Source organism: Pareuzebyella sediminis (genome assembly GCF_008367235.1).
In the GTDB taxonomy this organism is placed as follows: Bacteria; Bacteroidota; Bacteroidia; order Flavobacteriales; family Flavobacteriaceae; genus Pareuzebyella; species Pareuzebyella sediminis.
Window position 1 is genome coordinate 519,043 of record NZ_VTZS01000002.1, and the last position, 57,671, is coordinate 576,713.

Consider the following 57,671-nt stretch of genomic DNA (forward strand, 5'->3'; position numbering starts at 1 on the left):
TCTAAAAAAATCATGCTATGATAAAAAAAATTTTAATCGGCCTGGCCATAGTTTTGGTGGTTATACAATTCATCAGACCTGAAAAAAACGATTCGAACGATAGTACCTATGATATTTCTAAAAAATATAATGTTCCTGCGGAGGTGGAACATATTTTGAAAGTTTCTTGTAATGACTGCCACTCCAACAATACGGTATACCCGTGGTATTCAAACGTTCAGCCAGTAGCTTGGTGGCTGGATAATCATGTAGTGGATGGAAAAAGACATTTGAATTTTTCGGAATTTACCAACCGTCCGCTTTTTGTTCAAAACCATAAGTTCGATGAAACCATTGAAATGGTCGAAGAGGGTGAAATGCCATTGGAATCGTATACCAACTTTGGATTACATCCCGAGGCCAATCTCTCCGAAGAACAGCGAAAGATCCTCATCGATTGGGCAAAGGCACAGATGCAATACCTAAAGGAAAATTATCCTGCCGACAGCTTAAAAATGCCAAAAAGAACCAATCGGTAACCTATCAAGTAAAGGTGTTCAGAAGCTATTCACTTCCCTAGGTCAAATGCTTTTTAAAAAAATCAATGGTGCGTTCCCAAGCCAATTCGGCAGCTTCACGATCATACCTTGGCGTAGTATCGTTATGAAAACCGTGGTTGGCATTCTTATACACAAAGGCCTTATATTTTTTGTCGTTCTGTTTTAGTGAAGCTTCGTACGCGGGCCAGCCTGCATTGACACGTTTGTCTAATTCCCCGAAATGTAAGAGTAAAGGTGCGTTAATGTCTTCGATATTTTCCGTAGGTTGTCCGCCATAGAAGGGAACGGCAGCCCCTAGGTCAGGTATTTTAACTGCCATCATATTTGAAATCCAACCTCCAAAACAAAAGCCGACAACCCCTACTTTTCCGGTGCATTGTGGGTGGTTTTTTAAATACTCGAAAGCCGCTATAAAATCTTCAAGCATTTCATCGCGATCTCGCTTACGCTGTAATTCACGGCCGTCGTCATCGTTGCCTGGATATCCGCCCAAGGGGGTAAGGGCATCAGGAGCCAACGAGATAAAACCTGCCAAGGCGGCCCGACGGCCCACATCTTCAATATGTGGGTTCAAACCGCGATTTTCATGTACAACTACGATGCCTGGAAGTTTTCCATTGGTATCGGCCGGTCTTGAAAGTAGTCCTTTTATCTTGCCTCCACCCTTTGGTGAATTGTATTCTATGAATTCTGAATTTAATCTTGTATCGTCTTGTTTGATCTGTATTTTTTTTACATAATCAGGTGAAATAAAGCTTAAAAGCGATGATACCGTTAGCCCTCCCACCGCATAGGTAGATAGTTTATCGATGAAAAGTCTTCGGTTTAATCTATTATGGGCATAGTCGTCATAGAGATCGAAAACCTCTTGTTGAATATCTTCTTTTTTAATTTCTTTCATGGTTATCGTATTTAATCGGCCGATTTGTAAATAAATTCAACAATTCTATCTGCATTGATAAAACCTTGGCCATGGGTTTCGTCCCATTCTTTTGATAAAGCTAATTTCTGGGTTTCTTCGAGGGAGTTACCTTCATTTCGCGCTTTCTTGACCCGTTCCCGAAGGGTAACAAGAATGTTCTTATAACTTTCTAGATCTTCTTTTGAAGCCACTGCGCCATGTCCCGGGATTATTTTTGTTGCATCATCGACAATCCCCATCGCCATGGTTACATTAGAAATCAAACCGTCAATATCGCCCCCTGAATTCAGGTCGATATAAGGATATCGCCCACTGAAAAAATTATCGCCCATATGAATGACATTATCCTCAGGAAAATAGTAATAGGTGTCCCCATCGGTATGCGCTGGGTCTACATGTAGGGCATGAACGCTATTGCCATTTCCAAGATACAACGTCATTTTATCGTTAAAGGTGACTACAGGAAGAGCTTCGGCGGGGTTGGGTTCATCTGCGGCGAGCATTCTTTTGCGCACATTGTCATGGGCGATTACCAATGCGCCGGCCTTGGCCAAATTTTCGTTCCCGCCCGTATGGTCACCGTGCATGTGGGTGTTCAAAACAAAACGTACGGGTTTATCGGTCAGGGTTTTGACGTGGGCTACAATTTTTGAGGTCAGCGGCCCGAATTGATCATCTATAAGATAGGCGGCGTCTTCCCCGATCGCCAGACCGATATTTCCACCAGACCCGAAAAGGACATAGGTGTTATCAGTTAGTTTTTCAGAGGTTATTTCTACATCGCTAAAGTCGCGTTGCGCTGTCAAGCTCAGGGTACAGGCAAAACTGAATAGGAGGCTTATTTTTTTCATTTTCAAAAGATTATGTCTTCTTTAAAGGTACGGAAACATCGTTATATTTTTCTTTCGTTTATTGTGGCCCTAAAATGTGTTCCATGAACGCCTCTTTATAGGCCCTACCGATGGGGAGTATGGTTTGGTTACCCAAATAGACTTGGTTACCGACAACTTTATCGATTTTCGAAGTATTTACGATGTACGATCTGTGTATTCTTATGAATTTCTTCGAGTCGAGATATTCTTCCCAAAAGCGTAGTGGTTCTTGTGATAAATGTTTTTTGCCGCTCTCAAAAAGCTCTGTATAATCGGCATCGGACTGTATATATTCAATGTGGGCTACGGCCACCTTTACATGCTGGTGTCCAGATTTGATAAAAATAAATTCGGGGCTCGATAAAATTGTCGGAGTATTTTCTTGGGATAACCTATTTATTTTTGGAGAGGGAATCTTCGATACCGCTTGTACAAACCGTTCAAATGAGAAGGGCTTTAAAAGATAGTCGACCACATTATATTCATAACTCTCCAGGGCATATTCCGAAAAAGCGGTTGTAAGAATCACATTCGGCTTGTTTTGAACAGTTTTTAAGAAATCGATACCGGAAATTTTAGGTAGATGTATATCTAAAAAAATCAAGTCTATGGTCTCCGTTTTTAAAAAATCAATGGCTTGTAGCGCATCGGCAAAGGTGGCTCTCAAATCGAGATTTTGCATATCGCCGATATATTTCTTAAGCACCCTCTGGGCCGGCGGCTGGTCTTCAATAATGATACATCGTATCATCACTCCTTTGTTTTTAATCGCATTCTCAAAAATACGGAATATAGGTCATCGCCTTCCGTGATTATCAGTTCATGGGCGTCGGGATATAAAATTTGCAACCGTTTTCGCACATTTTGTAGCCCGATACCCTTTGAGAGACTCTCGGTATTGCCCATGGGACGGAAAGAATTTTTACAGTTAAATTCCAAATGCCCCTCGTCGGATATCTTTATATCAATATCGATTTGTATGTCTTTTGATTGACTGGCAGTACTGTGTTTAAAAGCATTTTCAACAAAGACGTTTAAAATTAAAGGTGCAATTTGATATCCGGGCGTTATATTTTCGGTGGCAAAAGTCACCTTACCACGTTCTTCAACTTGCATTTCGTTGAGCTTGGTGAAGTTTTTTAAATGCTCGATTTCTTTCTCGAGTGCTACGAATTTTTCTTTACAGTCGTAAAGCATATACCTCAGAACCGACGAGAGCTCCAATATAATTGAAGGTGTTTTGGGCGATTGTTCAATGGCGTACGAGTAGAGATTGTTTAAATTATTAAAAAGAAAATGCGGATTGATCTGAGATTTTAAAAATTGCAATTCACTCTCCTTGACCGACAATTGAAGCTCCTCTACCTCTAATTGCTTGCGAGAAGCGTCCCAGGCAAATTTAAAACCTGCCAGTATGGTGATCACTGGCATTACATCGAGCAGGCTGAATATGATACCCGGAAAGCGCAAACCTTTCGTATCGGGAAAATATATTTTCTCGAGCACAAATTCTTCAATGATGATGATGGCCCCCACGACAATGGCCACGCTAAGAAAAAACTTGAAATATTCTTTCTTATAAAACAAACGGGGCAGTAGCACATAATTAATTATGAAAGCTCCCAGAGCATAATTCAGAAAAGCAAATACTTTGAATTGCTGTATGGAGGGCTCGTTCTTATCAAAGGAATAGAACAAAAAAAGTACGACATGCAGCACCACCTGAAAAAAAACCTCCTTGGAAGTGCTATTAAATAAAGACTTTTTTGGTACCATCTATCAAAAATAGAATTTTGTGTGTATTGGGATACGTAAAAACCGTTATCGACAGATTTAGCGGGGTAAACACCATTTCAATATGATGGTGTCGTTCAGGGTTGAATCCTCGTCGTTTGCAGAAATTTGAGGGCAACTTTGGATAAAAGGATGATTTTTGCATTTAAAAATAAAATTTAATGCATAGCAATAGCACTAAAAATTTTCTTCTCCTGCTTTTGATTTTTGGCTTCACTGTGGCAAAGGCTCAAACCGAAACCGTTCAAATTATCGGAAAAGTTGTCGATTCAAATGGACTACCCATTGAATTTGCCACCGTTCTTATTGGCGATTCCGAAACCAAAAAGGCCCTTGAAGGTACTACGACGATTGAAGATGGAAGTTTCTCAATGGAGATCGACGCGTCTAATTTCTACATTGAAATTAGTTTTATCGGATTCGAAAAAAAAACATTCGGTTCACCAGTGACGAAAGGGGGACAAATTGACTTGGGTACGGTAACGCTTTCCGAGGATACCGAACAGTTGGAGGAAGTAATTGTTCAAGGGGAAATTTCGAGAACAGAATTTAAGTTGGATAAGCGTGTTTTCAACGTGGGAAAGGATTTAAGTACCACCGGGGCGAGTGCGCTGGATGTTTTGAACAATGTACCATCGGTCAATGTAAATATAGAGGGGCAAATCAGTTTAAGGGGAAGTCAAGGTGTTCAGATCTTAATTAACGGGAAACCTTCTGTAATTGCCAGCGAGGAAGGGAATACGTTGGGCACTATTACTGCCGATATGATCGATAGGGTTGAGGTCATTACCAACCCATCTGCAAAGTATGATGCCGAAGGTACCTCGGGCATTATCAACATCGTCATCAAAAAAGAGCAGCGAAAGGGGCTAAATGGTTCCGTTTCGGTGAACACTGGAGCCCCTGATGCGCACAGTCTTGGGGTTAGCTTAAACCGTAGGGGCGAAAAGTTTAATTTGTTCAGCCAATTGGGTTTCGGTATACGCGAGCTGCCCAACGACCTTGTAAACCGTAATGTTGATTTGGTAAATAATACGACAATACTATCGAGAGGTACGGAATACCGCAATGAGACGTATTACAATGTAGTCTTGGGAACGGACTATTATTTGAACGATAGCAATGTGATTACCCTTTCTGGAAATTTTGCCATGGAAATCGAAGATCAACCTTCCCAAACTGCTTTCACGGCACTAGACGCCTCGGGTATCAGTACTTCGGAGTGGGAACGTACCGAAGTGACCGAAGCTACCAACCCCAAGTTACAATTCGAATTACAGTACAAGAAAGATTTTGATGAGAATGATGAACACACTTTGATCTTTAGTTCATTAGGCAGCTTTTTTGGAAAAGATCAATCGTCTGATTTTAATAATACCACCATTAGCGGCGATAACAATGATGCCCAGCAAAAGACCCGAACCGATTTCAAGGAGGGAATCTTCACTTTTAAACTAGATTACACCCGGCCTTTTTCGGAAAAATGGAAGCTGGAATCTGGAGCGCAGTTCGTATTGAACGATGTGGCCAACGACTACGAGGTTTCCAATCTACAAAACGGTGATTTTATTATAGACAATGGGTTGACCAATGTCTTTGAATTCAATCAAAATGTATTGGGTCTCTATGGAACCGGTTCGTACGAGGGCACCAAATGGGGTGTCAAAGCAGGATTGCGTGTAGAACAGACCAATCAAGATACTTTTCTGGCCACTACGAACGAGACAAACGGACAGGATTATGCCAATTTGTTTCCTAGCATCCATTCATCGTATAAGTTTAGCGATAAGATATCATTGCAGGCTGGCTATTCGAAGAGAATTTATCGACCGAGAATGTGGGATTTGAACCCCTTCTTTAACATCCGCAATAACTTCAGTATACGACAGGGGAATCCTGATTTGCAACCTGAATTTACCGATTCCTATGAGGTTACGAGCATTTACATATTGGGTCGGGCTTCGTTGAACTTTGGGGTCTATCATCGATATACTACCGAAGTCATAGAGCGGGTATCTGTTTTTGAAAATAATGTGAACACGGTTCGCCCTGAAAATATTGGGGAAAACAATACGACCGGTATTGAGTTCAATGCAAAATATAGTCCTGCCAAGTGGTTGACCCTCAATGGTGATTTTAACTATAGCCAATTCAATCGCGATGGTACCTTTGAAAATACGGTATTTGATTTTAACGGGAATCAATGGTCATCAAAATTGATGGCAAAATTAAAACTACCGGCAGATTTTGAGATGGAAACGACCGGTAATTACCAATCCGGTTTTAAAACCGTTCAGGGTACAATGAGCGATCAGCTTTTCATGGACCTCGGTGTTCGCAAAAATATACTCAAAGGAAAAGCTGTACTGAACTTGAGTGTCCGCGATTTATTCGCTTCAAGGGTGAACGAAAATCAAATTGCTCAGGCCAATTTTGAAGTCTACAATCGCCGTCAGCGTGGTACGTTCGTCGCTTTTGGTTTTAGCTATGGATTCGGCAAAGGAGAGGCCATGCAGTACTCTGGTCAGCGTAGGCGCTTTTAAAGATTTATTGTTACACAAATGAAGCGAGAGTTTCTTAAAAAAGGTTTTAAAGCAACCGCTCAGGTGGGTAATGGATCTGATATGGTTTTCGGAACAAGGCTTTAGAAGAATATGGAAGATTTAATCGAGGGTACCCTTTAATAAAGTAAAGTAGTATAAACTATCATTCTAATACTCGTTTTCAAAAGCAACAAATCATGAAAAACATTCTCTCTTTTTTATTAATAATGGCAGGGATAACCCTTTCCGCCCAAAGTGTCTGGAAAGCAGATAATGCCCATTCAAAAGTAGGTTTTGGAATTACCCACCTCTTGATTTCTGAGGTTGAGGGTCATTTTGGAGACTTTGAGATTACGGCAATGGCAGACGAATCTTTTGGTGAGCCTGATTTTACCGTTGATATCAAGACAGAAAGTATCGATACCGATAACGAACGTAGAGACAATCATTTGCGAAGTGCTGATTTTTTCGAGGTGGATACCTATCCGACCATATCTTTCAAAACCACGTCATTTGAAAAAACTGGTGATAAAACTTTTGAACTGACCGGTGATTTAACAATGCACGGGGTCACCAAGTCTGTGACGCTTGAAGGCAAACTTAATGGCATCATTACCGATCAGCGCAGCAATAAATTAAAAGCCGGACTTAAGTTGACCGGTACCGTCAATCGACTTGATTTCGAAATTGGAGGCAAAACACCTACTATTGGCGATGAGGTAGATTTGACTATTAATCTCGAAATGGCCCAACAATAGTTTTGAGACCGAATCGAGTCTACACCTGATGGGGCAGGGCATTGCAATGAAGAACAAAATTCGACGTAGCCTTTTATGTTGCTTTATCTGGTGTATTTGGAAGTAATTTTTTTGTAAGCGAATATTAAATACAGTGTTTCTTAATTATGGGAAGAAAAACTGAACAGACCTTTAGGGTAATCCATCGATACTTGGGCTTTTTCTTAGCAGGTATAATGATTGTATATGCGATCAGCGGTATTGTACTGACCTTTAGAAATACAGATTATCTGAAAAAAGAAATTCATTACGAAAAGAACTTAGAACCATATCTTTCGGCCGAAGACTTGGGTAGTGCTTTGGGTATGGGTCGGTTTAGGGTAGATAAGGAACAGGATGATCTATTGTATTTTCAAGGGGGAACGTACAATACCAAAACCGGAGTCGCCGATTACACCGTAAAAAAACTACCCTTGCTCTTAGATAATATGAACAAAATACATAAGATGCATTCGGGCCATCCTCTTTTTTGGCTCGGTATTTTTTTCGGGGTCTCCCTACTTTTCTTTGCTGTTTCTGCTTTTTGGATGTTCAGGCCAACCACATCGATATTTAGAAAAGGACTCTATTTTACGGCAGGAGGTATCATTTTGACCCTAATCTTATTATTTGTTTAAAGGCATATTTTTCGTGTTTTTTGAATCCTTAGTACCCCCTGGAAGGGCCAAGGAAAGAACAGAAAACCCTAAAGGCGAATGAAGTTTTTTTAACGTGATAGATTATTTGAAAAAATCGGAGCTAAGACGTCAGAACTGTTAACCTGCTCTTTTGACGTATAAAAAGATGGTCAAAGCGACGGAGTTTTCCCATTCATTTTTGAGCGTGTCAAATACTTTTAATCGTACAGGATAACGAACGGATTTAATCAAGAAGCCATCCAGTTCTTAAAATCGGTCGCTTTGGCTTTGCTAATGAAAATACGTTCTGCGCAATCGGGGTTGACGCTAACGATGAGCTTGCCATTGAAATAGTACTTTATTTTGGCGATAGCATCCTTTTTAATGATAAACTGCCTGTTGGCTCTGTAAAATAGACTAGGGTCTATTTCTTCTTCGACTTCCTCCAGTTTGCTATCGATACTATACGACATATTGTTTAAAGTAGTTGCCCATACGATTCCCGATTCGATTCGAAAGTAGGCGATGTTCTCGATTTTCAAGGGGACAAGTTGATCGCGTTGACTGACCAAGAAAGTTGATTTATAAGTGGGTTTGCCGACTTTTATCAAATCAAGAAGGCCGTTCATCTGATGTTCCGAAATACTCCTGTCCTTCGATTGTAGGGTAAACTGTTCAAGCGCCTCTCCTAGCTCTTCTTGATCTATAGGCTTGAGCAAGTAGTCAATACTATTGACCTTAAAGGCTTTTAGTGCATATTGGTCGTAAGCTGTGGTAAAAATAACGGGAATGGAAATTTTGGCGCGATCAAAGATCTCGAAAGAAATACCATCGGCCAAGTGAATGTCCATGAACACTAGTTCGGCGTTATTAGGTTTGGTGAAATAATCGACGGAAGCTGCAACGGAATCCAAAACCTTAAGTATTTCGATACTATCGTCTATAGAGTGCAGCAAATAGGCAAGATTGTCACTTGCAGCCAGTTCGTCCTCAACGATTACGACCCTCATTTCCATTTCTTTATCGGAAGTTCTACGCTAAAGTAATTGTTTTCGGTATTAATCTTCAATTCTTGCTTACGCAGTAGTACATATCTTTTTTTTAGGTTTACCAAACCGTTTCCCGTTCCTTCCGCTAGGGTAGTGCGTGGTCGCGCCTTATTTTGTACAAAGATGGAACCTTGTTCGGAGTAGATCTTCACCAAGAGAGGATGGGATTCGGATATCTCATTGTGCTTGACCGCATTTTCTACCAGCAATTGTAGGGCCAATGGGGGTATCCGCTCATCGAGATAGCTCTCTTCAATGTTAATGTCAATTGAAAAACGATCGCGATATCTCGTTTTGATAAGGTAGGTATAGCTCTCGAGATACTTTAACTCTTCCCGCACACTCACAAGATCACTATCATTGCTTTGCAAGATATAGCGGTACATGTAGGATAATTTTTTGATGAATTGCGTGGCGGCTTCATTATCACGCACTAAGGAAGTCAACGAATTTAATGAGTTGAAAAGAAAGTGGGGATCGATCTGGTTCTTTAAAGCCGCGAGCTCACTCTGTAAATTTTGCTGTTTGAGTTTTTCGTTCTCAATGCTACTCTCCTGTTGATCTGTCTGTAGACGAAGGATCCTTGCAATAAAAAACAATACGATCAATAATATCTCGTAGCTAAAACGTAAGAACCCCCTGTCATCATTAGACAAAGGTTGGTCGACAAGAACGGGATGCAAAATTTTCCAAAGGGCCAGAATTCCGAAAAGAATCGCGATATCTATGGCGATTATAATCGCTATTTTAATCCAGAAGGGTTGTCTAATGGTTCTGTAGCCCCAATTAGTATTAAACTGAAGGATGAGCCAAGAAAATAGGGCGAGAAAAAAAAAGCGGAAGATAAAATCGTATATCCATACCCCGGAAAAGTCCATTTTACCTTCACTGAACATGTTGTAGAGGTGGATGTTTCTAGGCAGGGATATCAAAACGGCTAATAGCAGGGCTATTTTTATAATTTCCGCTCGTTTTACCGGTTTAATGGTCATGATTTCTAAAAAGCTTGAATTACGGGTAAGGGTTTCAAATGTAAGGCAATTTTAAATGGAATGTTTAGATGAAAGTACGGGCGTTCGAGTAATCGAACGCCCGTAGCCAGTTCTGGGCTTTTCTCTTATCTTGAAGAGGTAGTAAAGTCTGCAGGAAGATAATCTTTGGTGTCAAAGTTGAGAAGCACTTCATCCTCATCTTCAATATATTCAATATCGGCCAACTCCAATTCCATGCCTTCATATGCATTGAAACCGAGGGGCAAGTAGACCGTGGTATCAAAACCTAATTGAAAGTTTTCTTCTTCGATGTAGACGATGTCTTCAACCTCAAGATTTTCCGCAAGTAGTTCGAGATTCCATCCTTCGATAAACGGACTGTCTGAACCGGATAAGTAGGCCATTGTGGCGTCATTATTATTTGGTTCGCATTTATGACTTCCGGTAAAAGAGATCAATACCGCTCCTATAATTCCTATTCCGAATACTGTGATTGCTTTTTTCATCATTTTTATTTTTAATTGTTATTGTTTTTATTTCTGTAACAAATGTAGGAGGTATGGGCTACTGGCGAACCGTTTTTTTAAGTGAAGCGACCAAATATGGTGGTGAAACGACCTCTAGTCACATTGAAGTTGGTAGGTACCTCCTGAAGAAAGAGAATAGTGGGTCTCAGGGTTCTCATAAAATCCTGAATTCCGTAAATAGCGACAGTCCATTTATGGCTACAGCTGATAGCAACAAGAGGTGATGGTCGAAACGTAATGAACCATTTTTGTACAGGAATGTAAATAGGATGTTGTGCTTCGACCTTAATCCCATCTGGGGCGTATGCCCGGGGCAAAAGGAAATTTCAAAGATTTGTAGTACTCTAACGAATGCTCTGGCTTTTCAACGCCCAAGGGCAGTTCTTTTCCAGAGAATGTTTGAAAGTAGGCCAAACAGGCATCGCGCCACCATTTGGCTTCTTTCAATTGTATCTCAAGAAGCATTCGTACTTCCGTATATTGTTGGGTTGTGATATAATTTTTAGAGGCTTCCCAAGTGTGAATCATATCTTTTACCTGATCGACCCCTTCTTGGTACTTCAAGGCCAAACCATCCCACAACATATGGCCGTTCTTCAATTCATAGTCCCAAGGAAGATGGTGGAACCATAATAGATATTTTTCGGGGCATGTTTTCGGATCATTGAAAATCTTGGCCAGTTCAGGCGCATATTGGGCTGTGGCATTGCTGCCGGTTGGAGTTCGGTCAAATCCAATACCTTCTTTGTCGGCTTGATGATAATAGGTGGGGTTCCATTCGGGTCTGTTAAGTTCACTGACCCACGGTCCTGGGCCATAATGATGTCCGGTGTCAAAAATATGGTGTAACCCCAACGGATTCATATAATTTACCACAGCTTCCCGCGAGGTAAGCATGAGGTCTTTAATCGGTTCGATGAATTTCGAGTGGTGGGAATAGGTCGCTTTTAGCCATTCTTCGGCAATCGCTTCGGATTTTATATAAGGATCCCATGCCAAACGCCCGAAGCCATACCAGTTAGCTTGTGCAAAAGGGTGTCCGGTCCAGTTGATATCACTTCCGATATTCGCCACTCCCGCCATTCCGGTTAGCTTCTTATCATTTAAAGAGCCGTCGATTACCTTGGCTACGGTAGATCCTTTCCCTTTTCGATACGTGTCTGAATTCAACACTTCCTCAAAAAGCTTGGGTAAAAATACCAAGTGGGAACTAAACCCAAGATATTCTTGGGTTATTTGAAACTCCATCATTAAAGGGGTCTTTGGCATGGCACCGAACATAGGATGAAAGGGTTCGCGGGGCTGAAAATCGATGGCCCCGTTTTTTACTTGTACCAAAACGTTATCCATAAATAGACCGTCATAGGGTACGAATTCTGAAAACGCTTGTTTCGCCCTATCATCGGCATCATGTTCCGAATAGACAAAAGCCCTCCATATTACGACCCCATGATGGGGTTTCAGGGCTTTTGCCATCATATTGGCACCATCAACGTGGGTTCTGTCGTAGTTTTGTGGGCCAGGCTGGCCTTCGGAATTCGCTTTGACCAAAAAACCGCCAAAATCGGGGATGTAGTTGTAAATTTCATCGGCCTTATGGTTCCACCATTGTTGAACCTCGACGTTTAGAGGATCTGCTGTTTCCAGCCCTCCGATTTCAATGGGAGCCGAGAACCGCGCCGTTAAAAAAACTTTGATGCCATAGGGTCTAAAGACATCGGCCAGTGCTTTCACTTTCTCTAAGTACATGGGTGTCAATATCAGTGCATTGGCATTTACATTGGTCAATGAAACCGCATTGATTCCGATGGAGGTATTGGCGCGGGCATAATCAATGTAGCGTTGGTCGATGTACTCTGGTAGTTTGTGCCAGTTCCAGAGAGAGAAGCCGGCATAGCCGCGTTCTACGGTACGGTCAAGATTGTCCCAATGGTTGAGCATACGTAGTTTTATTTTCGGGGCATCGACTATCTCTAGGTTGGCTGGGTTTGTCCGTTGTTGCATGAGCATGAGCAACCTGAAAACCCCATAGAGAATACCTATATCATCTCTGGAGCTTAGAACGAGCGAAGTGTGGTTGTCAACTTTGACGTTTTTAAGAATAAAACCATGTTCACCCAAACTATCAAACTCGTTTTGCAGCTGATGGAGTAGATTGGGGCCAAGTTCAGATTCTTTGACCACGATCAGCGTATTGGATTTTTGTAAAGTACTTTCAAAATGAAGGGTGTCGCCCAGCATCTTTTCCAATCCGTTGCGCAACTCTGTTTTTGCGGTTTTCAGTATTTCGCCATCCTCATTGAAATAAATCGATTTTGATAGGTCTCGGTAGGCCTGGGCCCATTCTGGTTGCTCTATTTTCTTATAAGAAAGCCATAAGTCATACCCTTGTAGATCTTGGGCAAAGGAATTGGTAGAAATTAGAAAAAAGAAAAGAACGAGTATTGGTAATTTTTTCATCTTTTGAATTGAAATTGGTGCCTTAATATACCTTTTTAAGAATTATTTTTTTGAATACCCTAAAGATAGAAGGTCTTAATTTGTGAAATCGGTACTTTTGTGGCTGTTTTTGGTAGTTATGATGCATAGTGAAAACAAATGAGGTCTCATGGTCGATTGGGATCCTCTGATCCACACGCTTATTTTAAAAAGAGAAGTTGATATAATAAACTTAAATATGGGTAAGGTGATCAATATATTTCGGGTTTTACTACTGTTATTGACCCCTTTGCTATTCGTACAATGGGTGCACTACCAAGAGACGAAACGAACTGTTTATACCGTTGGAGATTCAACCGTTAAGAATGGCCGCGGGGATGGGGCGGACGGACTTTGGGGTTGGGGCGATGTTATCGTTCAGTTCTTGGATACCACAAAGGTGAAAGCAGAAAACCATGCGCTGGGCGGTACGAGTAGCCGTACCTATCAAGACAAAGGGCTTTGGGACTCGGTCTATGTAAAATTGAAAAAGGGCGATATGGTACTTATCCAATTCGGCCACAACGATAATGGCCCTATTAATGACGACTTTCGTGCACGGGGAACGCTTAAGGGAACTGGCGATGAATCCATAGAAATAGATAATATGCTCACAGGGAAACATGAAGTCGTACATACCTATGGATGGTATATTCGGAAATTGGTAACGGATGCCAAAAAGAAAGGGGCCATACCCATTGTACTGTCCCCTATACCGAGAAACGAATGGATCGATGGTAAAGTAGCCCGAAACGATCATACGTATGGGTTATGGGCAAGGCAAGTTGCCCATGAAGAACATGTATCGTTTATCGACTTGAACGAGACTATGGCACGGCAAATGGAAGATATGGGTGAAAAAAGTGTGACCGGCACCTATTTTTTCGAAAGGGATCATACGCATACTACAGCGCAGGGAGCCGTCTTGGCCGCTTCGATTATTGCCAAAGAATTGAAACTCGAAAATACGGCGTTAAAAGCTTTTGTGTTGGATCAGCCAAAGATTGTACGGCCATCTTCGGAATAAAGCGACAAAGCGACGTTAAGTAGTGCGGTCCTTTAAATATTAGTCGGTATTACCCGTGTACCAAATCTTTCCGTTCAAAGGAATGTTGGCGAAGTATTGTTCTCTTTCTAGACCCACCACGGTCCATACTGAACTTACTAGGGCGGGTGTCCCACTTTTTCAATTGGTGTTGCTCATCCGTTTCTTAAGGCTTTTTGGTAAAGTATCCGTTATTTATGAATAACACATTAACGAAGCTCTACATTCACAAGGGGGGCATCTCTTTCAAATTCTTCCTCAAGGAGCTTGAGTAACCGTTTCGCAATGTCAAGTTCAGAAGTATATCGGTTTTTTTCTTCATTGGGATCCTCCTCAAGATGGAACAATTCATAATCCGGATCGGCCATTTTATGCCGGGTACGAACAAGTTTCCACGGTTTTTGAATAATGGACTCTTGACGGTGGCCACGAATATAGATGGGTTTTTTACTAGACACTCCCTGTCCTAGAATTGCACTCCATATATTTTGGCCCTCGACCGTATTGGCAAGGTTTTCACTTCCTGAAAGGGTCGCCAGAGTGGGCATCAGATCGATGACAGAGAGATAATCATCGACGATCCTAGGGGCTAAGACCCCTTTCCAGTACAACAGGGCGGGCACACGAATACCACCCTCGAAATTTGATGCTTTCCAATCTCGTAGCGGTGTATTGCTCCCCAAAACCGGGTTTGGCCCGTGTCTCCCTTCATATTGATCGGTAGGGAACCAGTTTTTCATGGCACCATTATCACTTAGAAAGATGACTAATGTATTTTTCGATAGTCCGATGTCGTCCAAGGTTTTCAAAACCTTACCGATGTTATCATCCATGTGGGCCATAGCAGCGGCAAAATCGACTCGAGAGCTATCGGCGATAATTGGTCGATAAGGGGTTTTCCATCGCGTTTCTTCTTGTAGTGGAAAGTGAGGTGCACTGTAGGCCAGTTGAATATAAAAACGTTTCGAAGTGTCTCTTTTGCTCGTAAGCCATTCGATGGTCTCTTTACCGATCAAATCGGTAGCATGCCCGTCCTCGGTAATTAGTGTACCATTTCTGTGCCAACTTGCATCCCCGTTTTTATATCTATGCGTATACTGATCGATCTGTCCGTGTAGAAAACCATATGAATAATCAAAGCCGTAGGCCTGAGGACCGCTGGCCGGTTTCAAACCCAAATGCCATTTGCCGAAAAGTGCCGTTTCATATCCCTCTTCGACCAATAGTTGAGGTAGGGTTTGAATGGTATCGGGAAGTTTTTTTTCACTTTTACCACTTATGGGTGCGACAATGCCCATTCTACTGGCGGGTCGCCCTGTAAGGAAACTGGCCCGGGTGGGTGAGCAGGTCGGGTGGACATAAAACCGGTTCAAGATTACACCATTTTTGGCCATGAAGTCGATATTCGGGGTGCGTATCTCCGAACCATGGTATCCTACATCGTTCCAGCCTGCATCATCGGCGATCATCACCAAGATATTGGGCGGGCCCTTTTTTACGAGGTGCTTTGAGGCCTCCCCGCATCCTAATACTAGCATGATCACTATTGATAGTAAGAAGAGGGGATACCTATGCCATCTCATATTCCTCAATTTTTGGTCTTTAATTGCAAAGAGCTGTCATTAATTTCAAATTCGTTTTGCTGTAGAAGCTTAATAACTTCGGCACCGGCCAATAAGACTGGCCCATAGCCATGGGCGGCGTACACATTGATAGGTCTATAGTAATAAAAAGCAGGGTCGAAGCCCATGCCGGTTCCTACACAAGTTCCTTCGACCTGACCTTTTGTATTCACCTTGGTCGCGACTGCATTCCAGCCTAATAGGGTAGCAGGGGCGTAGGCCATTTTATCAATATATCCATTATTGATGGCTTTCGCGAGGGAATAGGTGTAAATAGCCGTAGCCGATGTTTCAAGGTAGGTGTCGTTTCGGTCAATGAGCTGGTGCCAGAAACCGGTACCATCTTGGTAAGGTACCAATCCTTTTACGTGGGCACGTAATTGATTCAATACATCTTGATACCCCTCATGTTCTTTGGGAAGTACATCGAGCAGTTCTACCAAGGTCATGATTGCCCATCCGTTGGCCCGTGCCCAATGAAACTCCGGGTGCTCTCCCATGGCTTGAACCCATCCGTGCATGTAAAGTCCTTTTTCGGAATTGAACATGCGGCTAGAGAATTGTCTGATTTGTTGGACGGCATCATCAAAATATGTCATGTCGCCGGTCAATTTACCCATTTGGGCCAAAGCTGGTACAGCCATAAAAAGATCGTCAAGCCACAACGTATTGGGTTGCGGCCTATTTCTTGCCAATGTGCCATCGGGTAAACGAAATTGTCGATGGCTGATATAGTCGATGAAATTATCTATCAGCGGTCGTAAATCGGCCTCTAGGCCATAATCTTTGGCTTTAATCATGGCAGCACATATGGCTCCGGCATCATCAAGGGCATGAGGTTGTAAAGACTGCTTAATAGGCGATGGGTACGTTTTATCTTTCGTTAACTTCTCGGTATAAAAAGGCGCGATGTCAGCAAAAATTTCCAACCGCTTTCGGGTGTAATCAGCATATTTTTCATCTCCGGTTGCTTCCGTAGCCAGCAGCATGCCCGCATAGGTTACCCCCCACTCATAGCTGGTCAACCGGAACACACCTGGTTCAAAAGCTGTATTTTCATCTAATTTCTTTAGGTCGGTGATGGGGGTATTGGTCATCGAATTCACCAATTTTGAAGCCGTCTCTTTTTCTAAATAGAGATAAACCCTATCTAGGGTTTCGGTGATTTCTGCTAAAGTCGGTGCGCCATAAGGGGTCGGGTAGTCGGGTTGGAGAAGATGTAAGGGGGTGGTAACGTCATTAGTCGGTTCTTGTGCTTGGACCCCATAAATGATAAAAAAAAATGCAATGGACAATCCTATTGTGCGGCTGGTCTGATTCAATTTAGAAAGATACATTGGTTTTTTTAATTGTTAATTTTGACGTCGATCTCTGCAGATAATTGATGGGCAAGGTCGACAACATAAGATTTGAACGCATCGCGATCGGCAAATTTGGGATGGCTAAGCTCCCAAGCTCCTATAGCATAATATTGAACGGGTTGATTCTCTTGAATTTTCATTTGGGCCAAAAAAGTATTCGAAAGCTGGCCCTTTTTTGGTGCTTCGATATAACCCATGTAGTGTGATTTTGGAAGTATAAGGGCCATTCCCAGCCACCATTCCTTTTCGTAACTCTGCTTGTCGTGGGTGTAGACCATCACAAATTCTTCATTTTCTTCGATGACCTCTAAAGGGGCATCATTGTTAATGTTGACAAGGCCAATGGCTAACTCCTCGTCTCCTCTAAGACCCTGAACGGAAACGGTATTTTGATATCCGTACATCCCTGGCCAAATTGAAGTGGTTTCGTGAACTGTGTAAGATCTATCGTTTGGTTTCCAGTTTTCGTAATGATATTCCAGAACAGAATTTACGGGGCCTTCGGCAAGTATCTTAAAGGTCGTACGCGCCACATTACTTATAGAGTCGTCTACGGTGACCCCCAAACGCATCAAGGTGTCTTTGGCCCTTAGTGCATAACCGCCCAAGCCGACTGAATTTCCAACCGCCAAAATATCGCGCCCCCAATCTTCCATAACGTGGTAATTGTCTTCGACCGCACCTTGTTTGTTGATTCCCACCGTTTCGGGAGACATTTTGTGGGTCTTTTTTCCGAAAAGATCTTTGGCGTTCCTTCCATCTAGATAATGACGAAATCCTACCTTGTCATTTTCCCATGAAGGCCCGTCCGTCTGGTACTGTTGATAACCAAGGGTAAGAGGCAGCTCGTCTGCCATCATCACTTCCTCTACTTCGGGTTGAACTTTGGCCTTTGCCGAAACCCTCTTGCCAAATCTAACACTCGTTTTTATGGGATACTGAAATGGCCCGGTAGCCCAGTCGAGGTCAAGGGATTTCGATTCGTTAGGATTGAAATCGACTACAAAGAAAAGTTCGTCCCATATCCCATCATCGTCAAGATCATTGATTTGACAGGGTATGGTATCCAATTTAAAGGTAATTACAGGATTTTTCCCCAAGCTATCGTTAGGTACTCGCAAGAGCTTCCGCCGCAAGCGAATGGGTTTGTCGTTTAAAGAAAATTGCGATGTATTATGTACGAGTATCTCTTGTTGAAAACGCTCTGATGTACAAGAACCTAAAGTGATGAGTAGTATGAAGAAAAATGACTTATTCACGGACAAAAGGATGGGTTTTTGTGAAATGTTCAATACTATATTCTTTCAAAGTTTGAAGTGTTTTTTGAATTATCCCTACAATGTAGCAAAACATTTTCTATTTTATGTAATCGATAACGCAAAAGGCTTAGAATAGTCGAATTTAGATTCGGCATGCTCGTCGAAAAATTTAAAGCACTTCTATATTTGATCATGTTTTATCGAAATACAAACGTATAAGTTTAATGTATTCAGCATTGTACAGGATGCCCCTTTTAGCACTAGTCAGTATTTTGAGGCCTTGATTGGGTAGTTTTGATCAATGAATCCCGAGGTTTATCGTAATTTTTTGTAATCGATTACAAAAAATTACCTTTAGGCCCATAAGGCAAGTACTTAATCGGTAGGGGTCTATAATCCGATACATAAAAAATAGAGAGAAGTTAACGTAAACCATTTTCAGGTGCACGGCTAGATTTTCAAAACATCCTTTCTTTTTAAAGGGAACTAAAAATGATAGAAAAAAATGGAATCAAGGATAAGGCACAAAGTAACCTACCGGTTTTACTTTTGGCCTTTTTTGCTTCAACTGTACTGATGTTTGCACAGGAGGGCGTTTCGGCGGAAGCGATAGTATCGAACACCGCCAAGCCATGGACGCGATGGTGGTGGATGGGCAATGCGGTCGATACGGCCGGAATTAGGCAAAATCTCCAAGCATTGAGCGATGGAGGTTTAGGTGGTGTTGAGATAACGCCTATCTATGGGGTTCAAGGGGAGGAGGTCAACTACTTGGATTACTTGTCTCCGAAGTGGATCGAGATGCTTGACTATACTATAACGACAGCTCATAGTTTAGGCATGCAAGTTGACATGACCTTAGGTACAGGTTGGCCTTATGGTGGTCCACAGGTTACCCCGGCTATTGCCGCGACAAAATTGGTTGTAGAGGAGGTAAGGCTTCTCAAGGGTGAACGGATTCAACAGGAAATTATCGTAGAAAACGAAAAGAATAAGAAAAATGCAGTCCTACTATGTGTGCTGGCGTTTGGGGAAGATGGTGAATACACAGATCTCACCGATAAACTCAAGGGCAATTTTTTAAGCTGGAAGGCGAGAGGCACCAACTATACGCTTTATAAGGTCTTCACCGGTAAGACGGGTCAACAGGTGAAACGAGCTGCTCCCGGAGGGCAGGGATATACCCTTGATCATTATTCCAAAAAAGCATTAAAGGAGTATTTGATCCCTTTTGAGAGCGCTTTTGCTAAGCTAGAGAAAAAACCAAGGGCTATTTTCAATGACAGTTTTGAAGTTTATGGAACTGATTTTACCCCTAATTTTTTTGAGATATTTGAGGCAAAAAGAGGCTATGATTTGAAGCCTCATCTCCACAAATTGATGGCCCCTGAGAACGCCCAACTCTATAATCGAATAAAAAGCGATTATAGGGAAACCTTGTCGGATCTGTTACTAACGGAGTTCGACCGGCCTTGGACGGAATGGGCCCACAATGAAGGAACCCTATCCAAATTACAGGCCCATGGATCCCCTGGAAACCTGATCGATCTTTATGCTTCGGCAGACATTCCAGAGTGCGAAACATTTGGCTCCATGCCTTTTGATATTCCCGGGCTTAGAAGGGAAAAGGAGGATATAAGGGAAGGCGATGCCGATGCGGTCATGCTCAAATTTTCTTCATCTGCGGCCCATATTTCAGGCAAACCGTTAACCTCTTCCGAAACGTTCACGTGGTTGCGCGATCATTTTAAAACGGCATTATCGCAGTGCAAACCAGAGGCGGAAGACCTCCTCTTGAACGGGGTAAATCATATTTTTCTGCACGGCTCTACCTATTCGCCTCAACGGGCCGCCTGGCCAGGCTGGAAATTTTATGCCTCCGTAAACTTCAATCCTAATAATACGATATGGGAAGATGCCCCGGAACTGTTCTCCTATATAACTCGCTGTCAATCTCTTTTACAAGCGGGCAAACCTGATAATGATCTTTTGGTGTACTGGCCGATCTACGACATTTGGGACGATTATTTGGATGGAAATCTTTTTTTTCAGTTCAAAATACATTCTTTAGACGAATGGCTCCACGATACCCCCTTCTACGACACCGCAAATAAATTGATGCGCAAGGGCTATGGAACTGATTTTATATCCGATGCCTTTATCGCCAAATCGGAAGTCGTCGATGGTAAGATAGTGCTACCAGGGGGGAGCTATAAAGGTTTGGTAGTGCCTGATAGTGATAAAATGCCCTTGAGAACCCTAGAGCACCTTATTCGATTGAAAAAGAAAGGCGCTACTATAATTTTTGAGGGCCTGCCCGAATCGGTCCCAGGGTTTTACGATTATGAAGCGCAAAATAAAACTATGCGTGCTTTACTAGATGAAAATCGCGGGGTAACCGACATAAAACCGGAGAGTGCCACAGCACTTGTGGCGAATGGCATAGTGCCAGAAACATTGGTCGACACAGGTCTTAAGTATATCCGTCGGGATGTAAACGGGAGTAAGGTATATTATTTGGTCAACCATACCAAGGAAACGGTCAATGGGTTTATTCCATTGGAGGTTCAGGCCGAGGAGATATTGATTATGGACCCCTTGACCAATTTAATGGGAAAGGCGGTTATTGAAAATACGGGAGCGCGTACCCGGGTTAAGGTGAATATCTCATCGGGGCGTTCCCTTTTTCTAAAAACGGGAAGCACTTCCGACACGCCACCTTGGAAATATACAAGCCAAGCCGGTGATATGATCCCTATCCATGGTCATTGGGAGCTCAGTTTTACAAAAGGAGGTCCTAGGATTCCTCGAGATACCGTACTTACTTCGCTCCATTCATGGACTGATTTGGGCCTTGATACCGAATACTTCTCAGGAACTGCACGCTACAAGACTACTTTTGATAAACCCGAAACCGAGGCGGAGGATTTTTTGTTGGACCTCGGAGAGGTACGTGAAAGTTCCAAGGTCTGGTTAAATGACAACTATTTGGGTACTGCGTGGTCCGTGCCCTTTACCCTGAAAACGGGACAACTCGAGAAGACCAATACTTTGGTGGTAGAAGTGACGAACTTACCTGCGAATCGAATACGGGCCAAAGAAATACGGGGAGAAGAATGGAAAATATTTCATGAAATAAACATGGTCGATAAAGATTATAAAAAATTCGATGCTACGAAATGGAATCCAATGCCCTCCGGATTGATTGGTCCGGTTCGATTGATTCCCTTGAAATCAGAAAATTAAATGCAAGATGATGAGAACGTTGATTTGTACTGTTATAATAGGTATGGTGGCCGGTACCATAAAGGCACAGACTATTAACCGTCAAGAAGTGTTGCAACAAATGCAACGTGCCAATAGCTATTTTATGGAAAAGTGGCCCGATGTAGGTAAAACCATTATTACCAATAAAGAAAGGCCGAGCAACATTTGGACGCGTGCAGTATATTATGAAGGCCTGATGGCGCTATATGGCATATACCCTAGGGAAGAATTTTATGACTATGCATTGGCTTGGGCCGATTTTCATGAATGGGGTTTTAGAAATGGAAGTGCCAACCGAAATGCGGACGATTATTGTGCGGCACAGACGTATATCGATCTGTACAATCTAAAACCCGACCCCAAAAAATTACGAAAAACAAAGGCTACTATCGATATGCTTTTGAGCACACCGCAGCTCGATGATTGGTCATGGATCGATGCCATTCAAATGGGCATGCCGGTATTTGCCAAACTCGGGGTTTTAGAGAATAATGACGCCTATTATGAGAAAATGTATGACATGTATATGTACACAAGAAACCGACATGGTGACAAGGGATTGTACAACCCAGAGGACGGACTTTGGTGGCGTGATGCCGATTTTGACCCGCCCTATATCGAACCCAATGGCGAAGATTGCTACTGGAGCCGTGGTAATGGATGGGTCATCGGGGCGTTGGCCAAAGTGCTGTCCATAATTCCAAAGGATACTCCACATCGTCAGCAATATGTTGATGACCTGAAGGCAATGGCGGAGGCATTGGTACCTATTCAACGGAAAGATGGTTTTTGGAATGTAAGTTTACATGACCCGTCGCACTTTGGGGGCAAGGAATTATCGGGAACCGCTCTTTTTTTGTATGCCATGGCCTATGGTGTAAACAATGGAATTTTAAGCAAAGAAAAGTACCTTCCTGTAATCGAAAAGGGTTGGAACGCCATGATCAGCGATAGTTTGCACGAAAACGGGTTCTTGGGATGGGTGCAATCCACTGGAAAGGAGCCTAAAGAAGGGCAGCCCTTATCTTATGATAAAATCCCTGATTTTGAGGACTATGGTTTGGGATGCTTTTTATTGGCCGGGAGTGAAGTCTATAAAATGGACTAATATTCTTTTGGTAGCGTTGATTTCAAAATAACAGGCTTATTTTACAGCGAAGTTGCAGTTTAACCATATGGAACACCAAGCATGCAGATAGGGTATCAACATTTTCGTAAGCGGGGGAACATGCTCCTTGTACTCCTTTTGGGAGTGGCCATGCTTTACGGTACCCAGGGCTCCGCACAGAAAGTAAAACCTCGTATCTTGGTCAGTTCCGATATCGGCGGAACAGATCCCGATGATTTTCAGTCCATGATCCATTTACTGATGTACGCGGACCAATTTCAAATCGAGGGCCTTGTATCTTCTCCTTACGGAGCAGGCACTAAGGAAGACTTTACAGACATCATTGCGCTGTACGAAAAGGATTTGCCACAGCTACGAAAGCATACAACCGATTTTCCCGATGCCGATTCTTTAAGGGCGCTATGTAAGCAAGGGGCCACCTCTGCAGCTTCTTTTAAAGGGTTTGGTAAGGCTACCGAAGGGTCGAACTGGATTATACGGTCCGCTCAAAGGGAAGTTGACCAACCGCTATGGATTTTGGTTTGGGGCGGTCTTGAAGATGTGGCCCAAGCCTTGCACGATGCGCCTGACATCAAGAAAAGGATAAAAGTATATTGGATCGGCGGGCCCAATAAAAAGTGGAGTGTCAATGCGTATGCGTACATCGCCGAAAACCATGCCGACCTATGGATGATCGAAGCTAACGCGACCTATAGAGGATGGTTTTTGGACTCCGACTCCCCTAAGTACTTAACCAACGAGCGCTTCTATGAAAAGTATATCCAAGAAAAAGGAGCTATGGGAAGGGCATTCAGGCAATATTATGGAGGTATTTTGAAGATGGGGGATACCCCTTCTCTGGTCTACCTGTTGAATGGCAATCCGAATAAACCTGCTGGTGAAAGTTGGGGCGGTAGTTTCACGCCCATCGGCCGCAGTTCGAGGCGGGTATTTGAACGTCATACGACCAAGACCGACACGGTTGCCGCTTATGATGTGCTCGAATGGCATTTTAAAGGGCCGAAACTCGATATCGAACAAGACTCATCCTGCTTTATTTTCGAGATTTCCGGCCAAAAATGGCCCGGGTACTATTTGGGCGAGGGGATCTATGGCGTACGGTATGCTTCAAAGCGACCAGAGGTTTGTACGTATCGAACGAGCAGCAGCATAGTCGAACTCAACGGGCTGACAGGTCAATTTGTGAGTATCACTCCATGGCCGGGAACTTCAAGTCCTGATGATTATTGCGTAGGAAGGCATTGGTATGGAGACCGTAAGGACCGCGAACTTTTTATTAATGAGCAGCAGGGTGCAATGACCGTGGCGAAACATCGAAGGTCTTTTTTGATGGATTGGGCAAAAAGATGGGCCTGGCTGAAACCTTGAATTGGAGAAAGAGACATTTAACTTTATAAAAAATGAGTTTGAAAACCAAAGTGATTAAAGGTATTGCGGGATGCATGCTTTTGGGGTATGGCCCTTTCGCATTTACCCAATCAGAACCGATGAAATTGTGGCCGAATGGTGCTCCCGGAGCCAAGTCAAATGTGGAATATAAAGAATCGTATACCTATGATTCATTGGGGGATATTCGTGGGATCAGTAAAGTATCTGAACCGACATTGACGCCTTTTCTGGTAGAAGAGGGCAAAGCGAACGGAGCTGCCGTAGTTATCTGTCCGGGGGGCGGTTATAGTCACTTGGCCATCAAGAAAGAGGGATATAAAGTAGCAAAATGGCTAAATTCTTTAGGGATATCGGCCTTTGTCTTAAAATACCGATTGCCTTCCGACATCATCATGGAGGATAAGACCATCGGACCCTTGCAAGACGCACAAGAGGCTGTGCGTATCGTACGCAGAAATGCCGACAAATGGCATATCGACACTACAAAAATTGGTATAATGGGCTTTTCCGCGGGAGGCCACTTGGCTTCGACCTTATCGACACAATATAATAAAAAGGTTTACTCCACTGACGGGACGAGCGCAAGACCTGATTTTTCAATTTTGGTGTATCCAGTGATTTCTATGATGGAGGGTATAACCCATGAAGGTTCTAAAAAGAATCTCTTAGGAGATGCTCCTTCTATGGCTTTAAAACATGCTTTTTCCAATGAAGAACAGGTGGATCGCACTACACCCCCTGCCTTTTTGGTACACGCTGTTGATGATACGGCTGTACCTGATGAAAACAGTGCATTGTATTTTACGGCCTTAGAAAAGAATGACATAAAAGGGGAAATATATTTTTATAAAGATGGAGGGCACGGTTTCGGTCTGGGCACCCAGGGCACCCATACACAATGGCCCGTCGATTGTGAAAAGTGGCTTGTAAAAGAAGGGTTCATACCAGAAACGGAGGTGTTTCTATTTTCTTATTTTAAGGGGAATGGCGAAGACGGATTGCATCTGGCCTATAGTACAGATGGCTATGTTTGGGAGGCAATACAAAATGATACCCCTCTTTTGACGCCACAGGTGGGAAAGGATAAATTAATGCGCGATCCCTGTATAATTAGGGGCGGCGATGGAAGGTATCATATGGTCTGGACTGTTAGCTGGACGGATAAAGGCATCGGCTATGCCTCCTCTTCCGATTTAATACATTGGTCGGAGCAAAAGTTTATTCCCGTTATGGCCCATGAAAAAGGGACGAGGAACACGTGGGCCCCAGAAATCACTTATAATCCTGATACGAATAGCTATATGATGTATTGGGCAAGCACAATTGAAGGTAAATTCCCAGAAACAAAAAGTAAAAAGGAAGATGGCTATAATCATCGCATGTACTATACCACCACAGAAAATTTTGACGATTTTAAGGAGACCCGGTTATTATACGACCCAGGATTCAATGTGATTGATGCGACCATTCAAAAAATCGGCGATCGATTTATCATGTTTTTGAAAGATGAAACTATCGAACCTCCCCAAAAAAACATCAAAATTGCCATGGCTAATGCATTAGAAGGTCCGTACAAGCAAACACATGGTGCTATAAGTGGCGACTACTGGGCCGAAGGGCCGACAGTCATAAAGGTTGATGATACTTGGGTGGTATACTTCGACAAATATATCGATCATAAGTACGGCGCTGTCGCCTCAAATGACTTAAAGGAGTGGAAAGATATATCCGATAAGATCGTCTTTCCTGAAGGTACAAGACATGGAACAGTAATCAAAGTACCGAGAAGTGTATTGTATAAACTTCAGAAGGTAGATAATGACAAAGGTAAATAATGACAAATGCCCCCCCCCTAGTTTTAAGGGGGGAATCCTTATATTTTTCTGTATTGTTTGCTGAAATCTATTATATTCGCGTAATCGATTACATCTTTAAATTACACGATTTTGACATTTTGGGACGCAAGGAAAGATCCGGTACTTAATACTCAATAGGCATAACGTCTTGAAAGTAAGGTTAAAGGTGTTAGATGTGAGGAACCTGTTGAATTTAAATGGGTAAAACGGATGAATTTATTTATCTTAGAAACCCAACCAATTTCATTATAAAAAAGATATAATTTTGAAAAAATGTGAAAAATTACCCACAGTTCTTTGGAATTGCATAAAAATTTTAGTTTTGGCACCCAAATTCTTATGAATCAATAGAGAATTCCCAGTGAAAATATCCTTAACAAACATTCGATTATAAATCCAACCCATACGATGTCAAAAAATACGGCCTTTATTCATGATGATTTTCTTTTGGAAAACAAGTATTCGCAAGAATTATATCATGACTATGCGAGCAAAATGCCAATTATAGATTACCATTGCCATTTGCCGCCCAAGGATATTGCCGAGAATACCCAATTTGAGAATATTACCCAGGTCTGGATTTATGGTGACCACTACAAATGGAGGGCGTTGCGAACCCTTGGTGTAGATGAAAAGTTTATCACGGGGAACGCCAGCGACCGAGAGAAGTTTATGAAATGGGCCGAGAGTGTGCCTTATACCATGCGGAACCCGCTATACCATTGGACACATTTGGAACTTGCCCGATATTTTGACGTATATGAATTGCTGAATCCAAAATCGGCCGAGACCATATACCAAGAAACTTCGTCTTTACTTGATAGCCCTGGCTACCGTTGTCGGAGTTTACTTGAAAAAATGAACGTAGAGACCGTCTGTACAACCGATGACCCTGTCGATACGCTTGAATACCATCAAAAGGTAGCGAAAAACCCGTTCAGTACGAAAATGGCTCCAGCTTTTAGGCCTGATAAGGCACTATTTATTGATAGTGAAGGCTACAATACTTATCTTGACAAATTGGAGAACGCATCTGGAGTGACCATAGATTCGTATACAGACCTCTGCGATGCCTTGAAAAACAGAATAGCGTATTTCCATGCCAATGGATGTAAAATAAGCGATCATGGTTTGACGTGTATAAGTGCCGTACCATTTTCCGAAAATGGGATCAAGGCTATTTTTAAGAAGAAAAGAACGGGTGCGCCCGTATCTGAAGAAGAGGCCTTGAAATTTCAAAGTTCCCTTTTACTTTTCTTAGCGGAGCAATATCATGAAAAGGGTTGGGTGCAACAGTTTCATTTAGGGGCGTTGCGAAATAACAACAGTAGAATGCTCAAGAAACTCGGACCCGATACCGGTTGGGATTCCATAGGGGACTATTCCCAGGCCGAGAGCCTTTCAAAGTTCTTGAATACCTTGGATACCAAAGATAAATTGGCGAAAACCATATTGTACAATTTGAACCCGGCAGATAATGAGATAATGGCTACCATGGTCGGTAATTTCAACGATGGAAGTGCTAAAGGAAAAGTGCAGTACGGTTCAGCATGGTGGTTTTTAGACCAAAAAGATGGTATGACCAAGCAAATTAACGCATTGTCGAATATGGGCGTCTTAAGTTGTTTTATTGGTATGCTCACAGATTCGCGAAGCTTTCTTTCCTTTCCACGACATGAGTATTTTAGAAGATTACTATGTCAGCTCTTTGGCGATGAGATACAACGTGGCGAACTACCCCGTGATATGGAATGGATCGGAAAGTTGGTTCAAGATATTTGCTATAATAATGCAAAGGAATATTTCAAATTTTAATAAAAGCATCAATTTAATAGTATATGAAAAAAGTAGTTACATTCGGTGAAATCATGCTTCGATTGTCACCACCTGGATTTTTAAGATTTTCTCAGGCCAATGAATTCGAAGTGGTGTATGGCGGTGGTGAGTCGAACGTAGCCGTCTCCTTGGCCAATTATGGCGTACCTGTAGATTTCGTCACCCGTTTGCCCAAAAATGATATTGGCGAATGCGCTCTTATGGAAATGCGAAAAAGAGGGGTGGGCACCGACAAAATTATTTACGGGGGAGACCGATTAGGAATTTATTTCTTGGAGACCGGTGCCGTATCTAGAGGTTCTAAAGTGGTTTATGATAGGGCCCATTCGGCCATTGCCGAAATCGAACCCGGTATGATCGATTGGGAAAAGGTTTTTGAGGACGTGGCCTGGTTTCACTGGACCGGGATAACCCCGGCTATTTCTCAAGGTGCCGCCGATGTGTGCCTAGAGGCCGTGAAAACAGCTGATAAAATGGGGATTACCATCTCGACCGATTTGAATTATAGGGCGAAACTTTGGCAGTATGGTGGCGATCGAGAGGCGATAATGACCGAACTCACCTCGTATTGCGATATTATTCTAGGAAACGAGGAAGACGCCGAAAAGCACTTCGGAATACATCCCGAAGGTCTTGATGTACATAAACACGGCCATGATGTCAATGCAGAGGCCTTCCTATCGGTTTGTAAACAAATGATGGCTAAGTTTCCAAAGGCGAAGAAGGTCATCACTACATTAAGAGGGTCTATTTCCGCCTCCCATAACACTTGGGCCGGGGTCCTCTACGATGGTTCCAAGATGTACGATACCCGTCAATATCAAATTACGGATATTGTAGACCGGGTAGGCGGCGGCGATTCATTTATGGGGGGATTGATTTATGGCTTGTTAAAGTATCCCGACGACGACCAAAATGCCTTGGACTTTGCCGTGGCGGCATCTTGTTTAAAACATACTATAAAGGGGGATGCCAACTTGGTTACCGTAGATGAAGTAGAGAAACTAATGGGTGGGGATGCCTCTGGTAGGGTGGCCCGATAAATATTAAAATATGGCAAAATATTCAAGATTGGAAGTGGCTTCGGTCATGAAGGATACTGGGATGGTCCCTTTGTTCTATCACCCGGATATCGAGTTAGGTAAAAAGGTAATGAAGGCTTGTTATGATGGGGGTGCCCGACTGATGGAGTTCACCGCCCGTGGCGATTTTGCCTTCGAGGTCTTTTTAGAACTCAATAAATATGCCTTAAAAGAGCTGCCCGGCATGATTATGGGCGTGGGTTCGATCACTGATGCGGCTGCAGCCAGTATGTTTATGCAAATGGGAGCTAATTTTATCGTTACGCCTTCATTGCGGGAAGATATTGCGGTAGTGTGCAATCGAAGAAAGGTACTTTGGTCGCCTGGTTGTGGTACGCTTACCGAAATCAATAGGGCAGAAGAGCTCGGTTGCGAGATTATCAAATTATTTCCAGGTTCAACTTATGGTCCTGGATTCGTTAAGGCCATCAAAGGTCCTCAACCGTGGACGAGTATTATGCCCACTGGCGGGGTCACTACCGAAGAAAGCAATTTGAAAGGATGGTTCGATGCCGGGGTTACTTGTGTAGGCATGGGCTCGCAGTTGATCAGTAAGGATATTCTGGCGAACCAAGACTATGAATCCCTTAAAAAGAGGGTCGAAGAGGCCATTGCCCTTATACAAAAAATCAGAAAGAAATAATGTACGATGCGATATACTAGATTCATTTTGGTTGTTACTTCCTTCGTTTTCGTCCTGGGATGCGGTACTGAAAGCCAGACCAGGATTCTCAGATTGGGCCATGGTCTTGATGTCAGTCATTCGGTGCATAAAGCCATGGTAAAAATGGGGGAGGATTTGGCGGAGCGTTCCGGAGGTAAAATGAAGCTGGTCATATATCCAAGCCAACAATTGGGTACCGAGCGTGAATGTCTAGAGCTACTACAAATCGGTAGTTTGGATATGACCAAGGTTTCCGTGGGCGTTCTGGAAAATTTTGCACCTAAAATGAAAGTTCTGGGTCTTCCCTTTCTCTTTCGCGATCGCGAACATTCATTTAAAGTATTGGACGGGCCGATAGGCCAGGAACTTTTAAAGGATGGTGAACAATATCGGCTTATGGGCCTTGGATATTACGATGCGGGAAGTCGTAGTTTTTATACCAAGAATAAACCAATCAATACCCCTTCCGATCTCGAAGGGGAAAAAATAAGGGTCATGGAGAGTGCGACGGCGGTTAAAATGGTAGAGGCCTTAGGGGGTTCGCCAACCCCAATTTCTTGGGGGGAACTATACACTTCTTTGCAACAGGGTGTGGTCGATGGAGCCGAAAACAATCCGCCCAGTTTCTACCTCTCAAGACACTATGAGGTCTGTAAGTATTATTCCCTTGACGAACATACCGTGCTTCCCGATGTACTACTGGCAGGTACATATATTTGGGAAAAACTGTCTGAACAAGAGCGAAAATGGCTTTCTGAATCGGTCAAGGAATCGGTAAAATTTCAAAGAATTCTTTGGAAAGAGGCAGAGGAAGAAGCTTTGCGCGAGGTGGAGAAAGCGGGAGTAGAAATTATACATCCCGATAAAACTTTATTTGCCGAGAAGGCGGCAGGTGTTCTAGAAGACTATAAAGAAGACGAAGAAATCTATCCTTTGATACAAGCAATACAGAAAATCGACTAGAATGGCACTACGAAAACTGATAGACAAAATTTTGGGCAGGGTTTTAATTGTGATTATGTCTGTTATGGTAATCAACGTACTATGGCAGGTTTTCACCCGATACGTAACTGGTGATCCCAGTTCGTTTACCGATGAACTGGCAAGGTATCTTATGATTTGGATCGGTATTCTCGGGGCTGCCTATGTGTCAGGAAAAAATCTGCACGTGGCTATCGATATTCTTCCCTCGAGGGCCAATGCCAAAACTCAAAAACGCCTGAAGGTACTGGTAACCGTGTTGGTCATCCTTTTTGTACTAACAGCCTTTGTAATAGGAGGGTCCCGGCTCGTATACTTGTCGTATATCTTGGGGCAGCAATCGCCCGCACTCCAAATTCCTCTGGCTTTGGTCTATGTCATCATTCCGATTAGTGGTTTACTTATCATTTACTATAAAACATCCGATCTTTTAAACGCCAGGCCATGATAGAAAGTTTACCCATTCTCGTTTTAGTGATCAGTTTTTTGTTCTTATTGGCCATTGGTACGCCTGTGGCCTGGAGTATTGCTATTTCCTCGTTATTGACCATGTTGGTCAGTATACCGGCCATGCCTGCTTTTACTACGGTTTCGCAGCGTATGGCCACAGGTCTCGATAGTTTTGCGCTCTTGGCGATACCTTTCTTCGTACTATCCGGAGAGCTCATGAACAAAGGGGGGATTGCGCATCGATTGATCGCCTTTGCCAAAACATTGGTAGGGGCATTGCCCGGCGGTCTGGCTCTCATCAATGTCATAGCTGCAATGCTGATGGGTGCGATTGCAGGATCTGCCATGGCCTCCGCTTCTGCTATGGGTAGCATTTTAGGGCCTGAAATGGAGAAGGAAGGATACTCGAAAGAATTTGGTGCGGCCGTTAACATCACATCGGCTACCACTGGCCTTGTCATTCCACCTAGTAACGTGCTTATCGTGTATTCACTTGCCAGTGGAGGGGCGTCTATAGCGGCACTTTTTCTGGCAGGCTATATCCCCGGAATCATGACCGGGCTATTTTTGATGATCGTCGCTTCGTTCTGGGCCAAAAAAAAGAAATATAAGGTAGGTGCTCGCAGTAGTGCCAAAGAAATGCTCAAAACGTTCATAGACGCCCTACCTAGCCTGTTCATGTTGGTCGTTGTAATCGGAGGCATTGTAACAGGAGTCTTCACTGCAACTGAAGCATCCGCTATTGCAGTGCTTTACAGCCTAATACTTGGCTTTGTCTATAGGGAGATTTCTTTCGAAAAACTTCCCCAGATTTTACTGGATTCCTCGGCGACAACCGCCATTGTTATGTTGCTGATAGGGGCTTCAATGTGCATGTCTTGGTCGCTTTCTTATGAGAACATACCACAAGATATTAGTACGGGCCTTCTGAGTCTTAGCGATAATAAAATTGTCATCTTATTGATTATTAACCTCTTGCTGTTGTTTGTAGGTGTGTTTATGGATATGACTCCTGCCGTTTTAATTTTTACCCCCATATTCTTACCAGTGGTCACCAAGTTGGGACTTGACCCTGTCCATTTTGGGATTATTATGGTGTTGAATCTTTGCATAGGGCTATGTACACCCCCTGTAGGATCGGTGCTTTTTGTAGGGGTTGGTATAGCCAAAACTACAATAGAAAAGGTATTTAAACCTTTGTTGCCACTTTTCATAGCCATGGTCGTGGCGTTGTTTTTGGTCACCTATTTTCCACAACTTAGTTTGTGGCTGCCCAGTTTGTTTGGCCTATAATATTACAAACCGATTTGAATTCAAAGTATGAAATTAACTAGAGAATATACGGACAATCTCAATAGGTTGCCCATAAAAGTACTACAATTTGGGGAGGGTAATTTTTTAAGGGCTTTTGTCGAATATGCATTTCAAAAATTGAACCAAGAAGTCGGTTTCAATGCCGGTATCGCTGTTGTTCAGCCGATTGCCAAGGGTATGGTTACCTTGTTGAACGATCAAGACGGGCTTTACACCCTATTTACCAAAGGAATTAAAAATGGTAAGGAAGTTGAAGAAAAGGAGCTCATCACCAATATCGTAAAAGGTGTTGACCCTTACGCAAATTTTGAGGAATTTCTAAGTCTTGGACGAGAGGAAAGTCTAGAGTTCATTATTTCCAATACCACTGAGGCAGGTATCGCTTTTGTGAAGAGCGACAGACCCGACATGAAGCCTCCTTCCTCTTTTCCTGCGAAGTTGACCGTATTGCTCTTGGAGCGCTTTACGTATTTTAACGGGGATATGGATAAAGGGCTAACTATAATACCATGCGAGCTGATCAATTATAATTCAGATACGCTCAAGAAAATAGTACTTGAATATGTCACATTGTGGAATTTATCGGAGACCTTCAAGGATTGGTTGATACGTTCCTGCACTTTTCATAATACACTCGTTGATCGAATCGTGCCCGGATACCCTAGAGACCAGATTGAGGAATATAACGATCAATTAGATTACGAAGACCGACTTATTGTAAGTGCGGAAACCTTTTTTCTATGGGTTATTGAAGGAGATGACAGGCTAAAGGCCAAATTGCCTTTCGGGAACACGGACCTTGACGTGAAGATTGTCGACGATATGCAACCCTTCAGAACCCGAAAGGTGCGTATATTGAACGGAGCTCATACCACCATGGTACCCTTCTCGCTATTGTTTGGCAATCAAACTGTAAAGGAGAGTGTTGAGGAGCCCTTTACCGGTCCATTTATACGGGCAGCGGTCTACGAAGAAATTATACCGACTTTGGATATGGAAAGGGACGAACTGGAAAAATTTGCCGATGCCGTTTTTGACCGTTTTCGAAATCCTTTTATCAAGCACCAGCTTTCGAGTATTGCATTAAATTCCATATCAAAATTTAAGGTGCGTGTACTTCCCAGCATTTTGACGTACATAGAGCGAAAAAATGAGCTGCCCCAACATTTGGTGTATGCTTTCGCATGCTTGATTCGATTCTATAAAGGAAAATGGAAGAATCATGATTTACCGGTCAACGATGATGAAGACACCATTGCCGAAATGGTTCAAATATGGCAGATGGACTCTTACAGCAGCGTCACCGAGGCAGTATTAAAGAAAACGGAATACTGGGATGCAGACTTGACCTTGGTTCCAAACTTAAAGGAGGCTGTTGCCCTTGCTCTGGAACATTTGGAAAAAGAAGGTGTTCAGCAGGGGTTCAAAAATTTTTCAGAAGCTTTAAAATAGACAATCGATGCAAACAAAGTTGATAAAAGTACATCCTGAAGATAACGTGGCCATAGCTCTTGTAGATTTGGTCCAAGGTGATCGAATTGCTTTTGAAGGGGAAGAGATAATCGTTTTGGCCGACACCAAGGCAAAACACAAAATTACCTTGGTAGACCTTTCGGCTGAAGATAAAATATATATGTACGGGGTTCTTGTCGGCAAGGCGGTTTCGAAGATAGACCGCGGCGGATTGTTGACGACTGCGAACGTGAAGCATCAAAGTGATCCGGTACAGAAAAAAACAGCATCGATTTCTTATAGCCCACCGGATATTTCTAAATGGAAGGATCGAACTTTTATGGGATACCATAGGCTAGACGGCCAAGTGGGTACGGCTAATATTTGGCTTTTTTTTCCTTTGGTGTTCTGTGAGAATAGGAATATCGAAGTCTTAAAGGATGTGTTCGAAAAAGAGCTATCGATCGGTAAGGCTAGCAAGCAAAGACAATTGCTTCGCAATCTGATTAGTGGGAAACCTGCTGAATTTGAAGATGGTAGCCTGTCGGAAAGGGCGGGAGCTTTTGATAATATCGAGGTGAAGTTCATTACCCATCAGGGCGGGTGCGGAGGTATTCGCCAAGATTCCGTGACCCTGGCTAAATTGCTTGCTGGTTATGTCAAAAACCCAAATGTCGCCGGGGCTACCGTACTTAGCTTGGGATGTCAGAATTTGCAGATCGATATTTTGAAAAACGCATTAAAGGATATCGACCCTGATATGCAGAAGCCCGTTTTGATTTACGAGCAACAGCAAATGGGAACGGTAGAACAGATGCTCAATACTATAATTCAAGAATCATTTGAAGGTATCAAAAAGGCCAATGGAAATCAGCGTAAACCTGCATCTATATCAAAACTTAAGATGGGATTGGAATGCGGAGGATCTGATGGCTTTTCCGGAATTTCTGCCAATCCGGCTTTAGGGTATGCGTCCGATATTTTGGCCGCCGTTGGCGGTTCGCCTATACTTTCCGAGTTTCCGGAATTATGCGGGGTAGAACAAGAGCTGGTAAACCGTTGCGTAAATGATGAAGATGGCGAGCGTTTTATGCAGTTGATGAAGGCCTACGAAAATGCCGCTGAAGCTTCCGGTTCTGGTTTTGATATGAATCCTTCGCCAGGAAATATCAAAGATGGCCTGATTACCGACGCGATGAAATCGGCGGGTGCCGCAAAGAAGGGCGGAACATCACCTATTAAAGCTGTATTGGACTATGGGGAATACGTCACAGAACCTGGTCTTAACTTGCTTTGCACTCCGGGTAACGATGTAGAAAGTACGACGGGTATGGTGGGCTCGGGAGCGAATATCGTAGTTTTTACCACAGGGCTTGGTACTCCGACGGGCAACCCAATAGCTCCAGTGTTGAAGGTATCCTCCAACACGGTACTTGCTGAACGTATGCCTGATATCATCGATATCGATACAGGCCCGGTAATACGAGGTGAAAAAACTATCCCTCAAATGGGCGAGGAGATTTTGGAATACGTCATCAAAGTGGCCAGTGGTGAAATAGCTTCTAAAGCCGATCAGCTTGATCAGAATGATTTTATTCCTTGGAAGCGGGGAGTATCCCTTTAATTTGTTGATTGAGGATTACTGGTTTGTACTTCTACGGTCAAGGTGGAAGAGGATTTTCTGATGTTCAAGGTGGGTTTCAACACCACTTTTTTCTCAATATGTATCTCCTTTGAATCGATTTGCTCTAGAAATACCTGGGCGGCCGTCTTACCCATTAAAATCGGGCATTGATCGACCGAGCTTATCGGAAGTTCCATAAATTGGGTAAAAGGTTCGTTACTGAAGCCGACCACACGAAAATCGGAGGGAATTTGCCTACCGATGCTCTTCAAATAGGTAATGGCTCCCAAAGCCCCAAAGTCGCTTGCTGAAAATATGGCGTCGGGTGGGTGGGATAGATCCAATAATTTTTTGGCCGCGTCTTTTCCCGCTTCAATATCACTTTTTAGGGCTACGACATAATCAGGTTCAAAATGAAAGCCTTTATCGATCAAGGCCTGCTTATATCCCCTAAATCGATTTTCATAGATTTCTAAATTGCGGTCAACCGTTAAATGCGCAATTTTTGAACACCCCTGATCAATGAGGTGCATGGTTGCCATATAAGCGCCTTGGTAGTCATCTACGGTGACAGAACTCACCCCTTTCATGTTGGTTTTTCGGTCGAAAAAGATTAGGGGGATATTTTTATTAAGTACCTGTTGGAAGTGATCTAGGTTTTTAGTTTGGCGTGTGATGGAAATGAGTATACCATCCACTTGGGCGTTCAATAAGTTCTGAACGGTATCACTTTCCTTTTTTCCATCCTCTAAAGTCTGGCAGATAATGACATGGTACCCTTGGGGATTTAGTTCCTCTTCTATTCCGCGAATAATGGTCGAGAAAAAACTTCGGTCAATATAGGGCACTATGACCCCCACATTTTTACTTTTTCCGCTTTTCAAGGCGACCGCCAATTGGTTCTGTTTATAGTTCATTTTTTTGGCGGTCTTCAAAACCAATTGACGGGTAGCCTCGCTTATTCTGGGATTATTGTTCAATGCCCTCGATACGGTGGCCGCAGTAACGTTAAGCGCTTTGGCGATATCATAGATGGTCGTCTTTTTGCTCATTCAGTTTTTTCCGGAAAGTTGGTTATGTCTCACTAATATAGGTATTTCATCTATGCTATCGATTACACAATACGTATTTTTTTGATGGGTCGAATAAGCACCCGAAGGATAAGTCAAAACGAAGCAGAACATTAGCTTCGAGAAAAATAGGACATAACATTCTTTTAATTTAAAATCATATCCGGCGCATTTTGTTAAAACCTTCGTTTTGAGACAAAAAGGCTTGTGGTATCTATAGATAATTCCTATTATTGGGTAATCGATTACATTCATCAATTTCATATTAAAATGGCATTCTTTCGAGCAGGGTATAATTTCAAGAAGACGACATTTCTATTATTTTTTTTGGGTGTTTGGTTATCCTGCAGACAAGAACCTAGTGTAAAGTCAGACTACTGGTCTGAAATGTCAAAAATTATCGATACGATCGTCGTTCCCGATTTCCCGGATAGCACTTTTAATATTATGGACTACGGTGCTGTTTCCGATGGCGTCTTTGACAATTCGCATGTTTTTGAAAGGGCCATTAAAGACTGCACAGATAAAGGAGGTGGTGTGGTCTTGGTGCCGGAGGGGAGCTATCTAACGGGACCCATTCATCTTCAAGACAATGTAAACCTTCACCTAAAAAAAGGTTCGGAAATTCTCTTTATAAGAGATTTTGACGCCTACGAACCACTGGTGCATACTTCTTTTGAAGGTACGGAACTGATGAATTTTTCGCCCTTGGTCTATGCCTACAAGAAGAAAAATATAGCCATAACCGGAGAAGGTATTTTAAACGGTCAGGCAGGAAACGATTTTTGGTGGCCGTGGAAAGGTTCGCCTGATTATGGTTGGGAAGAGGGTGAACCAAATCAATTGGCATCCTTAACGAGGTTAAAGGAAGAAATGTCTGAAAAAGGGGTGCGTGTATCCGATAGGGTCTTTGGTAAGGGTCATTATTTGCGTCCTAGCTTTATTGAGCCTTTTGAATGTGAGAACGTTTTGATTCAGGGCATTAAAATTATAAATGCTCCTTTTTGGGTCATTCACCCCATAAAGTCAACCCACGTAACCGTTGACGGTGTGACAGTGGAAAGCCATGGCCCGAATAATGACGGTTGCGACCCAGAATATTCAAAAAATGTAATTATTAAAAATTCTACCTTCAACACGGGAGATGATTGCATTGCCATAAAATCCGGAAGAAATGAGGACGGCCGCCGGGTCGGTATCAAAAGCGAAAATATTATAGTGCAAAATTGTAAAATGATCGATGGCCATGGAGGGGTGGTCATTGGAAGCGAGATTTCTGCCGGAGTCAAAAATGTATTCGTAGAAAACTGTGTAATGGATAGTCCGAATCTAGACCGTGCCATTCGTATAAAGACCAATTCAAAACGAGGTGGTACCGTAGAGAATGTGTATGTCAGAAATCTCGAAGTGGGGCAAGTAAAGGAAGCCGTATTGAAAATCAACTTGTTTTATGGCATTTATGGGGTTCAAGAGGGGAATTTTATTCCAAAGGTCGATAACGTAGTCCTTGAAAATGTGAACGTCAAAAACGGAGGCAAATATGGTATCTTGGCCCAAGGATACAAGGAGAAGCCAATATCGAATATTACGTTCAAAGATGTAACAATAGCAAAGGTCGATTCCGTCTATGCGCTTGAGAATGTAGTTAGACTGAACTTTATAAATTCAAGAATAAACGGAAAACAAATAACATCTCCCGTGGAATAGCCTAAAAAGACAATATCGCTTGGTCGATTTTTTACATAGGTCAATTGGCGTAAATTAGTAGAACCATGGGTATTTATAATCTTCCCAAGAGTACATAAAAACAATAATAATGATCATAAATAAAATATGCGGCGTTCTGCTATTGGTTCTTTTTGTGCAATTATCCTGCAAGCAAAAGATATCCCAAAAACTCACCGAGCAAATAGACGGACCTTCTAAGACCTATGCAGAAATTTCGATAAAGGAAGGTGGCCGATGGGAAGGTAGGAAATATGTAGGCGAAAACATTACATTTAAAAACGTAGACTTTTTAAGGGCCCCTGATAGCCTTACCGATCACTCCTATTATATTCGCTATGAAGGCCCGGGATGGGAAAGCAATAAAGTGGGCTACCGATTGTATCTTGACTGGAGAAATGCCATTGATATTTTTGGAAAGAAGGTCGATACCATGGTGCTTTCGCAGGTAGGGCGTGACAATTATGATTCGTACCACGAAAATGCCCCTTGGGGCCAAGATATTTTAAAAGCGGGCAAGTCGTTGGGTATCGGGTCGTATGGAAGGTACGATGGTACTACGACACATCACTTTCAAAAGGTCGATTCTACAACAGTGGCCATTTCCAACGATTCGAACGCCTCCAGTGTTCTAGTAAATTACTATGGATGGAAGACCGACAATGTAGCGACAGATCTTAGCGCAAACTTGTCTATCGCCCCCGATTCAAGAATGACAAAGGCCACGTTGCAAACTTCAGAGGCCATTGAAGGTTTGGTCACGGGTATGGTAAAGTTTGAGGAAATAACACTTATGAAAAGCGATGATGATTCGGGCGGTTGGGCCTATATAGCGACCTACGGAGAGCAGACCCTGGTGCCCGATAAACTGGGTATGGCCCTATTTTATCGAAAAAAAGATGTCGAGAAGATGGTCGATGGAGAATTCGACCATTTACTGCAATTCAAGCCTACCACAGAACCCATATCCTACTACTTCTTGGGAGCTTGGGAACAGGAAAAGAACGGAATTACAAACAGACAACAATTCAAAGACTACTTAGAGACCCTTCTAACGGATTTCAACCGGCAGTCGTAATAGATATAAATCAACAATCATACTAAAATTATGGGTAATCGAAATATGCAAAAGGCCTTGTTGGCCCTTGTTTTTTTAATGGGGATGCCATGGGGTTGTAAAACGGATAAAAAAGAGGATGCCTCGGGAGAAGGGCAGCATATAGAAAAAATCGTGTCCGAAGACCTTAAATGGTCGGAGCGCATGGCCCTTTCAGAGATACATCGTTTTCCGGACCCTACGTTGCTCGATTTTCAAGAAAAATCACGCTGGAGCTATACCAACGGACTCGTTTTACAGGCTATGTCAAGGGTGTATGAAAAATACCCGGACCAAAGAATTTATGATTATATCTATGATTATGCCGATAGAATGGTCCATGCGGATGGTACGATCGAGACCTACAAATTGAGCAATTATAATCTTGATATGATCAAATCTGGTGATGTTCTGTTCTATCTGTATGGCAGAAAGAAAGAGCAACGGTTCAAAATGGCGATGGATACCCTTCATACGCAACTGGAAGGTCAACCGGTCACTTCGGAAGGAGGGTATTGGCACAAAAAGAGATATCCCTTTCAAATGTGGATGGACGGCCTTTACATGGCGGAACCATTCCACGCCAAATATGCCAATACTTTTATGGACCAGCAGGAGGCCCAAAAAACATGGGATAAAATTGTATTGCAATTCGATCAGATCGAAAAGCATAATAGAGATCCTAAAACTGGATTGTATTACCACGGATGGGACGAAAGTAAGGAGCAACGCTGGGCAGATAAAACTACAGGGCTGTCCGAAAACTTTTGGTCGCGTGGGATGGGCTGGTACGGTATGGCCTTGGTGGATATTCTTGACTTCATTCCTGAGAGCCATCCAGGAAGGGAGCGTATTTTAGGGTATTTAAAACGGTATGCCGAAGCCATTGTCAGATACCAGGATGATACAGGTACTTGGTATCAAGTACTGGATATGCCGGACCGCGAAGGCAATTATCTTGAGGCGACCGGCTCCTGTATGTTTACCTACACCCTAGCAAAAGGGGTGAATAAAGGCTACCTCTCCGATACCTATATGGAAAGAGCAAAGAAAGGCTATGAGGGCATTTTAACCGAGTTTATAAGCGTCGAGGAGAACGGTATCGTGAATTTGAACAAGTGTTGTGGTGTGGCCGGTTTAGGTGGCGACCCCTACAGAGATGGCACTTTTGACTATTACATCAATGAAATCGTACGTGCGAACGACCCCAAGGGTACAGGTCCTTTTATGATGGCTTCTTTAGAACTGGATCGATAAAACTCAACGATTATGGACCCCTTGTTGATTATTGCTTTTGGTACGGCTACCGTACTTTTCTGTATCATCCGATTAAAATTACATGCCGCCATATCCTTACTCTTGGCAGCCTTGATCACTGCTTTGTTGACCTCCCCGGAACAAATCATGGCTTTTGCGGTTCATCAGGGGATGGAAGCAGGCCAAGCACAATCCCTTGTGAATATGGGGTTGGGGAAAAGGCTGGCGTCGGCATTTGGAAGTACGAGCAGTAAGATAGGAATACTTATCGCACTCGCCTCCATTATCGGAACGGCTCTTATGCGAAGTGGCGCTGCCGAACGTATCATTAGGGCACTTCTACGACTTTTTGGCCAAAAGCATACCTCGATAGCCCTTTTGTCCGGGAGTTTTACACTCGCCATACCCGTGTTTTTCGACACCGTGTTTTATTTGATGATTCCCTTGGTCAAATCGGTAGGCGTTAGAAATCCGAAGCGGTTCGGACTATATCTGATGACCATTATCGCGGGAGGGGTTATGGCCCACTCCCTTATTCCTCCAACACCTGGTCCTCTTTTCGTCGCCGAGGAAATGGGAATTGACTTGGGTGCCATGATCATCGGTGGTCTATGTGTGGGGGCCTTCACCGTTTTTTGCGGATATTTATATGCACTCTGGGCCAATAAGCGCTGGGACTTGCCCATGCGGGACACCCCGGATATGCCCATTAGTGACTTAAAGCAGTTCTCTGAAAGGAAACAGGAAGAACTTCCTTCTTTGTGGCTTTCCCTTTTGCCGGTGGTCTTGCCTATTGTACTGATTACGGGCAATACTTTTTCGCAGATGGCCCTGGAATCCGATGGGGGCACCAAGAGCGAGCTGCAGTTTAAGTTAGCTAATATTTTTGCCACTTTGGGAGATGCAAATATCGCCCTTTTTGTAGCCACAATAATAGCCATGTATCTCTTATGGAAACGGTTGAACGATATCGCTAGATTCAAAAAATTTATTTACGAAGCGCTTAGCAGTGCAGGGATGATCATATTGATTACTTCTGCCGGAGGAGCCTTTGGTCAAATGTTGCAGCAAACAGGTATTGGTATTCGTGTGGGCGAACTCGCCTCAAATTATCATATGGCCTTCTTACCGCTGGCCTTTTTTATTACCGCTGCCGTAAGAACGGCCCAGGGATCGGCGACAGTAGCCATGGTGACCGCCATAGGCGTCATAGGGGGGCTGGCGCAGGCTGATTTGGCATTTCATCCGGTATATCTAGCTTTAGCTATCGGTTGCGGCTCCAAAATTTTTGCATGGATGAACGATAGTGCTTTTTGGATCATTACCCAAATGAGCGGGATGAATGAAAAAGAAACCGTCAAGCATTTTTCCTTCCTATTAATGGTCATGGGATTTTCTGGCCTTCTTGCAGTAATGATATTGTCAAAACTGTTACCTTTCGTATGAGATGAAAAATTTGTATACCCATCTAATTGTCACTACCGAGTCTGACAATGTCGGTATCGTGGTCAACCCAAAAGGATTGGAAGCAGGCACGAAAGCGATGGAAAACGTAACACTTACGGAGTACATCCCTATGGGGCATAAAGTAGCGCTGCGACAAATCGAATCGGGTGATCCCATTATTCGTTATGGTCACACCATCGCCTACGCAGATGGGATGATTAGAGCAGGAGCCTGGGTAAATGAACGAAATATTTCGGTACCCGAACCTCCAATTCTGGACCTGATATCTATGGAGGAAAACGAGTTTCCCCACTTGGAGCCTTTGCGTGGTTATACCTTTGAGGGATATAAAAATAAAGATGGGTCGGTCGGTACGAAGAACGTACTTGCCATTACCACCAGTGTACAATGTGTAGCTGGCCTGACCGATTATGCGGTTAAAAAAATAAAGGACGAATTGTTGCCAAAGTATCCCAATGTAGACGATGTGGTCGGCTTGACACACACCTATGGTTGCGGGGTCGCCATTAACGCTCCGGCCGCTATGGTCCCCATTCGAACCATTCAAAATATCATGACGAACCCTAATTTTGGAGGAGAGGTTATGGTCATAGGCCTCGGATGTGAAAAACTTCGACCAGAACGGCTTCTTCGAGTTGACGATAACACCAAGGATGGTGCAGGTGATATTCTATATATGCAGGATGAAAGCTTCAATGGGTTTTCGCAGATGTTGGAAGGCGTGATGGCCTTGGGCGAAAAGCATTTGAAAAAATTGAATGTACGTCGGAGGCAGACCTGTCCCGCTTCCGATTTGGTGGTGGGGATGCAATGTGGAGGGAGCGATGCCTTTTCCGGCTTGACGGCCAATCCTGTGGCAGGTTTTGTCTCCGACCTTATTGTGAGGGCTGGGGGTAGCGTGCTATTTTCGGAAGTTACAGAGGTACGCGATGGCGTACATTTGCTCGTGCCCAGAACTGCCGAGCCCGCTGTAGGTAGGGCTTTGTTAGATGAAATGAAGTGGTATGATCACTACTTATCCCAGGGTGAAGTAGATCGTAGTGAAAATACGTCTCCTGGGAACAAAAGAGGCGGTCTGAGTACTATAGTAGAGAAAGCTCTCGGATCAATTGCCAAATCAGGTTCGGCGCCTATCGTAGACGTATTGTCCCCAGGAGAGAAAGTCCGTAAAAAAGGGCTAACTTTTGCAGCAACTCCCGCGAGCGATTTTGTTTGCGGTACTTTACAGGTAGCGTCAGGAATGAACATACACCTTTTTATGACGGGGAGGGGCACGCCTTATGGACTTGCCATGGTCCCCGTTATTAAAGTGGGTTCCAATTCCGCCTTGAGCGAGCGCTGGTATGACCTTATTGATTTTGATGCGGGAAGGGTGGCGACCGGTGAGGCGACTATTGAAAGCCTGGGTTGGGAGCTTTTTCATTTGATTTTGAAAGTGGCAAGTGGGCAAGAAAAAGTATCTTGTGATAAATTGGGATTGCACAATGATCTTGTACTTTTTAATCCGGGGCCGTTAACTTAAGATAGGAATTATAAATTAAAGCAATATGGAATTTGAAACAATCAAAAGCGCTTTGGGAGATGGGTTATTATCCTTTCCCGTTACCGATATGAATGTGCATGGCAATTTCGACCCTGACGGTTTTTCGAATAGGGTAGATTGGTTTATGAAGCATGATATTTCGGCGGTTTTTGTGGCCGGGGGCACAGGGGAATTCTTTTCGCTTTCCGAAGAGGAATACCAACAAATAGTACAAGTTTCGGTGGAAGTTGTCGATAAAAAGGTTCCGGTACTATCGAGTGTAGGCCGAAGTATACCTGAAGCTATCGCTTTTGCCAAAATTGCGGAGCAGGCCGGTATTGATGGTCTTTTGCTCATGCCCCCCTACTTGACGGGATGTCCCGAGAGCGGTTTGATTGCCTATGCCAAGACAATTATGCAGAGCACCAAACTTCCGGTAGTCTATTACAATCGAGCGAACGGCATCCTTTCCAGTCAAGGGGTAGCCGCTCTGGCTGAGGCTTGCCCAAATCTTATTGCATTGAAGGATGGTACGGGCAACATGCAAGAATTGAACGATACCGTGAAAACGATTGGGGATCGACTTACCTATATCGGCGGTGTGCCTACGGCCGAAATTATTTCCGAGGCTTATCTCTCCATCGGAGTTAATACATATTCTTCTGCCGTGTTCAATTTCGTTCCCGATTTGGCACTTGCTTTCTATAAGGCCCTAAGGGCAGGAGATCAAGCCAAGGTAAAGACCATCATCACTACGTTTTTTATACCTTTTATCCGTCTTCGCAGTAAAAAAGCTGGGTATGCGGTCAGTCTGATCAAGGCAGGTGCCGATCTAATCGGTAGGCCAGCAGGAAATGTCAGAGCCCCTTTGGAGATGCCCAACCAAGGTGAGATTGAAGAATTGAAAGGTTTGATCGAGAAGGCATCCTCGCTCATTTGATAATCCTGTGGCTTATATCGGAATGAATATTCGTAAAACTTGGTTTTCCTTTTTTGTCTGTTCTTTTTTCTATTTTTTAGCAAATGCCCAAGTCGCTACTGAAAAGGAGGTAGACATATACAATATGGTGGTGGCAAAGGATGGGTCCGGTGATTTCATGACTATTCAAGAAGCCATCAATGCGGCAAAAGGATTTCCCGATAAAAGAGTGACCATCATTCTTAAAAATGGGGTCTATCGCGAAAAGGTCGAAATATATGAGTGGAACAATAGAGTGAGCCTTATTGGGGAAGATAGGGAAAAGACGATTATTACCTATGATGATTATTTCGACAAACTGAACCTAGGCCGTAACAGTACTTTTCATACCCCGACACTTTTGGTTCAGGGCAATGATTTTTATGCGACCAACCTGACCATTAAAAATACGGCCGGCGAGGTTGGACAGGCAGTGGCCCTCGCCGTAAATGCAGACCGGGTGCTCATCGAAAATTGTTCGATTATCGGTAATCAAGATACGCTATATACCACAGGGGAGGGCTCTCGGCAATATTATAAGGATTGTTATATCGAAGGTACTACGGATTTCATATTCGGGCAGGCCACGGCGCTTTTTGAGAATTGTATGATTCATAGCAAAGCCAATTCCTTTATTACCGCCGCTTCTACCCCCGAAGGGATGCCCTTTGGCTATGTGTTCATGAGTTGTACGTTGACCGGAGAAGACGGACTTGAAAAAGTGTATCTAGGAAGGCCTTGGCGTACCTATGCTAAAACCGTGTTTTTAAACTGTTCCATGGAAGACCATATTAGTGCTGAAGGTTGGGATAATTGGTCGAACAAAGAAGCTGAAGTTAGCAGCTTTTATGCGGAATATAAGTGCAAGGGAACTGGATACAAACCCAGTCAACGGGTCAGCTGGTCTCATCAACTTAACGAGTCGCAAGCGGAAAGGTACACGGTCGAAAATATTCTCGGAAATAGGGGAACTCCTGATAATGGGGATGGGAAACCTTGGTATCTAAATTTTGATTGAAATGAAAAAGAGGATAGTATTGTTTTTGGCGCTATGGATGGCCTTTTTGGGTAGCGCTCAAGAGATCACAATTTATTGTATAGGCGATTCGACAATGGCCGACAAAGAAAATCCTGATAAAAATCCTGAGCATGGTTGGGCCCAAGTGTTGTCCGAATTTTTTACGGATAGTGTTAAAGTAGATAATAGGGCGGTAAATGGGCGAAGTTCCAAAAGCTTTATAGTCGAAAAGAGATGGGATTCAGTGTATCGTGCGCTTCGATCTGGGGATTATGTTTTTATCCAGTTTGGGCACAACGACCAAAAATTTAAAGATTCCAGTCGGTATACGAATCCTCATACAACGTACCGGCACAACCTGATTCGCTTTGTAAATGAAACCCGTGAACAGGGAGCCACACCTGTGTTGTTCTCCCCCATCGTCCGGCGAAATTTTAATGAATTCGGTACTCTTATCGATACGCATGGAGACTATCCTCTTGAAGCGAGATTAGTGGCTCAAGAATATCAGGTTGCTTTTATCGATCTTCAGTATTTGACCGAGCTAATGGAGATGTCGTATGGGCCCGAGGGTTCAAAGACACTACACCTACATTTTAAAGTTGGGGAGCACCCATACTATCCCGAAGGAAAGGAAGATAATACCCACCTGTCGAGAAAAGGGGCCTTAGAAGTTTCGGCTTTGGTTATTCAGGAGTTAAAAACATTAGAGCTTCCGTTGGCAAAAATGATAAAACCAATGAATTAGAAGTATAGTCGTTTATTTTTTGCTAGTCCCCATTAAAAAACACCATCACGCTGATTACGATGGCCACCACGACGATAGATACGATAACGTCTTTCCAGTTATAGCTCGCTTTGTTCTTGCTTTTTTCTTCATCCGTGATTGTCCCGAAAGTGAGGTTTACCACTTTTTCCTGCGAGGGTGCAGGTGTTAGTAGGCTTACCGCGACGGCGAATAGAATACAAAAGAGAAAAAACCAGGCACCGAAGGTCAAAAAGTTCATATCGCCCATTTTGAATAGAAATCCCTCGGGATTAAGAGATCCCTTGATCAGTTCGAGAACAATTCGCAGTGCGGCTACAAAGATACCTACAATAAGCGTAGCGAAAGCCCCGTGCGAATTGATTCGCTTATGAAATATGCCCAATAGAAACACCGCTGTGATCGGCGGGGCTATGTACGATTGTACGCTTTGAAGGTATTCATACAATACCCCGGAAATGTTCGCCATAATAGGAATCCAGATGACACCTATGATGACAGTAATGACAGTGGCTATCTGCCCGGTACGCACCAATTTTTTCTCCGGTGTGTTAGGGCGCAGTTTTTTGTAGATATCAACGGTAAACAATGTAGAGCAAGAATTGAACACCGAGGCGAGGGAACTCATAAGTGCCGCGAGCAGACCTGCTGCCACCAGTCCTCGAAGTCCTGAAGGCAGAAGGTTGCTCATCAAAATAGGAAATGCTTCATCTGGCGAATCCCAATGCAATTCTCCCCTCATTTTCAGGGCCAATGCGATCACACCAGGAATCAGAAAGAGGAATACCGGCATCAGTTTCATGACGGCACCGAAAATTGTACCTCTTCGACCTTCTTTGATATTCTTTGCAGTCAAGGCACGTTGTACAATGTATTGGTCGGTACACCAATACCAAATACCCACGATGGTACTTGAAATCACCAAAGATGGCCATGGAAAATCAGGATCGGTGGGTGGACGCCACATGTTGAGGTACTCCGGTGTAACCGTGTCGACCATACTTTGCCATCCCCCCACTTTATCGAGACCTATAATGGTCAAAACAGCGGCGCCTATAATCAATAGAACGGCCTGTAAGGTTTCGGTGTAGACCACGGCCCGCATTCCTCCAAGTACCGTATAAATTCCGGTTAGTACGACGGTAGCAATAGCTCCGGTCCAAAAATCAATACCCAGAAGCGCCGATACTACCACACCTCCGGCATAAATAGTAACCGATATTTTTGTTAGCACATAGGCCAGTATGGAAAAGACCGACAGCACCCAGCGGGATCTGGCATCAAATCTCTTTTCCAAAAATTCGGGCATGGTAAACACCCCGCTACGCGCATAAAAGGGAAGAAACACCCAACCCAATAAGAGCACGACCCAAGCGTGTATTTCATAAATCAGCATGGGCAATTTATTGCTGGCCCCTGCACCGGCAAGACCCACCACATGTTCCGAACCAATATTCGATGCAAAAATCGACGCACCCACGACGAACCAGCCGACATTTCTTCCTGCAAGGAAATAATCTTCGGTATTGTCTTTTTTCTTACGTATCACCCATACGGCAATACCTAAAAGAACGATAAAATACAATACAATGCTGATCCAGTCGAGCGTGTCCAATGTTTTCATGGAGTCAATTTATTTCGTTGAAAAGGTAAAAGTGGTCTTCGTTTCATATTTTTCCCCTGGATTAAGGACAACCGATGGAAACTCTGGTTGATTCGGGGAATCTGGGTAATGCTGGGTTTCGAGGCAAAAGCCTGAGCGTTTGCCGTAATTGCCACCGCCAGGTATGGGCAAAGTGCCATCTAAAAAGTTACCGGTGTAAAATTGAACGCCAGGTTCGGTGGTTGCCACTTCCATACTTCTTCCAGTTTCTGGATGGTAGGCTGTGGCTATCGTTCGCATACCTGAATTTTGATCGTTGAGCACCCAACAATGGTCGTATCCGCCTCCTTTTTTTATTTGGTCGTTGTCGGCATCGATATCCTTGCCTATTTCTTTGGGCGAAGTGAAATCAAAAGGGGTACCCTCCACGTCCCGTAGTTCCCCGGTCGGAATCAACGCATCGTTCACCGGAACATATTGGTCGGCGTTGAGGGTCAGCACATGATCTAAAATATTCTGGGAGAAATCGCCAGATAAATTAAAATAGGCATGCTGGGTGAGGTTCACCACGGTCTTTTTGTCGGTGGTAGCTTCATAATTGACTTCCAGCGCGTTATTGCCGGTTAGGGTATAGGTTACCGTAACATCAAGTTTTCCCGGAAAACCTTCCTCCATATCTTGGCTAACGTAGTTTAATTTTAACGAAGCGCTATCTCCTCCTTGGGCTTCTTCTACGTCCCAGACTACTTTGTCGAAACCTTTAAGGCCTCCGTGCAAGCTGTTTTCACCATTATTGGCCGCCAGCTTATATTCGGTGCCGTCCAAGGAAAACTGAGCACCGCCAATACGGTTGCCGTACCGCCCGACCAAAGCACCAAAAAAAGGATTGGTTTCGAGATATTGATCGAGGGAATCAAAATTAAGCACGACGTTCGCGCTTTTTCCTTCCTTATCAGGAACGGATAATTTTGTAATGCGACCTCCATAGGTAATGATATCTACCTCCATGCCATTATCGTTTGTAAGAGTATAGAGGTCCACCGCGGTACCCTCGGGGGTACTACCGTAGCTGCTTTTGTTGATGGTGGTCTTGTCTTGTTGTTCCATGGGTTCTGCTGTTTTTTCATTTTTAGGTTGCTCTTTACAGCTCGTGAGGCCCAAGAGAAGAAGGCCTATCGAAAAGAGCGTACGTAAGTTTCGTTTAAAGGATTTCATATTATTTTCAATTTAACAAGTTTAGTTTCCATGTTGGAACAAATGATAATAAGCTTCATTGGCGTTAATCGTATCTTTAAATGAGCGTATTGAAGTTTTATCATCGATAACCAAAAGTTCAACCCCGGCTATATCCGCTAAATCTTCGATAAATTCAGTAGTTAGGGCCTGACTGTAGGCCGTGTGATGCGCTCCCCCTGCCAATATCCAAGCCGTCGCGGCGGTATCCAGATCGGGTTTGGCGTCCCATATCACCCTAGCCACAGGCAATTTAGGCAATTCTCCCATTGGTTTAACGGCTTCGACCTCATTAACGATGAGACGGAACCTATTGCCCATATCGATCAGCGATACATTGATGGCCGGACCTGCGGGCGAATTAAATACGAGACGAACAGGATCCTCCTTACCTCCGATACCTAGAGGGTGCACTTCGCACGAAGGTTTTCCCTCGGAAATCGAAGGGCAGATTTCAAGCATATGCGATCCCATAACATATGCTTTTTGAGGGGTGAAGTGATAGGTATAGTCTTCCATAAAAGAAGTTCCTCCTTCCAGACCTGTATTCATAACTTTAAGGGCCCGGACCAAAGCGGCGGTTTTCCAATCTCCTTCACCACCAAAGCCATATCCTTCGGCCATAAGTCGTTGTGCTGCTATGCCCGGTAATTGTTTCAATTCGCCCAAATTTTCGAAGGTGTCGGTAAATGCCCCAAAACCCCCTTCTTCCAGAAAGGAGCGCAGACCAAGTTCAATCTTGGCGGCTTCTATCAACGATTGTCGCTTTTCTCCTTGGTTTTTCAAGGCTTTGGTCAGGGTATAGGTCTCCTCGTATTCCTGTAAAAGTGTTTTTAGTTGATTGTCGGAAATGGCGTTGATATGTGTAACGATATCCGATGAGTCGTAGCCGTTTACGGAAAAGCCAAAACGCATTTGGGCCTCCACCTTATCCCCTTCGGTAACTGCTACTTCTCGCATGTTATCCCCTATACGGGCTACTTTTAGATGCTGAAGTTCGTTCCATCCCAAGACCACACGCGACCAGATGCCCAGTTTCTCTTGTACCCTTTTGGTTTGCCAATGGCCGACCACAACCTTCCTTTTTTTTCGCATACGCGACATCATAAACCCGAATTCGCGATCTCCGTGAGCGGACTGGTTGAGATTCATAAAATCCATATCGATAGAATCCCAGGGGATTTCGGCATTAAATTGGGTATGTAGATGACAGAGTGGTTTGGTCAAGACGGTCAACCCTTTTATCCACATTTTAGCAGGGGAGAAGGTATGCATCCAAGTAATGATACCGATACAATTTGAAGCGGCACTGGCCTGAAGGCATATATTGGTTATTTCGGCAGGGGTCTTTACGGTTGGTTTAAAAACAATTTTGATGGGAATATAAGCCGAAGCATTTAATCCGTTCGCGATTTCTTGGGCATTGGAGGCGACTTGCCTCAGGGTTTCCTCGCCGTACAAATGTTGACTGCCCGTAACAAACCAAATTTCTTTATCAGCTATTGTATCATACATAATTCGTTCTTACATATATTATTGACCGTAATAGGCGTTTTTGCCATGTTTACGTTCATAGTGTTTCTTTATCAGGGCATCCTTTAATCTAGGTGCTTCCGGATTGATTTGCAGGGTCAGATAAGCCATTTGTGCGACGGTTTCCAATACTTTACTATTGTAGACGGCTTTGGCGGCACTTTTGCCCCATGCAAAAGGGCCATGATTTCCGATCAAGACCATTTCGACTTCCGAATTTGAAAGTTTTTTTTCCTCAAAACAATCTAAAATCTGAATTCCGGTGTTGTGTTCGTAATTTCCTTCTATGAGGTCATCGCGCATGGGAGGTGCACAAGGGATATCGGCCGTTAAGTGGTCGGCATGGGTGGTGCCGAAAATGGGGATGTCACGTTGCGCCTGCGCCCAAGCTACGGAGTACATGGCATGGGTATGGGCAATACCTCCGATATTTTTCCAGTTCTTATAGAGATAGGCGTGGGTTTTCGTATCCGAAGAAGGGCGCATGCTGCCCTCAATGATGTTGTTGTCGTAGTCTATGATGACGATATCGTCGGGTCGCAGCTCTTCGTAGGGCACCCCACTTGGTTTAATAGCGAAAACCCCATCTTCTCGATGTACGGCACTCACATTGCCAAAGGTATAGATAACCAGGCCCAAAGCGTTCAGCTGCATGTTGGCTTCGTAGCATTCTTGTTTTAATGCCTTGTACTTGGAACTCATTCTTTCTGTTTGTTTTTTATCGAGTTTTCTATAAACGCTCCTAATTCATTGTAGGAATCCATCAATTGCCGATAGGTGTCTACTGTTTCTTTCTGAGGATGGTACTCCGCTTCGAATTCACTTCCCATATGCGAACTGGCCTCTACCACATTGGAATAAAGTCCTGACGCTACCGCTGCGTATATTGCGGCACCTAGGGCCGGTGCCTGATCTGAGGCCGCGACCTTAATGGGCATATTCATCACATTGGCCAAGGTTTGCATGATATAAGGAGACTTTCTGGCCACGCCACCGATACCGATAACGGAATCTATTTGTACGCCCTCGTCCTGAAAGCGTTCCGCTATTTTTTTTGATCCAAAACAAATAGCATGTATCAAGGCTTTAAAAATATGGGGCGCCTTGGTACCCAAGGAGAGGTTGGAAATGGCACTCTTCAGATTTTGATCGGCATCGGGCGTTCTTCTTCCGTTAATCCAATCTAAAGCGGTGGGGATGCTTTCCGAAAGGGGAACTTTTTCGGCTTGGTCGGAAAGTAGTTTTATAAAATTGGAATCGATTTCATTTTGTAGCTTATCTTTTTGTTCATCAGTAAGTATGCCCGAAGTCATGACCAAGTTGTCGATAGGCCATGCTAGTACATCCTTGAACCAGGCCAATACGTCGCCGAATGCCGATTGTCCGGCCTCCAAACCAACAAAACCGGGTATTACCGAACCGTTGACTTGACCACATATCCCCTTGATGGTGTTTCCGGCGATTTCCTTATCCGTAGCTACCATAATGTCGCAGGTAGAGGTGCCCATAACACGCACAAGGGCATGCTGATCGATTTTGGCACCGACAGCACCAGAATGCGCATCAAAAGTGCCTACTGCGACGACCGTGTCGGTCGTAAGGCCGAGCTTCGTGGCCCATTCTTCACTCAATGTACCGGCGACCTCATCGGATGTATAGGTTTTTTCGTAAAGATTATCCCGTAAATCAGCCAGATAAGGATGTAGTTTGCCTAAAAATTCCTTTGGTGGAAGCCCTCCCCAGCTTTCATGCCACATTGCCTTATGACCGGCCGCACATCTACTCCTTTTAAATGACTTTAGGTCTTTATCCTGTACCAAAAGATAGGTCATTAGGTCACAGTGCTCCATCCAAGTATATGCGCTGTTTCTAACCTCCTCATCTTCCGCGATGACATGGGCGATTTTCGCCCAAAACCATTCGGAAGAATAGATGCCCCCCACGTACTTGGTAAAGTTTTCGCCGCCCCATGTAGCCCCTAATTCATTGATGAGTTCCGCCTCCCGTATGGCGGTATGATCTTTCCACAAGACCATCATGGCGTTTGGGTTCTCTGAAAACCCTTCAACCAAAGCAAGGGGAGTCCCGTCTTTCGATATGGGTACAGGTGAAGATCCGGTAGTATCTATACATATACCCTTTACATCCTCAGGGTTTACTTTACTTTGTTGCATGACCGTTTTCACGGTATGTTCCAGACCTTCCATATGATCTAAGGGGTGCTGTCTGAACTGATTGATCGAGGCATCGCAATACTTATTTTCCATCCATCTTTTATACCAGTGGACTTCCGAAGCGATTTCTTGTCCGTTGGCGGTGTCGATCAATACCGCCCGCACCGAATCGGTACCATAATCTAGGCCAATTACGTAATTTTTCATTGTAAACGTGAATTTAATGCACTTACACTAGCGGGTCGTGTTTGGTTGTACTGAAATAGGTAAAACATGAATGAATCGTATGGGCTAATGTTTTATAGGTTCCACCTAATGACTTCCTTTCAAAACTACAACAGAAAAAGGGGGGATATCGATTTCCAATTTCCCTTTTTTCAATTGAAAATTTTTAAACTCCGTTGGCTTTATTTTATCGGGATTGTCAAAAGTGTTGTGGTCTTGTAATTTTTCCGATTTTAAAACCGTGGCCTCTATTTTTTTAATATGCAGTGATGTAGCATCTAAAGTTAAGGTGTTCGTTTTTTTAGGATCAATATTGGTGATAGAAATATGCACCACTTCATCATCGTTTATCGAAGCGGAAACGGATATGGCAGGTAAGGAACTACCTTCAAAAGTATATTCTGGGGAGGTAAAGGACAGCGGAATAAGTTTAGCATCTTGATGTACCTTGTACATGTGCATTACATGGTAGGTAGGCGTCAATATCATTTTTTGACCTTTCTCTTCCGTGAGAATCACAGCTTGAAGTACATTCACGGTTTGGGCCAAATTGGCCATTTTTACACGTTTTGCATGATTATTGAAAATATTCAGGGTCATGCCGGCAATCATGGCATCGCGCATGGTGTTCTGTTGATATAGAAAACTGGGATTGGTGCCTTCTTGAACGTCGTACCAGCCGCCCCATTCATCAACGATAAGGTCTACCTTTCCTTCCGGATCAAATTTGTCCATAATGGCCGTATGCTTCTCAATAAGTTCGTTCATGAGCCACGATTCCTGCATGGTCTTAAAATAGAGGTCCTCTGTAAATTCGGTATCCGACCCTTTAGCTCCCCAATCGATAACGGAATAATGGTGCAGGGCCACTCCTTGAAGCATACTTCGGGGAATATTTTTCATTAAGGTTTCCGTCCATTCGTAGTCGTCATTACTTGCTCCTGAGGCAATCTTATAAATTCCGCCTTCCATATCGGCGTCGGACATAAAAGTGGCGTATTTTCGATAAATATCAGCATAATATTCGGCCCGCATATTACCGCCACATCCCCAGGCTTCGTTACCAATGCCCCAATATTTCACACTCCACGGTTCGTCACGGCCATTCTCCCGTCTAAGGTCCGACATTGGGCTAGTACCCTTAAAATTCGTGTATTGCACCCAGTCGGCCAATTCTTGTACCGTGCCGCTACCTACATTTCCCGAGAGATAGGGTTCGGCTTCCAAGACTTCGCACAGGTTTAAAAAATTATGGGTGCCAAAACTATTGTCTTCCGTAACCCCGCCCCACCAAGTGTTTACAATTTCAGGACGTTCGTTCAGGGGGCCAATACCATCTTTCCAATGATACGTATCTGCAAAACATCCGCCCGGCCAACGAAGATTGGGAATGTTTAAATCTTTTAGGGCCGCGATGATATCATTTCTCACGCCGTCCGTATTGGGAATGACACTCTCTTCCCCTACATAGAACCCCCCGTAAATGCAACGACCCAGATGTTCGGCGAAATGGCCATAGATATGCTTATTGATTATCGGGGCCTCACTATCTTCTACTACGGTAATATCCGTTATCTGCTGTTGGGCGAAAAAAGGGGTGTACGATACGAATAGAATGAGGGAAAAGAAAGGGACTAAGGTGTTTTTTTTCATCGTAGTGGGTTTTAGTGTAAGACCGCAGTTTTAACTGCGGTCTTCAAAACTAACTCAAATTAGTATAGTTAATGGTTGAACGTCAAACAAGTGTAGTTTCAACACCTCTAAATACGGAAAGATTTTTGACATAAGAAAGCATTAAACTTATAAATATTGGTTTATTCATGCATTTTGCCTTCTGTATTTATGAATACCTCAAATCATTTGTAAATAATCGTCAAGAAGTTCATAAATTGCCCGTTCTATATTTTTCTGCATGACACTGAACAACTATAAAAATGAGGACAAGGTCTTATTGGCCGTCGATTGTATCATTTTTGGATTTGACAAGGAGGAACTCAAAATTTTACTGATCAAAAGAAACTTTGAGCCCGAAAAGGGAAAGTGGTCCTTAATAGGGGGGTTCTTAAAAAAGGAAGAAAACCTGGACGAAGCGGCCATTCGTATTCTCCATCACCTCACAGGGCTGAACAATATTTATATGGAGCAACTGTATGCTTTTAGTAAGGTTGATAGAGACCCTGCCGAACGTACCATTTCAGTGGCCTATTATGCATTGATCGACATCGCCTCCCATGACGATGACCTTATACGAATCGATTCCGCCCAATGGTTTAGTTTAAAGAATGCACCTAAACTGATCTTCGATCACCATAGAATGGTCGAACGTGCCATAGCCAGATTACAGCGTAGGGCATTGGGGAAGCCGATTGGCTTCGAGTTGCTTCCTGAAAAATTTACGATGCGCCAACTTCAGAAATTATACGAAGCCATTTTGGACAAAAAACTCGACAAACGGAATTTTATCAATAAATTCAATTCGTTGGATATCCTTGTAAAGTTGGACGAAAAAGATATGAGCATGTCGCGCAAGGGGGCCTATCTCTTTCAGTTTGACGAAGAAAAATATAGGTCGAAAGTAGAGGAAGGTTTTAGTTTTAAGCTGTAATTGTGAAATCTAATCCCACGTCGTCATTTTTCGGTACGAAAATGGCCGTCACGGCTAGTGAAAATCTTATTTAAAATATTTTATGATGCACCGTTCGAAGATTACATGCAATCGTAGCCCGCAACGATACTTCTATTTTATAGTGTTGATGGTGGTTATCTATAGTACGAAAGGGTTTGCTCAAACCGACGGAAGGCAAATTCAGCACCAGATTGTTTTTTCAGAGGCTGAAAAATATGGAGGGTGGCCGGCCAATCACGGCATTTGGTCTTGGGGAGATGAAATTTTGGTCGGATTTGTAGCCGCCGACTATAACGAAACAAATGCAGGATTACACACTTATAATGTGCCTACCGCAAGAAATAGATATGCCCGAAGTTTCGATGGGGGTGTCCACTGGAAAGTGACCGATGCCTATGAACTAGGGCAGAAGGCAGCTGGTTACGATAACCATATTCCGGCAACCAAAGCCGTGGTCCCCACGGTATTGAAAAAACCCATTGAAGACGCTACCGACCCCGATTTTCTACTCACTTTTTTAAGGCACGACAATGACTATGGTCCCTCGCATTTTTACTATTCTACGGATAAGGGTATGAGTTGGCAGGGGCCTTACGTGTTTCCGGATATGGGGACGCCGGGTATCGCGAACCGTACCGATTATGTGGTCGATGGGGAGAAGGCCTTAAGCGTTTTTGTAACGGTGGCCAAATCGAATAAAAAGGAAGGGCGGGTGGCCCTTGCTAGAACAAAGGATGGTGGACTGACCTGGCAACTAGTGGCCTACGTTACCCCTGAACACGGCGGGTTCGATATTATGCCTTCGTCGCTTCGCCTCTCGGAATCGGAATTGCTCACCACCATTCGAACCCGTACCGAAGGCGGACAGAACCTGATCAGTAGTTATAGGTCTATGGATAACGGTCAAACTTGGGAAAGGTTACAAAATCCTGCCCCCGATACGGGTACGGGAGGATCCCCTCCGGCCCTGACCCTATTAAAAGATGGTAGGTTGGCCTTGGGATATATCCATCGCAGTGAATATGGCTCAAGGCTACACGTCAGGTTCAGTGATGATGACGGGGAAACCTGGGGCGATGAAATTACCTTGCGAAGTGGCGATGGTGCCAGTAGGGATGCGGGATATCCAAGAATTACCCAGCGTGCTGACGGAAAATTGGTGATGGTCTACTATTGGAACCATTCGCTTGTTGAAGATGCCGAGCCTTATCGATATATTGCCGCGACCATATTCGATCCGGAGGATTGGAAATAGAAAGCTGATCGATTAAAAGGAGTAGACTTGACAGCATCCGATGTGCAGCAAATCGGTCAACTCGGTATTTCAAGGGATTGCGTTTACAGAATCTTTATACAGTAGGCGATACGGGAGCAAATTAATAATAATGACGACGGTAGACCTCGCTTGACTCGGTACGAACGGGTGATTGTGGCGGTTACGGAGTAGCTGTTTTGATGTTTGAGTTTTGATTTTTGTTGGGTCCGAAAAACAGGGAAGCCTTCAAAAGGGGTAAGTCTTCACCTCGGGCAAGCTCGGTCCGGCCCTAAAACCAAAAAAGCCAGAGCTTATGCTCCGGCTTTTCCTCTTATTCGTACTCGAGGCGGGACTTGAACCCGCACGGCCATAATGGCCATTGGATTTTAAGTCCAACGTGTCTACCAATTCCACCACTCGAGCCACTTGAACTTGATACGAATAAAAAACTCCACCCGAGATGACTGAGCGGAGTCGAAATTGTGCAATACATCCCCCTTTAGGGGATAACCGCGAAGCTACAACTTGATGCTACGCCAAACGGTCTGTTTTGCAAATGGAGCGAAAAACGGGATTCGAACCCGCGACCTCCACCTTGGCAAGGTGGCGCTCTACCAACTGAGCTATTTTCGCATGTTAAAGAACGTGCTATCGATAGATCGATAGCGGGAGCAAATTTAAT

At 43.6% G+C, this 57,671-nt stretch carries 45 protein-coding genes and 2 tRNA genes; 27 read left to right on the plus strand and 20 right to left on the minus strand.

The genetic code is table 11. The annotated features are described in order from the left end of the window. Nucleotides 1-17 precede the first annotated feature (17 nt). Entirely contained in the window at nucleotides 18-518 is a 501-nt protein-coding gene (locus tag F2B13_RS08835; RefSeq protein WP_149274727.1) for a heme-binding domain-containing protein, read from the plus strand. 37 nt (nucleotides 519-555) lie between these two features. Here F2B13_RS08835 and F2B13_RS08840 read toward each other — a convergent pair whose 3' ends face one another. From F2B13_RS08840 to F2B13_RS08855, 4 genes are read right to left on the minus strand one after another with little or no spacing between them, the layout of a single operon-like run. Then, nucleotides 556-1,440 (minus strand): dienelactone hydrolase family protein, encoded by an 885-nt coding sequence (locus tag F2B13_RS08840; protein ID WP_149304013.1) that lies wholly within the window; start codon nucleotides 1,438-1,440, stop codon nucleotides 556-558. A gap of 11 nt (nucleotides 1,441-1,451) precedes the next feature. Next, the gene (locus tag F2B13_RS08845) at nucleotides 1,452-2,312 is read right to left on the minus strand and encodes an MBL fold metallo-hydrolase (protein WP_149304014.1); all 861 of its coding nucleotides are present in this window, start codon (nucleotides 2,310-2,312) and stop codon (nucleotides 1,452-1,454) included. Nucleotides 2,313-2,370: 58 nt separating this feature from the next. Beyond that, nucleotides 2,371-3,084, minus strand: a complete 714-nt coding sequence (locus tag F2B13_RS08850) for a LytR/AlgR family response regulator transcription factor (RefSeq protein WP_149304015.1) — start codon at nucleotides 3,082-3,084, stop codon at nucleotides 2,371-2,373. Continuing rightward, a complete protein-coding gene (locus F2B13_RS08855) occupies nucleotides 3,084-4,109 on the minus strand; it encodes a sensor histidine kinase (protein WP_149274731.1) in 1,026 nt (341 codons plus the stop codon). Before F2B13_RS08855 ends, F2B13_RS08850 begins: the two co-directional genes overlap by 1 nt. A gap of 179 nt (nucleotides 4,110-4,288) precedes the next feature. On the opposite strand from F2B13_RS08855, the gene F2B13_RS08860 reads away from it, so the two are divergent. From F2B13_RS08860 to F2B13_RS08870, 3 genes are all read left to right on the plus strand, one after another. Further along, complete coding sequence (locus tag F2B13_RS08860) at nucleotides 4,289-6,670, plus strand: outer membrane beta-barrel family protein (protein ID WP_149304016.1); 2,382 nt, start codon at nucleotides 4,289-4,291, stop codon at nucleotides 6,668-6,670. Nucleotides 6,671-6,867: 197 nt separating this feature from the next. After that, nucleotides 6,868-7,428: a YceI family protein gene (locus F2B13_RS08865; RefSeq protein ID WP_149304017.1), complete on the plus strand. Its 561-nt coding sequence runs from the start codon at nucleotides 6,868-6,870 to the stop codon at nucleotides 7,426-7,428. 146 nt (nucleotides 7,429-7,574) lie between these two features. Continuing rightward, a complete protein-coding gene (locus F2B13_RS08870; RefSeq protein WP_149304018.1) occupies nucleotides 7,575-8,084 on the plus strand; it encodes a PepSY domain-containing protein in 510 nt (169 codons plus the stop codon). A gap of 248 nt (nucleotides 8,085-8,332) precedes the next feature. Here the strand turns inward: F2B13_RS08870 and F2B13_RS08875 are convergent, their stop codons facing one another. From F2B13_RS08875 to F2B13_RS08890, 4 genes are all read right to left on the minus strand, one after another. Next, nucleotides 8,333-9,094: a LytR/AlgR family response regulator transcription factor gene (locus tag F2B13_RS08875; RefSeq protein WP_198440100.1), complete on the minus strand. Its 762-nt coding sequence runs from the start codon at nucleotides 9,092-9,094 to the stop codon at nucleotides 8,333-8,335. Continuing rightward, entirely contained in the window at nucleotides 9,091-10,125 is a 1,035-nt protein-coding gene (locus F2B13_RS08880; protein WP_149304020.1) for a sensor histidine kinase, read from the minus strand. The genes F2B13_RS08875 and F2B13_RS08880 overlap by 4 nt, the downstream gene beginning before the upstream one ends. A gap of 125 nt (nucleotides 10,126-10,250) precedes the next feature. Further along, on the minus strand, nucleotides 10,251-10,634 hold the full coding sequence (locus F2B13_RS08885) for a hypothetical protein (RefSeq protein ID WP_149274737.1): 384 nt from the start codon (nucleotides 10,632-10,634) through the stop codon (nucleotides 10,251-10,253). 303 nt (nucleotides 10,635-10,937) lie between these two features. Further along, complete coding sequence (locus F2B13_RS08890; RefSeq protein WP_149274739.1) at nucleotides 10,938-13,112, minus strand: alpha-glucuronidase family glycosyl hydrolase; 2,175 nt, start codon at nucleotides 13,110-13,112, stop codon at nucleotides 10,938-10,940. Nucleotides 13,113-13,260: 148 nt separating this feature from the next. Here F2B13_RS08890 and F2B13_RS08895 point away from each other — a divergent pair, with 148 nt between their 5' ends. Next, nucleotides 13,261-14,157, plus strand: coding sequence for a rhamnogalacturonan acetylesterase (locus F2B13_RS08895; protein ID WP_232622928.1), 897 nt, complete (start codon nucleotides 13,261-13,263; stop codon nucleotides 14,155-14,157). A gap of 227 nt (nucleotides 14,158-14,384) precedes the next feature. On the opposite strand, the gene F2B13_RS08900 is transcribed toward F2B13_RS08895, so the two are convergent. From F2B13_RS08900 to F2B13_RS08910, 3 genes are read right to left on the minus strand one after another with little or no spacing between them, the layout of a single operon-like run. Further along, nucleotides 14,385-15,713, minus strand: a complete 1,329-nt coding sequence (locus F2B13_RS08900) for a sulfatase-like hydrolase/transferase (RefSeq protein ID WP_232625210.1) — start codon at nucleotides 15,711-15,713, stop codon at nucleotides 14,385-14,387. A 50-nt stretch (nucleotides 15,714-15,763) separates the two neighbouring features. Next, nucleotides 15,764-17,134 carry a glycoside hydrolase family 88/105 protein gene (locus F2B13_RS08905; protein WP_149274741.1) on the minus strand — a complete coding sequence of 457 codons (1,371 nt, stop codon included), beginning with the start codon at nucleotides 17,132-17,134 and terminating at the stop codon, nucleotides 15,764-15,766. Between the two features lie 8 nt (nucleotides 17,135-17,142). Beyond that, nucleotides 17,143-18,417 (minus strand): DUF4861 domain-containing protein, encoded by a 1,275-nt coding sequence (locus F2B13_RS08910; RefSeq protein ID WP_232622969.1) that lies wholly within the window; start codon nucleotides 18,415-18,417, stop codon nucleotides 17,143-17,145. 492 nt (nucleotides 18,418-18,909) lie between these two features. Between F2B13_RS08910 and F2B13_RS08915 the strand changes: the two genes are divergently transcribed. The 12 genes from F2B13_RS08915 to F2B13_RS08970 all read left to right on the plus strand — a co-directional run bounded on the left by F2B13_RS08915 (nucleotide 18,910) and on the right by F2B13_RS08970 (nucleotide 35,461). After that, the gene (locus F2B13_RS08915; protein ID WP_149304022.1) at nucleotides 18,910-21,663 is read left to right on the plus strand and encodes a glycosyl hydrolase; all 2,754 of its coding nucleotides are present in this window, start codon (nucleotides 18,910-18,912) and stop codon (nucleotides 21,661-21,663) included. Nucleotides 21,664-21,706: 43 nt separating this feature from the next. After that, nucleotides 21,707-22,792, plus strand: coding sequence for a glycoside hydrolase family 88/105 protein (locus F2B13_RS08920; protein ID WP_394348967.1), 1,086 nt, complete (start codon nucleotides 21,707-21,709; stop codon nucleotides 22,790-22,792). Nucleotides 22,793-22,912: 120 nt separating this feature from the next. Next, nucleotides 22,913-24,181, plus strand: a complete 1,269-nt coding sequence (locus F2B13_RS08925) for a nucleoside hydrolase-like domain-containing protein (protein WP_149304024.1) — start codon at nucleotides 22,913-22,915, stop codon at nucleotides 24,179-24,181. A gap of 32 nt (nucleotides 24,182-24,213) precedes the next feature. Then, nucleotides 24,214-26,037 carry a prolyl oligopeptidase family serine peptidase gene (locus F2B13_RS08930; protein WP_232625211.1) on the plus strand — a complete coding sequence of 608 codons (1,824 nt, stop codon included), beginning with the start codon at nucleotides 24,214-24,216 and terminating at the stop codon, nucleotides 26,035-26,037. Nucleotides 26,038-26,466: 429 nt separating this feature from the next. Continuing rightward, nucleotides 26,467-27,873: a glucuronate isomerase gene (gene uxaC, locus F2B13_RS08935; RefSeq protein ID WP_149304025.1), complete on the plus strand. Its 1,407-nt coding sequence runs from the start codon at nucleotides 26,467-26,469 to the stop codon at nucleotides 27,871-27,873. Between the two features lie 23 nt (nucleotides 27,874-27,896). After that, nucleotides 27,897-28,937 carry a sugar kinase gene (locus F2B13_RS08940; protein ID WP_149274747.1) on the plus strand — a complete coding sequence of 347 codons (1,041 nt, stop codon included), beginning with the start codon at nucleotides 27,897-27,899 and terminating at the stop codon, nucleotides 28,935-28,937. Nucleotides 28,938-28,947: 10 nt separating this feature from the next. Continuing rightward, nucleotides 28,948-29,619 carry a bifunctional 4-hydroxy-2-oxoglutarate aldolase/2-dehydro-3-deoxy-phosphogluconate aldolase gene (locus tag F2B13_RS08945; RefSeq protein ID WP_149274748.1) on the plus strand — a complete coding sequence of 224 codons (672 nt, stop codon included), beginning with the start codon at nucleotides 28,948-28,950 and terminating at the stop codon, nucleotides 29,617-29,619. A 6-nt stretch (nucleotides 29,620-29,625) separates the two neighbouring features. After that, a complete protein-coding gene (locus F2B13_RS08950; protein WP_149274749.1) occupies nucleotides 29,626-30,603 on the plus strand; it encodes a TRAP transporter substrate-binding protein in 978 nt (325 codons plus the stop codon). 1 nt (nucleotide 30,604) lies between these two features. Next, a complete protein-coding gene (locus F2B13_RS08955) occupies nucleotides 30,605-31,069 on the plus strand; it encodes a TRAP transporter small permease (RefSeq protein WP_149274750.1) in 465 nt (154 codons plus the stop codon). Then, complete coding sequence (locus F2B13_RS08960; protein WP_394348966.1) at nucleotides 31,066-32,364, plus strand: TRAP transporter large permease; 1,299 nt, start codon at nucleotides 31,066-31,068, stop codon at nucleotides 32,362-32,364. The genes F2B13_RS08955 and F2B13_RS08960 overlap by 4 nt, the downstream gene beginning before the upstream one ends. A 27-nt stretch (nucleotides 32,365-32,391) precedes the next feature. Then, complete coding sequence (locus F2B13_RS08965; RefSeq protein ID WP_149304026.1) at nucleotides 32,392-33,837, plus strand: tagaturonate reductase; 1,446 nt, start codon at nucleotides 32,392-32,394, stop codon at nucleotides 33,835-33,837. Between the two features lie 7 nt (nucleotides 33,838-33,844). Beyond that, nucleotides 33,845-35,461 (plus strand): UxaA family hydrolase, encoded by a 1,617-nt coding sequence (locus F2B13_RS08970; RefSeq protein ID WP_149304027.1) that lies wholly within the window; start codon nucleotides 33,845-33,847, stop codon nucleotides 35,459-35,461. Here F2B13_RS08970 and F2B13_RS08975 read toward each other — a convergent pair. Further along, nucleotides 35,458-36,513: a LacI family DNA-binding transcriptional regulator gene (locus tag F2B13_RS08975; protein ID WP_149304028.1), complete on the minus strand. Its 1,056-nt coding sequence runs from the start codon at nucleotides 36,511-36,513 to the stop codon at nucleotides 35,458-35,460. The genes F2B13_RS08970 and F2B13_RS08975 overlap by 4 nt on opposite strands. Before the next feature lie 288 nt (nucleotides 36,514-36,801). On the opposite strand from F2B13_RS08975, the gene F2B13_RS08980 reads away from it, so the two are divergent. The 8 genes from F2B13_RS08980 to F2B13_RS09015 all read left to right on the plus strand — a co-directional run bounded on the left by F2B13_RS08980 (nucleotide 36,802) and on the right by F2B13_RS09015 (nucleotide 46,322). Further along, on the plus strand, nucleotides 36,802-38,238 hold the full coding sequence (locus F2B13_RS08980; RefSeq protein WP_149304029.1) for a glycoside hydrolase family 28 protein: 1,437 nt from the start codon (nucleotides 36,802-36,804) through the stop codon (nucleotides 38,236-38,238). 109 nt (nucleotides 38,239-38,347) lie between these two features. Further along, nucleotides 38,348-39,334 (plus strand): DUF4861 family protein, encoded by a 987-nt coding sequence (locus F2B13_RS08985; protein WP_149304030.1) that lies wholly within the window; start codon nucleotides 38,348-38,350, stop codon nucleotides 39,332-39,334. A 30-nt stretch (nucleotides 39,335-39,364) separates the two neighbouring features. After that, nucleotides 39,365-40,609: a glycoside hydrolase family 88/105 protein gene (locus F2B13_RS08990; RefSeq protein WP_232625212.1), complete on the plus strand. Its 1,245-nt coding sequence runs from the start codon at nucleotides 39,365-39,367 to the stop codon at nucleotides 40,607-40,609. A gap of 12 nt (nucleotides 40,610-40,621) precedes the next feature. Then, a complete protein-coding gene (locus tag F2B13_RS08995) occupies nucleotides 40,622-42,055 on the plus strand; it encodes a GntP family permease (protein WP_149304031.1) in 1,434 nt (477 codons plus the stop codon). Nucleotide 42,056: 1 nt separating this feature from the next. Beyond that, on the plus strand, nucleotides 42,057-43,598 hold the full coding sequence (garD, locus tag F2B13_RS09000) for a galactarate dehydratase (RefSeq protein WP_149304032.1): 1,542 nt from the start codon (nucleotides 42,057-42,059) through the stop codon (nucleotides 43,596-43,598). Nucleotides 43,599-43,623: 25 nt separating this feature from the next. Next, nucleotides 43,624-44,538: a 5-dehydro-4-deoxyglucarate dehydratase gene (kdgD, locus tag F2B13_RS09005; RefSeq protein ID WP_149304033.1), complete on the plus strand. Its 915-nt coding sequence runs from the start codon at nucleotides 43,624-43,626 to the stop codon at nucleotides 44,536-44,538. Nucleotides 44,539-44,560: 22 nt separating this feature from the next. Beyond that, entirely contained in the window at nucleotides 44,561-45,574 is a 1,014-nt protein-coding gene (locus F2B13_RS09010; RefSeq protein WP_149304034.1) for a pectinesterase family protein, read from the plus strand. A 1-nt stretch (nucleotide 45,575) separates the two neighbouring features. Continuing rightward, nucleotides 45,576-46,322, plus strand: a complete 747-nt coding sequence (locus F2B13_RS09015; RefSeq protein ID WP_149274760.1) for a rhamnogalacturonan acetylesterase — start codon at nucleotides 45,576-45,578, stop codon at nucleotides 46,320-46,322. A 22-nt stretch (nucleotides 46,323-46,344) separates the two neighbouring features. Here F2B13_RS09015 and F2B13_RS09020 read toward each other — a convergent pair whose 3' ends face one another. The 6 genes from F2B13_RS09020 to F2B13_RS09045 form a co-directional block, all read right to left on the minus strand. Beyond that, complete coding sequence (locus tag F2B13_RS09020; protein WP_149274761.1) at nucleotides 46,345-47,964, minus strand: sodium:solute symporter; 1,620 nt, start codon at nucleotides 47,962-47,964, stop codon at nucleotides 46,345-46,347. 9 nt (nucleotides 47,965-47,973) lie between these two features. After that, nucleotides 47,974-49,158 carry an aldose epimerase family protein gene (locus F2B13_RS09025; protein ID WP_149304035.1) on the minus strand — a complete coding sequence of 395 codons (1,185 nt, stop codon included), beginning with the start codon at nucleotides 49,156-49,158 and terminating at the stop codon, nucleotides 47,974-47,976. 21 nt (nucleotides 49,159-49,179) lie between these two features. Then, nucleotides 49,180-50,691 carry an L-arabinose isomerase gene (gene araA, locus F2B13_RS09030; protein WP_149274763.1) on the minus strand — a complete coding sequence of 504 codons (1,512 nt, stop codon included), beginning with the start codon at nucleotides 50,689-50,691 and terminating at the stop codon, nucleotides 49,180-49,182. Between the two features lie 18 nt (nucleotides 50,692-50,709). Next, entirely contained in the window at nucleotides 50,710-51,411 is a 702-nt protein-coding gene (locus F2B13_RS09035; protein WP_149274764.1) for an L-ribulose-5-phosphate 4-epimerase, read from the minus strand. Further along, the gene (locus F2B13_RS09040; protein ID WP_149274765.1) at nucleotides 51,408-53,090 is read right to left on the minus strand and encodes a ribulokinase; all 1,683 of its coding nucleotides are present in this window, start codon (nucleotides 53,088-53,090) and stop codon (nucleotides 51,408-51,410) included. The genes F2B13_RS09035 and F2B13_RS09040 overlap by 4 nt, the downstream gene beginning before the upstream one ends. A gap of 105 nt (nucleotides 53,091-53,195) precedes the next feature. Next, nucleotides 53,196-54,761: an alpha-N-arabinofuranosidase gene (locus F2B13_RS09045; protein WP_149304036.1), complete on the minus strand. Its 1,566-nt coding sequence runs from the start codon at nucleotides 54,759-54,761 to the stop codon at nucleotides 53,196-53,198. 259 nt (nucleotides 54,762-55,020) lie between these two features. Here F2B13_RS09045 and F2B13_RS09050 point away from each other — a divergent pair, with 259 nt between their 5' ends. After that, nucleotides 55,021-55,713, plus strand: a complete 693-nt coding sequence (locus tag F2B13_RS09050) for an NUDIX hydrolase (RefSeq protein ID WP_149274767.1) — start codon at nucleotides 55,021-55,023, stop codon at nucleotides 55,711-55,713. Nucleotides 55,714-55,795: 82 nt separating this feature from the next. Further along, nucleotides 55,796-56,989 carry a sialidase family protein gene (locus tag F2B13_RS09055; protein WP_149274768.1) on the plus strand — a complete coding sequence of 398 codons (1,194 nt, stop codon included), beginning with the start codon at nucleotides 55,796-55,798 and terminating at the stop codon, nucleotides 56,987-56,989. Between the two features lie 338 nt (nucleotides 56,990-57,327). On the opposite strand, the gene F2B13_RS09060 is transcribed toward F2B13_RS09055, so the two are convergent. Then, nucleotides 57,328-57,412 (minus strand) — tRNA-Leu (locus F2B13_RS09060). 134 nt (nucleotides 57,413-57,546) lie between these two features. Continuing rightward, a tRNA-Gly gene (locus tag F2B13_RS09065) sits at nucleotides 57,547-57,622 on the minus strand. Nucleotides 57,623-57,671 lie beyond the last annotated feature (49 nt).

Bases quoted from the DNA above. Each gene is read 5' to 3' on its own strand.
- F2B13_RS08835 (WP_149274727.1), top strand. From the start codon at position 18: ATGATAAAAAAAATTTTAATCGGCCTGGCCATAGTTTTGGTGGTTATA.
- F2B13_RS08840 (WP_149304013.1), bottom strand. From the start codon at position 1,440: ATGAAAGAAATTAAAAAAGAAGATATTCAACAAGAGGTTTTCGATCTC.
- F2B13_RS08845 (WP_149304014.1), bottom strand. From the start codon at position 2,312: ATGAAAAAAATAAGCCTCCTATTCAGTTTTGCCTGTACCCTGAGCTTG.
- F2B13_RS08850 (WP_149304015.1), bottom strand. From the start codon at position 3,084: ATGATACGATGTATCATTATTGAAGACCAGCCGCCGGCCCAGAGGGTG.
- F2B13_RS08855 (WP_149274731.1), bottom strand. From the start codon at position 4,109: ATGGTACCAAAAAAGTCTTTATTTAATAGCACTTCCAAGGAGGTTTTT.
- F2B13_RS08860 (WP_149304016.1), top strand. From the start codon at position 4,289: ATGCATAGCAATAGCACTAAAAATTTTCTTCTCCTGCTTTTGATTTTT.
- F2B13_RS08865 (WP_149304017.1), top strand. From the start codon at position 6,868: ATGAAAAACATTCTCTCTTTTTTATTAATAATGGCAGGGATAACCCTT.
- F2B13_RS08870 (WP_149304018.1), top strand. From the start codon at position 7,575: ATGGGAAGAAAAACTGAACAGACCTTTAGGGTAATCCATCGATACTTG.
- F2B13_RS08875 (WP_198440100.1), bottom strand. From the start codon at position 9,094: ATGAGGGTCGTAATCGTTGAGGACGAACTGGCTGCAAGTGACAATCTT.
- F2B13_RS08880 (WP_149304020.1), bottom strand. From the start codon at position 10,125: ATGACCATTAAACCGGTAAAACGAGCGGAAATTATAAAAATAGCCCTG.
- F2B13_RS08885 (WP_149274737.1), bottom strand. From the start codon at position 10,634: ATGATGAAAAAAGCAATCACAGTATTCGGAATAGGAATTATAGGAGCG.
- F2B13_RS08890 (WP_149274739.1), bottom strand. From the start codon at position 13,112: ATGAAAAAATTACCAATACTCGTTCTTTTCTTTTTTCTAATTTCTACC.
- F2B13_RS08895 (WP_232622928.1), top strand. From the start codon at position 13,261: ATGGTCGATTGGGATCCTCTGATCCACACGCTTATTTTAAAAAGAGAA.
- F2B13_RS08900 (WP_232625210.1), bottom strand. From the start codon at position 15,713: ATGCTAGTATTAGGATGCGGGGAGGCCTCAAAGCACCTCGTAAAAAAG.
- F2B13_RS08905 (WP_149274741.1), bottom strand. From the start codon at position 17,134: ATGTATCTTTCTAAATTGAATCAGACCAGCCGCACAATAGGATTGTCC.
- F2B13_RS08915 (WP_149304022.1), top strand. From the start codon at position 18,910: ATGATAGAAAAAAATGGAATCAAGGATAAGGCACAAAGTAACCTACCG.
- F2B13_RS08920 (WP_394348967.1), top strand. From the start codon at position 21,707: ATGGTGGCCGGTACCATAAAGGCACAGACTATTAACCGTCAAGAAGTG.
- F2B13_RS08925 (WP_149304024.1), top strand. From the start codon at position 22,913: ATGCTCCTTGTACTCCTTTTGGGAGTGGCCATGCTTTACGGTACCCAG.
- F2B13_RS08930 (WP_232625211.1), top strand. From the start codon at position 24,214: ATGAGTTTGAAAACCAAAGTGATTAAAGGTATTGCGGGATGCATGCTT.
- uxaC (WP_149304025.1), top strand. From the start codon at position 26,467: ATGTCAAAAAATACGGCCTTTATTCATGATGATTTTCTTTTGGAAAAC.
- F2B13_RS08940 (WP_149274747.1), top strand. From the start codon at position 27,897: ATGAAAAAAGTAGTTACATTCGGTGAAATCATGCTTCGATTGTCACCA.
- F2B13_RS08945 (WP_149274748.1), top strand. From the start codon at position 28,948: ATGGCAAAATATTCAAGATTGGAAGTGGCTTCGGTCATGAAGGATACT.
- F2B13_RS08950 (WP_149274749.1), top strand. From the start codon at position 29,626: ATGCGATATACTAGATTCATTTTGGTTGTTACTTCCTTCGTTTTCGTC.
- F2B13_RS08955 (WP_149274750.1), top strand. From the start codon at position 30,605: ATGGCACTACGAAAACTGATAGACAAAATTTTGGGCAGGGTTTTAATT.
- F2B13_RS08960 (WP_394348966.1), top strand. From the start codon at position 31,066: ATGATAGAAAGTTTACCCATTCTCGTTTTAGTGATCAGTTTTTTGTTC.
- F2B13_RS08965 (WP_149304026.1), top strand. From the start codon at position 32,392: ATGAAATTAACTAGAGAATATACGGACAATCTCAATAGGTTGCCCATA.
- F2B13_RS08970 (WP_149304027.1), top strand. From the start codon at position 33,845: ATGCAAACAAAGTTGATAAAAGTACATCCTGAAGATAACGTGGCCATA.
- F2B13_RS08975 (WP_149304028.1), bottom strand. From the start codon at position 36,513: ATGAGCAAAAAGACGACCATCTATGATATCGCCAAAGCGCTTAACGTT.
- F2B13_RS08980 (WP_149304029.1), top strand. From the start codon at position 36,802: ATGGCATTCTTTCGAGCAGGGTATAATTTCAAGAAGACGACATTTCTA.
- F2B13_RS08985 (WP_149304030.1), top strand. From the start codon at position 38,348: ATGATCATAAATAAAATATGCGGCGTTCTGCTATTGGTTCTTTTTGTG.
- F2B13_RS08990 (WP_232625212.1), top strand. From the start codon at position 39,365: ATGGGTAATCGAAATATGCAAAAGGCCTTGTTGGCCCTTGTTTTTTTA.
- F2B13_RS08995 (WP_149304031.1), top strand. From the start codon at position 40,622: ATGGACCCCTTGTTGATTATTGCTTTTGGTACGGCTACCGTACTTTTC.
- garD (WP_149304032.1), top strand. From the start codon at position 42,057: ATGAAAAATTTGTATACCCATCTAATTGTCACTACCGAGTCTGACAAT.
- kdgD (WP_149304033.1), top strand. From the start codon at position 43,624: ATGGAATTTGAAACAATCAAAAGCGCTTTGGGAGATGGGTTATTATCC.
- F2B13_RS09010 (WP_149304034.1), top strand. From the start codon at position 44,561: ATGAATATTCGTAAAACTTGGTTTTCCTTTTTTGTCTGTTCTTTTTTC.
- F2B13_RS09015 (WP_149274760.1), top strand. From the start codon at position 45,576: ATGAAAAAGAGGATAGTATTGTTTTTGGCGCTATGGATGGCCTTTTTG.
- F2B13_RS09020 (WP_149274761.1), bottom strand. From the start codon at position 47,964: ATGAAAACATTGGACACGCTCGACTGGATCAGCATTGTATTGTATTTT.
- F2B13_RS09025 (WP_149304035.1), bottom strand. From the start codon at position 49,158: ATGAAATCCTTTAAACGAAACTTACGTACGCTCTTTTCGATAGGCCTT.
- araA (WP_149274763.1), bottom strand. From the start codon at position 50,691: ATGTATGATACAATAGCTGATAAAGAAATTTGGTTTGTTACGGGCAGT.
- F2B13_RS09035 (WP_149274764.1), bottom strand. From the start codon at position 51,411: ATGAGTTCCAAGTACAAGGCATTAAAACAAGAATGCTACGAAGCCAAC.
- F2B13_RS09040 (WP_149274765.1), bottom strand. From the start codon at position 53,090: ATGAAAAATTACGTAATTGGCCTAGATTATGGTACCGATTCGGTGCGG.
- F2B13_RS09045 (WP_149304036.1), bottom strand. From the start codon at position 54,761: ATGAAAAAAAACACCTTAGTCCCTTTCTTTTCCCTCATTCTATTCGTA.
- F2B13_RS09050 (WP_149274767.1), top strand. From the start codon at position 55,021: ATGACACTGAACAACTATAAAAATGAGGACAAGGTCTTATTGGCCGTC.
- F2B13_RS09055 (WP_149274768.1), top strand. From the start codon at position 55,796: ATGATGCACCGTTCGAAGATTACATGCAATCGTAGCCCGCAACGATAC.